Below are 53,073 nucleotides of genomic sequence, written 5' to 3'. Positions count from 1 at the left end.
TCTGCGTGGCTGCCGTATCTCGCAGCGACTTGTATTATGATACACGTCCTTGCTGCTTTTGTCAACACTCTTTTTGAAAAAATCTCAAAAAGTTTATAGAATGCACGATACTCTGCCAGGAAACGAAAAAGCACCGCTTACGCGGTGCTCATTTCCATATGGCAGGGGTAGCTGGACTCGAACCAACGCATGCGGGATTCAGAGACCCGTGCCTTACCAACTTGGCGATACCCCTGTGTCTTCAGCTTTGCGCTGTCAACATGTGATATTATAGCGCATATATACGTTCTTGGCAAGCCTTTTTTTAATTTTTTTCGTTTATACTAAATAAGAATAGGGAACGAAGTACAAAAAAAGGATGATGCCAGATGTCCTCTTCACAGAAAAGACTTTATGATATAATATAAAGATATAGATGTGTGAAATAAAGCAACGATATTGTATGTATATATCAGGAGGAACGAAAACATGGAAATTAAGTATGATGTCTCAATTACAGCCATCGGCAATCTCGCGCGCAACTTCTTGACAAACAACCACAGCGCCATCCTGCTCGATGAAGGCATCCGGCCAAATCTCGCCGATATGGTCATCGAGCATACGCCTGGCCAGCTCACGGAAGACATCAAGAAGGGCGACAAGCTCCTGATGGGCGGTGTAAAGTACACGATTGAAAAGGTCGGTGCGGCTGCCAACGACAATATCCGCGAAGAAGGTCACTGCACGATTGTCTTCAACGCCGAAGGTTCCATGCCGGGACAGATCATCGTCAAGGGACCGTCTCAGCCTACACTGTCGGTTGGTGCTCACATCACCTTCACCAAGAAATAAACTGCTCCCTGCACAAAAATACGGCTTGTGGCAATTGCCACAGGCCGTATTTTTGTGCAGAATCATGTCATGCTTGCATAAGCTGTTGGCTCCTGCTGTTCAAAGTCCTTCTTGAGATTCCGCACACTCTCGCGTTCGACAAAGAACACCGGCATTTCCATCGGGCCTTCGGGTTCTCTGTCAGCCAGCAGATCCAAGAGATACTGCGCGGCCTTCATGCCCATGAGCTCATAATCAAAGGCCACTGTCGTCAAAGCAGGATAGACGACTGCTCCGACATCATAACCGCCAAAGCCGACAACGGAAATCTGTTCCGGCACCCGGATGCCGCGCTCATGAAGATAGCGCAATACACCGAGGCTGATATTGTCCGTAGCGCCGACAATCACACTCGGCTCCAGCTGCACGATATCGGCTGCCCGGTTATATGCCGAAAGGAAATCAAAACCCGTTTCCACAAAATCAACACGGGCTTCCAATCGATTTTCCGTAAAGGCATCGATAAAGCCCTGCTTGCGCTCGATGCCAACGGCCTGGTCTGCTTCGGTAACACCGGCAAAAACAGCACGCGTATGTCCCATCTGACGCAGATATGCGCCGACCAGGCGGCCGGCCTGATGGTCATCGATCTTGATGCAGGGTACCCCCTCGTGGCGCTGCCCCGTATAGAGGATTGGCACGGACGTGCTGGCCGAAAGCTCCAGATGTTCTTCCGTAATGCCAACGGAATCCACGAGGATGCCATCGACACCCTGCTGCTGCAAATTGCGGATGTTCTCCAGTTCCTTGGCTGGTGACAGATGGCTGACGAGCAGGATTCCCTGGTAGCCAGCCGGCTCGAAGATGTGGCTGATACCCATGAGCAGCTTGCCAACCGTCACGGAGTCCATACGCGGCAGGACAATGCCGATGAGCTTGCTCTGTTTCGTCTTGAGCCGTTTTGCAAAGAAGTTGGACTGAAAGCCAGTCTTTTCAATGGCTTCGCGGACACGCTTCTGTTTCTCTACACTGATATAACCGCGATTCAGATAGCGGGAAACTGTGCTTTTCGAGACGCCTGCCAGCTCCGCCACATCCTTAATGGTTACCTTTGTTCCCAAAATTGCTCCCCCATATATAAATATATTGTTGTTTCACGGCCGCTCATCATACGGCCGGTATCATCAGATATCGGGCAGCTGCCAGTCAATCGGCGTCTGCCCCGTGCTGCGCAAGAAATCATTGACGCGGGAAAACGGACGGCTGCCGAAAAAGCCACGATGTGCCGACAGCGGGCTCGGGTGTGCCGACTCTACGATATAGTGGCGCGGATTCGTGATCATGGCTTTCTTGCGCCGCGCCGGACTGCCCCAGAGAATGAAGGCCATCGGCTTTTCACGCTGGTTCAGCAGCTCGATGATGCGGTCGGTGAAGATCTCCCAGCCCTGTCCATGATGCGAATTGGCCTGATGTTCCCGCACCGTCAATACGGTATTGAGCAGGAGTACCCCCTGATCGGCCCAGGGCTTCAGGCAGCCGTTGTTCGGGACCTTGCAGCCAAGATCCGTCTCGAGCTCCTTGAAGATATTCAGCAAAGACGGCGGCGGCTGAACGCCTGGCAGAACCGAGAAGGAAAGTCCGTGCGCCTGGCCGGGGCCATGATAGGGGTCCTGACCGAGTATGACCACCTTCGTATCAGCATAGCTCGTATAATGAAGTGCATTGAAGATCGCGTACATGTCCGGATAGACATGATGGGTACGGTATTCCTGGATCAGGAATTGCCGCAATTGACGATAATACGGCTTCTGCAGCTCCGGATTCAAGAGTTCCGCCCAGTCATTATGAAAAATCTCCATGGTAAACACTTCTTTCTATACGATTAAACACCTTTTCCAATCACAGCATTCGCATTGGATAGCAATAGCTGCAAAAGGCAATCCCCGGATGAACCTCCCGGCCCGTGCAAACGACTGAGCCCAGGGGCGGCAAATGGCAGTCTGCCGCATAGGATGCCGTGAGTTCGGTGATATAAGCCTCACGCACATAGGGCAGCAGTTCTTCATAGACATGAGCGCCGCCAATGCACCAGAATACGCAGCCCGGATGCGCCAGAGCCAGCTTTCCCAGTAACGTCCAAAGTTCTGCCAGGCTCCGGCAGAGCAGGAAGCCCTGTGCGTCTTCAGCCGGGAGCGTGCGGGAAAGGACGATATTGACGCGCCCTCGCAGAGGCTGCCGCCCGGGCAGGGATTCCATCGTACCACGGCCCATGATGACCACCTGCCCCATCGTCAGCTGGCGAAACCGCGCCATATCCTCGGGCACAGATGCCAGGAGATGCCCATTTTTCCCCAGGCCACGATCTGCATCAATGCAGGCCAGCAGACGAAGAGGCCAGGGGTCCGACAGCTCTGCTGCAGGCACGACTCCCTCCCGGCTTACCTCCCGGCACCAGTCACGAACGCTGCGCCCTTTGACAAAATGTTCCGGCGCAATATCAGCCAGCGGCACGAGGACAAAGGCACGTTCCGTCATATAGGGATGCGGCAGGCGCAGTTCCTCATCATCCGATGTAAAGCCTTCGATGGACAGCAAATCGATATCGATGGTTCTGGCGCCCCAGTGCTCATGGCGCACACGTCCCAGATCCCGTTCAATGCTCTGGCAGGCGTGAAGGAAATCACGCGGTGCCAGCGATGTCAGGACCGTGGCCGCCGCATTGAGAAAAGATGGCTGATCGATTTTGCCCCAGGGAGCCGTTTCATAGAATGGCGAGACTGCCGCCAGCAAGGTAACGGGCAGTGCCGCGATACGCCGCAAAGCCTCGCGCAGTGTCTCGCCTCTCTCGCCGAGATTGGCTCCGAGGCTCAGATAACAACGGTATTCCATGTCATGACCGCTTTCTGGTCAGCGAAACGGCAGCATCGCGGAACTTGCCCGGAATCGGCGCAGAAGGCTTGTGCACCGTCACGTCAATCACCGAAACAGGAGGATATTCCCTGAGAATAGCCGCCGCTATGCGCTCCGCCACGGTCTCAATGAGGTTGACGGGCTCGCCTTCCACGATGTCGCGAATCGTTGCAAAGACCTCGGCATAATTGACCGTGGCCGACAAATCATCATGAAGACCTGCCGTCTGAAGGTCCAGATACAGCCTGACGTCCACGAAAAATGCCTGTCCCGCCTGGCGTTCAGCCGGTAGACAGCCATGATACCCATAGAATTCCATTCCATCCAGTTTGATGCAGTCCATGCGATCATCCTCTCCAGTTTCTTCCGTCCGGCAAACGGCATCAGGGTGCCTGCAGGATCGCATCCGTCATGCGGCACATGCGCGCGATTGGTTTGACATCGTGAACGCGCACGATGTTTGCTCCTTTCGTGATGCCGAGTACACAGGTCGCCCCCGTCGCCTCCATGCGCTCATGAACATCGAGTCCCAGCGCAGCTCCCATGAAGCTCTTGCGACTCGTGCCGAGCAGCAGCGGATACGATTCTCCATCGATTGTCAGGAGCTCCTGCTGACGCCGTAATACCGTGAGATTCCCTTCCGGCGTCTTGCCAAAGCCAATGCCCGGGTCAAGGATCAGATTCTCGCGCTTCAGGCCAGCCCGGTCGGCAATTGCAATGGTACGGCGAAAGAAATCCTGCATGGATACGATGATATCCTTGTCGTAAACCTTCGTCGTCTGATTGTGCATGACGACAATCGGCGCATCGGCTCTGGCTGCAACCTCAGCCATGCGGCCCGGTTCTTCCGCATACTGCAGGCCCCAGATATCATTGAGGATATGCGCTCCGGCCTCAACGGCAGCCTGCGCTGTATCAGCCTTGAATGTATCGACGGAAACGGGCACCGGACACTCTGCCAGTACCTTGGTCAGGAAAGGCATCAAGCGCTCGATTTCCTGCGCGGCCGGCATGGTATGAAAACCCGGACGGCTTGATTCCGCACCGACGTCGATGATATCGGCGCCATCGCGTACCATGTCTTCCATATGCTGCAGGGCTTTGTCAAGGGTATTCCAGCTGCCGCCATCCGAAAAAGAATCGGGGGTAACATTGAGGATGCCCATGATCAGCGTGCGCTTGCCGATCTCCAATTCCTTGCCGTCCCGAAATACATACTTACGCGTTACTGTCATTTCTTACTCCTTCCAACAAGGACCATGCCTGCTGACACAGTCCATGATCTGTCGCAAAAGCCCCGGTATATTCCGAAGTAACCGTCTGGGTACCATGTGCACGGCTGTCCCGCATCGTCATGCAGAGCTGCTGTGCCGTGACGACAGTCAGTACGCCGCGCGCACCAAGGCCATCAGCCACCGCATGTGCAATCTGCGCCGTCAGCCGTTCCTGCAGCTGCGGCTGATGTGCCAGGCGGTCGACCAGTTTGACGAATTTGCCAAATCCGGCCACCTGCCCATCCCGCGGCAGATAGACAATGCTGACCTCACCAAAAAAGGGAACAAGATGATGCTCGCACATCGAATGGAAAGGAATGTGGCGCACCGCCACGAGGCCATCAGCTCCCGTATGGAACAACTCGCCCCATAAATCTTTCGTATCGCAACCGAGGCCGTCAAACAAGGATGCATACATCTTCGCGACGCGCTCCGGCGTCTTTTCCATACCACGTGCCGCCAGATCGATTCCCAGTGCTTCCAGAAAATCCCGCATGGCCCGTACTGCCCTTTCATTCGTATCGCGCATTTTACTTTGCCCTCTCGTTTGCTATGACTTCATTCCTTTCCATTATAGGGAATCCCGTCTTAAAAAACAACTAAAACCGCGGCATACGCTCAGGCGGGATCTGTCTTGCGCAATTCGATGGCACCGGCCGGACAATCCTCCAGCACCTGCCAGGCATCATCGAGGTATTCCGCAGGGATTTCCCGTCCACCTCTCGCCCGTTTCCCTTCCATCGAAAAAGCCACCGGACAGGCAGCGGCACACATCCCGCAGGCAACACAAAGCGCCTCATTCACGTACCCCGTATAACCAGCCATCTGCCCATTCCTCCTTGTAACAGATCATGCATACATACGTTTCCTACATATATAATATATCGGAAATCACCGCTCTGCAATCAGCAGCGGCTCATTTTCGGACCGAAAAAAATCCCCGCCAAAAGGCGGGGATTCAGAAGGGGTTGGAAAAAGGGGTAATTATTCTACTTATTCAGCAATGCCCGGCGTCGTCATCTGTTTCGGGGAGAGGATGTGCTCCATCTTTTCCTTGGAGAGCAGGCCCTTCTCCATGATGACCTGACGGATCGGTTTGCCCGTGTTGTATGCTTCCTTCGCAAGCATTGCGGAGTTCTCATAGCCGATATGCGGCAGCAGAGCCGTGACAACACCGACGCTCTTGTCGAGCCATTCCTGGCACTGTTCCGTGTTCGGCTCAAGACCGATGAGGAGCTTGTCAACAAACGTATTGACTGCATTCGTCATGTACGTCATCGAATTGAACATATTGAAGGCCATGACCGGCTCCATGACATTAAGCTCAAACTGGCCATTCTCAACAGCCATCGAAACAGCGAGGTCATTGCCGATAACCTGATAGCAGGACTGATCGAGGACTTCTGCGATGACTGGATTGACTTTGCCCGGCATGATGGAGGAACCCGGCTGGCGTTTCGGCAGCTTGAGTTCATTGAGGCCGCAACGCGGACCGGAAGCCATGAGACGGAAATCGTTAGCCATCTTGATGAGGACCAGTGCCGTCGTCTTCATGGCGCTCGAAACATCAGAGAAACCATCCGTGTTGTTCGTGGCATCAATCATGTTGTCAGCCGTAACGTATTTCTCACCCGTTACCTCACTGAGTGTCTCCGCTACTTTCTTGATGTAAGCAGGCTCTGCATTGAGGCCCGTACCAACAGCCGTGCCGCCCATGTTCATGACATGAATTTCTTCTACCGCATGATTGATACGGCGGATGCCACGACGGACAGCCGACGCATACATGCCCATTTCCTGGCCGAGCGTGATGGGAACAGCGTCCTGCAGATGCGTACGGCCCATCTTGAGGATATCCTTGTACTCAACGGACTTCTTCTCGAGCTCCGTAGCCAGACGGTCAAGAGCGGCCGTAACCTTCTTGGCCTTATGGCTCAGGCAGACCTTAATGCTCGTCGGAAACGAGTCATTCGTGGACTGTGCCATGTTGGCATGGTTGTTCGGGGAGATGATGTCATAACGGCCTTTTGCTTCACCGATGATCTCGAGCGCGCGGTTGCAGAGGACTTCGTTCATGTTCATGTTGATAGACGTGCCAGCACCGCCCTGAATCGGGTCAACCGGGAACTGATCGAGGAGCTTGCCGGCGATGATCTCGTCAGCGGCCTCTACCAGGGCATCACCGATTTTCTTATCAAGACGGCCCGTTGCCATATTTGCCATAGCAGCAGCTTTCTTGACCTTTGCGATTGACTGAACAAAATCCGAATCGATTACCTGGCCGGTAATATGGAAGTTGTCGATAGCACGCATCGTCTGAACGCCGTAATAAACCTCATCCGGTACTTCGAGCTCACCAATGAAATCATGTTCTTTTCTCATTGTGTCCACATTCCTTTCTTAATCTCCGGTCTGTCCGGATCATATTGACCTTTTTATACTCCCCTGGCTCTTGGAGAACCAGGGCTGTATTGATAAGCGGCATTTATTTTTTTATTATCTCCGCTTGATGACTGTATTGTACCATGTATACAAAATACACGCAAGTACATTTTTGATAAAATGTTTATCTTTGTATACAATGTTGCAGGTGACTCAGAGAAAGCATCGAACGATGCTTTCTCTCAAGAACACCTTCCTCTCAGGTTCCCCTTACATCATACCGAGGATGCCCATGATTGGCAGGCCGAGCGCCAGCCAGACCACGATATGCATGACCGTGATGACGAAACCGATCTTCCACCATTCGCCCTGGCCCATGAAGCCGGCACCGAAGAAGATTGGCGTAACACCGCAGCCGTAATGCGTCAGGAACGAAGCACTGTTGCAGAGGATTGCCAGGATGATGGCCGTCGGGATGACAGGAGCCCCGGCAGCGACAAGAATCGTCATGAAGGCGATGAACATCGCAGCGATATGCGCACTGTTGCTGGCAAGCAGGTAATGTGCCATCGTATAGATGATGCAGAGGACAATGAGCATCGTGAACCAGGACATGCCGGCGCAGGCAGCAGCCATCGTAGCGGCAAACCATTTCATGAAACCGAATTTCGAGAGATAGGCAGCCATGTTGACGAGAACGCCCATCCATACGAGGACATCCCATGCACCATGCTGTTTCGTGACATCGCTCCAGTCAATGCACTTCGTGATAAGCATTGCCGAAAGGCCGAGCAGTGCGACAATGGCAGAATCGATGTGATGGATGCTGCCCGTTGCCCAGAGGAGCAGGCAGGCGATGAAGATGACGCAGAGGATTTTTTCCTTGCTGCTCATGGTACCCATCTTGCTGAGTTCCTTCTTGGCAAGAGACAGTGTCTCCGGCGTCTGCGTGAGTTCCGGCTTAATGAATTTATAGAGCAGATACGGCGTGACGATCGAGAGCAGCAGGCCCGGGATGATGCTGACCATGAACCAGGACATCCAGCTCAAGGACTGACCAAAGGCCTGTTCCGTCAGGGTATTGGCCAGTACGTTGTTCGAAGCGCCTGTCATGAAAATGCAGGCCGACGTGATGACAGCAGCATAAGCACTGTACATCAGGAATGCGCCCGTGCGCTTGTTCTTGCCATTCTTGGCATCACAGCCGAGAGCAAGAGCGACACTGTTGACGATTGGGTAGATGATGCCGCCGCCACGGGCCGTATTCGACGGCGTGAACGGTGCGATGATGAAATCGGCTGCGCTCATGACGTAAGCGACGCTCAGCGTGTTCTTGCCAAAGCGAGAGAGCAGCAGGTAGGCAATGCGCTTGCCGAGGCCCGTCTTGATGAAGCCCGTGGCAAACATGAACGCGGATACGATCAGCCAGATCGTGCCGTTCGAGAAGCCTTCCAGTGCCTGACCAGCCTTCATGACGCCGAGGACCGGAAGAAGTGCGCAGGCGATGAGTGCAATAGCGCCGAGTGGCAGCGGCTGCAGGATGAAACCTGCGATTGTCGCGACGAACACCGCGAGCAGGCCCCATGCCTGTGGCCCAACGCCAGCAGGTGCCGGGATGAACCAGATGATTGCGCCGAGGGCCACACAGAAGAGGCCTCGTAGCAAGTTTCCACTATTTTCTTTTGACATATCATACCCTCCTAAACTATTGATATGACTTATCGTTTTATTACTGTATTTAATATACAGTATCACCTACCGAAAATGACAAAATCCTACATTATCGCACGAATAGTTTTTTTTTACTGACAACTTGTAATATACGTTTTCGAAGATGGACGTATGATATAATAAAGATAGTGCTTTGCCGTACAAATTTGCACAAGAAACAAAGGATATGCTAAACTAGAGCACATACATCGCATATTTCATTCCTATCGTGCATGTATGGTATCATAAAAGGAGATTGTCATGCTTAGCAAACACCGGGAACTCTTTATCTTCATCTGTATGCTCATCATCGTGCCGCTGGCAGGCGAGCCGCAGATCCATCCGTTCGGCGGCGACTTCCAGAATTTTCGCGTGAGCTTCGGTTCACCGCTGTTCCTGCTGTTCCTGCTCTGGCTGCGGCGTGTCCCCATGGTTGTCTCCGGCCTCTGCACCGGTATCACCGTCGTGCTGTTCCGCGCCCTGCTCGATGTCATAGGCGGCATGGATTTTTTTCCTGCACTCTATCTGCACGTTCCGACCTTCTTTTATTATTTTACCTACGCCATCTGCTTTGCAACCCTGCGCCTCAATGACATGCCCATTACGACACAGGCCATGAAGATTGCCTGCTACGCCATCGGTGCTGAGGTGATTGCCAGCATTGCCGAACTCTATTCCATGGATTTCTTCCTCGGCACACATGCGGCCATCATCAATCTGTCCGTGCTGACCAGGCTCACCGGCATTGCCTTCCTGCGCTGCTTCTTCATCCTGAGTTTCTTCTTCCTCTCACAGCTCTACATCACGGAAATCCATCTCTCGCACGAATCGCGGGAAAAGAATCGCCTGACCATGCTGATTGCAGGACTCTACGAAGAAGTATTTGAGCTCCAGAAAACCCTGCGCAACGCCGAAACGGCCACGCACGACTGCTATGGTGTATACGAGGAACTTCGCGTCCTGCACAGCATGGAAAGCCTGCCGCGCATCACGCAGGAAGTCCTGCGCATCGCAGGCGAGGTTCATGAGATCAAGAAGGACAATCAGCGCATCTACGCAGGGCTCAGCGAGCTCACGAACAACCACCACATGAGCGATTACCTGTCGGCACCGGAGCTCTGTCATCTGATCGTCAGCACGCAGAAGAAGTATGCCCGCCGCCTCGACAAGAACATCACCTTCCTGACGAATCTCTCGCCGGAGCTGCCGGACATCCATGTCTACACGATGCTTTCCATTCTCAACAACCTCGCGGCCAATGCCGTCGAAGCCATTCATCAAAAGGGCACGATTTCCATTACGATGCGACGATCGGTAACGGAAGACCTGATCCTCGAAGTACAGAATACAGGCAGCTCCATTCCCCTGCGGCGCCTCGCGCAAATCTTCCGCCCGGGCTATACGACGAAGTACGACAGTACCGGCCGCGCCTCCAGCGGCGTAGGCCTGACCTATATCAAGACCCTGGCGGAATCCCTCGGCGGCTCCATCACGGCGGCTTCCGACGGAACATCTCAGGTGCTCTTCAAGGTCACTCTGCCCCTCGCGCAGATTGCCCCGCAAAATGAAATGACTCCTCCCGCAACCACGAATGCCGAAACCATCGGCAAGAAAGGATTTTCATCATGAACATCATGCTCGTCGATGACGATGAAGCCGTCCGCACAATGCTGCAGGACATTATCGAAGACTACGAACTGGGGACCGTCGTGGCCTCACTCCCGAGTGCGGCCAATCTCACGCTTTCGGAGCTCGTTGCACGTCATATCGATCTACTCATCATCGATATGCTGATGCCCGACTGCGACGGCATCGAGACGGTCCGGCGCCTGAAGAATTTTACTGGCAAAATCATCATGCTCTCACAGGTCGACAGCAAGGATCTCATCGGCAAGGCATATGAGAGCGGCATCCATTCCTATATCACCAAGCCGCTGAATCGCAATGAGATCGTCTGCGTGCTGCGCTCGGTCGAAGAACACATCCGCCTTGAGCGCTTTGCTCACACGCTGCAGAATACGCTGCAGACGACCCTGAATCCAGACGTCGTCATGCCGCAGAAGATGACACCGGAAGAAAAGGGCTCGAGCCTGCTCAAGGAACTCGGTGTCGCCAGTACGGCCGGGTACGATGATCTCATGGAGATCCTGCGTTACCTGCAGCTTCATGTCCAGGGTACGACCATCCCACCGCTGAAGACCATCTTCACGGCAGTAGCCGCTAATCACGCCACGGATAACGTACAGAAAGAAGCCAAGGCCATCGAGCAGCGGCTGCGCCGCACGATTTTCCAGGCCATGGTCAGCACAGCCTCGATGGGTGTCGTCGATTACACGAATCCGAAATTCGAGGAATACGCGCCCTTTTACTTTGACTATGCCGATGTCTGTGCGCTCATGCACGTCATTGAAAATCATGAGAAGCCTCATATCTCCCATGTCCACGTCAATATGAAGAAATTCATCCAGGCTTTTTATGCTGCATCCCTGGAATGAGAATCTTATCCACAGAATTATTCACAAATCAGAAAAATGCTGTGCATAACTTGTGAAAAATCACGAGTTATGCACAGCATTTTATCATTTCTGCCTCAATCAGCCTTTGGAAGAAACTTCATTGTAAACATCTTTCAACAGGGTTTCCTTGCGCAGCTCACGGCATTCGCAGTGGCGTTCATCGGCGTCGACCTGTCGGATTGTCTCAATGATGATCTCGCCGATCATCGGTGCATCGTCGTAGAAGATGTTGCTCATATCCTCATGCGACCATTTCTCGCGGATGCCTTCACCGTAATTGACCGTGAAGTAAAGCCCCGCATAACAGGCTCCGATCTCACGTGCCAGGTAGACCTCCGGTGCGATGCTCTGGCCGACGATATCGGCATGGCCGTTCATCATCGCCACTTCAGCAGGGCTCTCAAAATGACGGCCATCCGTGACGGCATAGGTGCCGCGCGTGAACACGCGGCCCGTGAAACGCTTCTTCGTCGCCCGGATCAGTGCCTGCCGAATCTCCGGACAGAGGGCATCGCGCATAATAAGCAGATAGCGCCCGTCGAGCATGACATCCTTGCGCACCGAAAGATCCAGGTAATCATCGGGGACGATGAAATCGCGCAGATCGAGCAGCTTGTTGACCGTGCCGACACCGCCTTCCGAGATGATGCGCCGCACGCCGGCTTCGCGGAACGTCCAGAATACCTGACGGGAGGCATCGGCACGCGTCACGCCGGAGCGCCAGCCATGCATCCTGACAGTCAGCACGCGCTTCTCGCCCACGCGGAAGAGACGCATGGCGGGACTCATGCCGTAAGGTGTCTCAAAATGCATGTTATCGCTTATGATTTCCACATCTTCATCCGGCAGTCCCGCCGGGAAATTGCTCGAGAGTGTTCCCGAGCCGCCGACCACGGCATAAGCTGCCTTTGGGATTTCCTGATTCGTCATACCTTGCCTCTCCCCCTTTAAAATTCGCGAATGATCCGATATTCCGTATCGCGCTGCGCTGCTTTCTTGCCGGCGCCTTCGATGAGGCGGACCATCTTTTTCGTCGACATATCATAGGCCGTGCCGGCCGCCCGCACGACGTTCTCCTCGAGCATGATGCTGCCGAGGTCGTCAGCGCCAAAGCCCAGCGTCAGCTGGCCGATGCGCTCGCCCTGCGTGACCCAGGAGCCCTGGATATGCGCGATGTTGTCCATGTACAGGCGCGTGACCGCCAGCGTCCGCATGTAGTCCCAGCCGCTCGTCTTCTCACCGCCGAGCTCCGTATGACCCGGCTGGAACGTCCAGGTAATGAAGGCGCGGAAACCTCCCGTCTTGTCCTGCAGGCGACGCACCTTCTCCATATGCTCGATGCGCTGCGCCATCGTCTCGCCAAAGCCGATGACCATCGTGGCCGTACTCTCCATGCCGATGGAGTGCGCACACTCCATGACGTGCAGCCAGTCATCCGTCATGATCTTCTTGGGGCTGACACGGCGGCGGACTTCGTCGACCAGGATTTCAGCGCCGCCGCCCGGCAGGCTGTCAAGCCCGGCTTCCTGCAGGCGCTTGAGCGTGTCGAGGATGGAAAGGCCGGCCTGACGGGCAAAATGCTGGATTTCCGTCGCCGTGAACGAATGAATCGTGATACTCGGAAATTCCCGCTTGATGAGCCGCAGCATCTTCTCGTAATACGAAAGCCCGAGATCCGGGTACAAGCCGCCCTGGATCATGACCTGCGTGCCGCCGGCAGCCACCGTTTCGCGAACCTTGTCCAGAATCTCATCGTACGACAGGAGATAGGCATCCCGGCTGCCCTGACGGCGGAAGAATGCGCAGAACCGGCATTCGTTGACACAGACATTCGTGTAATTGATGTTGCGGTCGATGATGAACGTGACGCGGTCCGACGGATAACGCCGGTGACGCTCTGCGTCAGCCAGGCGTCCTAGTGCAATTGGATCGCCGTGCAGGAGCATCTCCTCCCCTTCCTGTGGTGTCAGTCGCATGATGTCTCCTCCTTCCCGATTGCCTCAACCGGCTGATAAAACGTGTCACGTTCCACAGGCTCATAGCCCGTTTCACGGATGATGGCCTCGAGCTTCGTGCGCGTGATGCCCGTATTCGTCCTGGCACCGGCTGCATGGATGATTTTTTCCTCGCCGATCGTGCCGTCGAGATCGTCCGCACCGAAGCCCAGAGCCAGCTGTGCAATCGGCATGGTCAGCATAATCCAGAACGCCTTGATGTGGTCGATGTTATCGAGGATCAGACGGGAAAGGGCCATCATCTTCATGTCTTCCCATGAGCCGGTGCGCTGCAGGTGATACGTGTCCCCGAGCTCCGTATGTGCCGGGTGGAACGGGAAGAGCATAAAGGCCTGGAAGCCGCCCGTCTCATCCTGGATATCGCGGATCGTGAAGAGATGCTGCAACCGCTCTTCGATGGTTTCCACATGGCCGTACATGATGGAGGCATTCGTGCGGATGCCGAGGTTGTGCGCCGTCTTCATCGTCTCGATCCACTCCGCCGCCGTCGCCTTCTTCGGACAGATGATCTGGCGCACGCGGTCCGACAGGATCTCCGCGCCGCCGCCCGGCAGGCTGTCAAGCCCGGCCTCCTGCAGGATGATCAGCACCTCGCGGATGGACTTCCCGGTCATATGCGCGAAATTCACGATTTCCACCGGCGTAAAGGCCTTGACATCCACCTGCGGCAAAGCCTCCTTGACCTGACGCACGACCTCCACATAATAAGAAAACGGCTTGTCTGGATGCAGGGCGCTGACGATATGAATCTCAGAAAGATGTTTCGTCGCCTGCGCTTCCCTCAGGATTTTCGCGATATCGTCCCGTTCCAGCACATACCCGCGCGCATCACCTGCCCGTACCTGGAAGGCGCAAAGCGGGCAATTGGCACTGCAGATATTCGTCAGGTTGATATGACGGTTCACCGTATAAAAGACCTGTCTGCCGCTCTTCCTTTCCTTGGCTCTGCGGGCACAGTCTGCCAGGAAGAGCAGATCGTTGTCTTCGTAGAGGGCCATCGCATCGGCTAGGTCAAGGCGTTCGCCATTTGCTGCCCTCCTGCGGGCCCTTGCTGTATCTGCCATGAATCTTCACCTCACTCAATTGTCCGGATGATGTTGAAATTGCAGTCACAGGCTGCCGGAATGCGCCCGGCCTCCTTGATGATGCGGATGATCGTATCCTCGCGCAGCGCCGTCGGGCTCTTGGCTCCGGCATCGTGCAGGATGGTTTCCTTATGGACCGTGCCGTCGATGTCGTTGGCACCAAAGCCCAGCGCCACCTGTGCCACAGGCACCGTCAGCATGACCCAGTACGCCTTGATGTTCTTGAAATTATCGAGCATCAACCGCGAGATTGCCATCGTGCGCAGATCATCCCAGACACTCGTCTGCTTGACGTGCTCGCCGAGCTCGGTATGCTTGGGCAGGAACGGGAAGCAGATGAACGTCTGGAAGCCCCCTGTCTCGTCCTGCAGTTCCCGCAGGCGCAGCAAATGATCGACGCGTTCCTCCAGTGTTTCGATATGGCCGTAGAGCATGGATGCATTCGACTTGATGCCGAGCTCATGTGCCGTGCGCGCCACCTCCAGCCATTCATCCGCCGTGGCCTTATGCGGGCAGAGCTCTCCGCGCACGCGGTCCGACAGGATCTCGGCACCGCCGCCGGCAATGGCCTGCAGGCCTCCTCTATCCCGCAGCTCGATGAGGACCTCGCGGACGGAAAGCCCGGAAATCTGCGCGAAATGCGTGATCTCAACGCCCGTAAATCCCTTCATGTACAGATTGGGGAAGCGCTTGTGCAGCGCTTCGACAATGCCCAGATAATCCTCGAAGGACCACGTCGGATGCAGGCCCGAAACGACATGCAGCCCGGCGAGATTCGGGTCCTTCATCGCATCCTCGACCACGGCGATGGCCTGCGCCTTCGTCATCGCATAGGCTCCCTTATCTTCTGCATCGCGTCCAAAAGCGCAGAATTTACAATGCGACGTACAGATATTCGTCAAATTGACATGGCAATTGACGTTGTAATAGACGATATCCCCGCATTTTTCCCTGCGCACATGATCGGCCATCGTACCGAGCCAGGCAAGATCATGGCAGTGGAACAGGCGGATACCATCTTCGCGCGTGAGACGCTCGCCGCGCATCACCTTTTCTTCAATATCTTGATATTCCTTTGTTGCCAGCAAAACAAAAACCTCCATATTCTGTGCCGCTTCCGGCAGCACGGATCCGCTCGTATGCGTGTAAGCAGATTCCATTATATCATTGAACCATTTAGATGCCTAGGAGAAAAGTCCGCAGGAAAAGCCAGCATAAACAATTATCAAAAAATGTCTCTAATAAGGAAACAGTTATGGCTTTTTCATGTGTAACATTGTATAATATAAGAGTCTATTCATCATGCACGCGAGTGTACAAAAACGAGAGAAAAGGTGGGATTTTCTATGAACTTATCAAAAATATCCAAGCAATGCCGCTTGCTGGCACTCGGCGCCACGGCCCTGCTGACCCTGGGCCTGACGGCCGGCTGCGGCTCCAGCGACCAGGCTTCATCCTCCGGTGGCAAGACGTACAAGATCGGCATCGTCCAGCTCGTCGAGCACAATGCGCTCGATGCGGCCAACAAAGGCTTCGTCGACGGACTCAAGGAGCGCGGCTTCGAGGAAGGCAAGAACATCACCATCGACCGCCAGAACGCTCAGGCCGATCAGTCGAACCTCCAGAACATCGCCCAGCGCTTCGTCAGCGCCAAGATGGACCTGATCTGTGCCATCGCCACGCCGGCGGCCCAGACCATCGCCAACGCCACGCATGACATTCCGATTGTCGGCACGGCCATCACGGACTACGAGGGTGCAAAACTCGTCGCTTCCAACCAGGAGCCGAAGGGCAATGTCACGGGCACGAGCGACATGAACCCGGTCAAGGAACAGATTGACCTGCTGCTCAAGCTCAAGCCGGATGCCAAGACCATCGGCACGGTTTACTGCTCCAGTGAAGTCAACTCCGAAGTCCAGGTCAAGGCCATGACGGAATATGCCGAATCCAAGGGCCTGACCGTAAAGGTCGCAACGATTTCCACGGTCAACGACATCCAGCAGGCGGCACAGAGCCTCGTCGGCTCCGTCGATGCCTTCTATGAGCCGACCGATAACATCATCGCGTCAGCCATGCCGACGCTGACGGATATCACGAATGCCGCCAAGCTCCCGGTCATCTGCGGAGAACCGAACATGGTCAAAGCCGGCGGCCTTGCCACCTACGGCATCGATTACTACAAGCTTGGCGTCCAGACCGGTTATATGGCCGCCAACATCCTCGAGGGCAAGAAGCCAGGTTCCATGCCGATTGAAATGGCCAAGGACCTCAAGATCACCGTCAACAAGAAGAACGCCGCTCTGCTCGGCATCACGATTCCTGAGGATGTGCTGAAGGATGCCGATGTAGTCGAATGATAAGGAGTTTCCTATGGATTTAGTCATCTCCACGGTTTCACAAGGACTGCTCTGGGCACTGCTCGCCATCGGCGTCTATCTGACGTTCCGCGTGCTCGATATCGCCGACCTCACCGTCGAAGGCAGCTTCCCGCTCGGAGCCGCTACGGCAGCCACGCTGCTGACCGCCGGGTATCACCCGATTCTCGCAATCCTCGCGGCCTGCGCCACTGGCATGCTCGGCGGCGTCGTCACGGGCTTCCTCTGCACGAAACTCAAGATACCGGCCCTGCTCGCCGGCATCCTGACGATGATTGCCCTGTACTCGGTCAACCTGCGCATCATGGGCAAGGCCAACCTGCCGCTCTTGCAGCAGGACACGATCTTCACAATCTGGCAGTTCGCCGGTCTCGACAAGGGCATGACCACCCTCATCATCGGTGCCATCATCGTCGTACTCGTCGCCATACTCAATTACTGGTTCTTCGGCACTGAGATTGGCGCAGCCGTGCGCGCAACGGGCAATAACCCGCATATGATCCGCGCCAACGGCATCAATACTGATGCCATGATCGTGCTGGGCCTGCTGCTCTCCAACGGGCTCGTCGCCATGTCCGGCGCCCTCGTCGCCCAGAGCAACGGCTTCGCCGATGTCGGCATGGGCGTTGGCACCATCGTCATCGGCCTGGCCTCCGTCATCATCGGCGAAGTGCTTTTTGGCACCAGGAGCTTCAAGAACTGCCTGATTTCCGTCATCCTCGGCTCCATCGTCTACCGCGCCGTCATCGCCGTGGTCCTGCAGATGGGCATGCCGCCGAATGACCTCAAGCTCTTCACGGCCATCCTCGTGGCCATCGCCCTTTCGCTGCCGCTCATCCAGGCACGCGTCAATGCCTTTCGAAAGGCGGTGAAGAAATAATGTTGGACATCTCCCATATCTCCAAGACCTTCAACGCCGGTACCATCACCGAGAAGCTCGCGCTGCATGATGTAAGCCTGCACCTCGAGCCCGGCGAGTTCGTCACCGTCATCGGCGGCAACGGCGCCGGCAAATCCACGCTGATGAACTCCATCGCGGGGACATATCCGGTCGATGAAGGCTCCATCAAGATTGCCGGCACCGACATCACGAAATGGCCGGAACACAAGCGGGCCAAATTCATCGGCCGTGTCTTCCAGGACCCGATGATGGGTACGGCCGGCGGCATGATGATTGAGGAAAACCTCGCCATTGCCGCCCGCCGCGGCCGCCGCCCCACCCTGCGCTGGAGCTCTTCCTCCAGGGACCGCGAGCATTTCCGCAAATTGCTGGCAGGACTGAAGCTCGGCCTCGAAGACCGCCTGGAATCCAAGGTCGGCCTGCTCTCCGGCGGACAGCGCCAGGCGCTGACCCTTTTGATGGCCACCATGGCCAAACCGAAACTGCTGCTGCTCGATGAGCACACGGCAGCGCTCGATCCGAAAACAGCCGAGAAAGTCCTCAGCCTGACCGAAAAAATCGTCGAAGAGCAGGAACTCACCACCCTCATGATCACGCACAACATGCGCGACGCCCTGCGCCTCGGCGACCGGCTCATCATGATGTACAACGGACATATCCTCTTCGATGTCAAAGGCGAGGAGAAGAAAAACCTCACGGTCAAAGACCTGCTCGCCATGTTCGAGAAAGCAGCGGGCAGCGAACTCACAAGTGACAGCCTGCTGTTGAGCTGAATCTCCATGCGCGTAAGTGCTGCGGCATGTATTCCGGCTTCATCGCTCCATTAAATGGGCCCCAGAAAACGACGAGAATCAAAGCTGCCTCGCCGTATACCACGGCGTTCCAACATCGCAAAATAGGCAGCTTCGTATTGGGGCCCATCCCTGCGGGCAATCATTGCGCTCCTGCAGACGGAATACATGCCTCCGCTAAAGGCAGGATGTACGTGCCAAGGAAGAGCGAAGCGTTGCCCGCTCCACCCCGGCGTCCCAGCGGCGCTACCGACGAGTACATGCCTCAGCGTCTTATATACGTATCCCCCCTAAAAATTATAAGGGCTATGACATCCCGTCACATGCACGAGATGCCATAGCCCTTTTTTATTCTGTAACTCGATTGAAAAAACTCACAGATATTCCTCAAACCGCTCCAAATCGAGCACCTGTATCTCTTTGCCCGACACGGACAGAAGCCCGTCCCTCTGCATCGCGGAAAGCTCACGCGACAGCGAAGGCCGCGTGACGGCCAGATATGCCGCCAGATATTCGCGGCTGACAGACAGCTCCACGCGCCCCTCTGCGTCCATGCTCTGAAACAGGAAGCGCACGAGCTTTTCACGCAGGCTGCCGCTCGCGAGTACCTTGATGCGTCCGTGCATGAAGTACGCTTTGCGTGCAAAGATGCGCATGAGGTTGCGCTCCACGAGCAGGGCGCTGCGCGATGGATTGTCGCCGTCGAGCGTAAAGAAGCGGCTGCCGATCTCAAGAAGCTCGGTCTTCGCTGCCGCCTCGACGTATACATCATAAGGCTTGCGCAGAACTTCATAGACCTCGCCGAACATATCGCCCGGCTCATTGATTTCCGAGACGAAGATGCGCCGCCCCGAAAACGTATCCTTGAGGATGTGGACTTCACCGCTCAGGAGGATGTACAGGGAATGCGGGACATCGCCCTCATGGAAGACGATTTCCCCGGTTGAAAAGACATGACGGCGGACCTGGCTCGAGGCCAGAAGATCCGCAATCTCCGCTTCGCCCATGCCCGCGGTCAAGGTGCTGCAGCGCAATACGGCTGCCACAGGAGAATCCGTGCCCGCCTGGCAGGCACATTCCTTCTGATGGGGCCTCACGAGCTCACTCATGCGTCTTCATTGACGAGAAGTTTCTCGATTTCAACAACATACATCGTGTGGTAATCGTTGTCGTACCACTTCTCATCACACGATTTGTCGATGAAGCATTCCTTCTTGAGCTCCTGTGCATAGAGCTTGCGGCAGAGCATCGTGACGCGGGCCTCCTGATAATAAGTGCGGCCATCATCGTGCAGGACAGTCAGGCCTGCCTTCTGGATCTTATCTTCATCGCGGCCCGACACCGTGCCAAAGTAACTCATCATCTTGCGATACGTTTCGGGGAAAACCGACAGCGAAAGCCCTTCAGCCTTGTCCACGAACTCCTTCGTATAGCGGCTCGGACGAATGAAGATATAGGCCACGGGCTTGCCCCACATGATGCCCAGACCGCCCCAGGAAGCCGTCATCGCATTTGCCTTGTCCTCGTACTCACCGGTCACGAGCAGCCAGTCCTTGCCGATGACCTGGAAGGCGCTTTCCTTGAATTCATACGGAGAAACTTCTTTGAGTGCCATTGTTATCATCCTTTCATCTGCGGCTTTTCCACAATAAATGCACAGGGAAAGCCAGGTTATCCACAGAATACTACCGGATATCCACAGAAATATGTGGATATCCGGTAGTCTGTCATGCGTTCTGAGGATCTTTCAGGGCATCATCAAGCGTATGCCAGGCCAGGACCGCGCATTTGACGCGGGCCGGCATATTGGAGACATTCTGCAGGGCCAGGGCTTCATCGAGCTCTTCGAGCTCCGATTCATCCGTGATTTCCCGCTTGATCATGCCGATGAACTTATGCGCAAGTTCCCGGGCCTTCTCGACGGACTGTCCGCGGATCAGGTCAATCATGATATCGGTGGAGGCCTGCGAGATGGCGCAGCCCACGCCCGTGAACGAGGCGTCCTTGACGATCCCGTTCTCCACCTTGAGCTCCAGCGTGATCTCATCGCCGCAGCTCGGATTATGCCCCTTAAGCGCGCAGGTCGCATGATCGAGGTGATGCTTGTTTTCCGGATTGCGGCTGTGCTCGCCGATGAGCTCCGTGTAAATATCCTCAAGCGCCATAGCCGAGCACCCCCCTTACCTTCTTGAGCGCATCGATCCAGCGGTCGATGTCCTCGCGCGTATTGTAGAGATAGAAGCTGGCGCGGCAGCTGGCGTTCTGACCGAGGTAGCGGTGCAGCGGCTGTGCACAGTGATGACCGGCGCGGATGGCCACGCCGTAGCTGTCGAGGATTGAAGCCACATCGTGCGGATGGACATCCTTGACATTGAAGGCAATGATGCCCGTCTTGTTGTCACGCGTCGTATCGCAGCCGTAAAGCTCGATGTACGGCAGCTCGCGCAGCTGCGGCAGTGCGTAATCGACGAGGTCCTTCTCGATGGCCTCGATGCGGTCGAAGGTGATCGTCTCGAGGTAATCGATGGCAGCCGTCAGGCCGGCGGCACCGCCGACGTTCTGCGTGCCGGCCTCGAATTTCGAGGGCAGTTCCGCATACGTCGTATCCTGTTCCTCGACGTATTCAATCATATCGCCGCCGCGCAGGAACGGGGGCATGTCATCGAGGATATCGTATTTGCCGTAGAGCACGCCGATGCCCATCGGCGAAAGCATCTTGTGGCCGGAAAAGGCAAAGAAGTCGCAGTCCATGTCGCGAACGTCGACCTTCATATGCGCGACGCTCTGAGAACCATCTACCACGCAGACAGCACCGACGCTGTGCGCTTTCTTGACGATCTTCCTGACATCATTCTTGAGGCCGAGCACATTGGAAACCTGCGTCACGGCGACAATCTTCGTGCGTTCCGTGATCTTCGTCTCAATATCCTCATCCGAAAGATTGCCGTCTTTCTCCAGATAGATGTACTTGAGCACGGCTCCCGTCGTCTTGGCCACGAACTGCCACGGCACAAGGTTGCTGTGATGCTCCGAAATCGTGATGACGATCTCATCGCCGGCCTTGACCTTGTGCAGGCCATAGCTGTAAGCGACGAGGTTCAGCGCTTCCGTTGCATTCTTCGTGAAGATGATTTCCTCGGGACGCGCGGCATTGATGAATTTCGCCGTGCGCACGCGGGCATTCTCATAGATTTCCGTGGCCTTGACGGAAAGCGCATAAGCCCCGCGATGCGGATTGGCATTGCAGCCGCCGTAATACCCGCAGATTGCCTGGATGATCTGTTCCGGTTTCTGCGTCGTGGCACCATTATCGAGATAAGCAATCTGTTTCCCGTTCATCTTCATCTTGAGGAGCGGGAAATCCTTCAAAAATTCCTGTGCATCAGCCATTGGAAAGTCTCCTCTGCAAATATGTATCGATCTCGTCTTTCAGTGATTCTTCCGGGATGCGGTCGAGTACCGGATTGAACGAAGCCTCAACGACCAGGCGCTGAGCCTCACTGAGGTCCAGGCCGCGGCTCATGAGGTAAAAGAGCTTGTTCTCATCCATGCGGCCGACGGAAACGGCATGATGGCCATCGACATCGTCCTCATGGGAGAGCATGATCGGCACGCTGCGGTTGCGGACCTGCGGGGAAAGCAGGACCACCTCTTCGTTCTCGCGGCCGACCGAGCCCTTGCCGCCCTCGAGGAAATCGAGGGTGCCGCGGAAAATCTTCTCGCTCTTGCCGAGCAGCGCCCCGCGGACCTGCATATTGGCGTCCGTGCGCCTGCCGCCCTGGCGGATCACGTAATTGAGATCGACGAGGCGTTCGCCGTCGCCGAAGTAAAGCCCCCAGATATCGGCCCGGGCCTCATCGCCGACAAGATCGACGTAGAGTTCCGTGGCCGTCTTGGAAGCACCGGCTTCCACAACCGTATAGGAGAACGTTGCGCCCTTGCCGACAAAGACCTTGACGCGGCAGGTGTACGGCTTTTCCGCATCCACGAGCTGCGCGTTGACCAGATGGAGTTTCGCGCCATCTTCAATATGGACCTGGATCTCAAACTGGCCGCTCTCGCGCTGTACCAGGACGACCTCGTCCTCTTTTCCCTTCTCTACAAGGATCTGCTGCGTCTTGACGGCGGTACCGTCAAGCTGTTCCGGGATCCTGCTCTCATTGACGCCGAGCCAGCGCCAGGTACGCATGGGGATCCGGGAGAATGTTTTTGTATCTGCCATATCAGCCCATCGTCCCTTCCAATTCAATATTGACCAGATTATTCATCTCAACAGCGTACTCGAGCGGCAGCTCCTTGGCAATCGGTTCGACGAAACCGCGCACGATCATCGCGCGTGCCTCATCCTCATCGATGCCGCGGCAGGTGAGATAGAAAATCGCTTCATCGCTGATGCGGCCGATCTTGGCCTCATGCCCGATATCGGCCTCATCCCCCTCGATGTCCATGACGGGCAGCGTATCACTGCGCGATTCATTGTCGAGCATCAGGGATTCACAGTTGACGGAGCACTTGGCAAACGGCGCGCGGCGCGTAACCTTGACGGCGCTGCGGTACGTTGCCTTGCCGCCGGCCTTCGAGATCGTGCGCGTGTTGATATTCGCAGAAGTATGTGGCGCGGCATGGATGACGCTGGCACCCGTATCGAGGTTCTGTCCCTTCGAGGCAAACGTGACACCCGTGAACTCACAGCGCGCGTTCTCACCATGCAGGATGCTGCACGGATAGAGGCACGAGACGTGCGAGCCGAACGAACCCGATACCCACTCGATGATGCCGTCCTTTTCGACGAGTGCACGCTTCGTGTTGAGGTTCATCATGTTGCGCGACCAGTTCTCGATCGTCGAATAGCGCAGGCGCGCACCTTCCTTGACAAAGAGCTCGACGCAGCCGGCATGCAGGTTCGTGACATTGTATTTCGGAGCTGAGCAGCCCTCGATGAAATGCAGGCTGGCATTTTTCTCAACGATGATCAGCGTGTGCTCGAACTGACCGGCACCTGCCGCATTGAGACGGAAATACGACTGCAGCGGGATTTCCACATGTACGCCTTCCGGCACGTAGACAAAGGAACCGCCCGACCAGACCGCACCGTGCAGAGCCGCAAATTTGTGGTCCTTCGGCGGCACGAGCGTCATGAAGTATTCCTTGACGACATCTTCATGCTCGCGGATGGCCGTCTCCATATCCGTATAGATGACCCCCTGCTTGACGAGGTCTTCCTGGATGCTGTGATAAACGACCTCCGAGTCGTACTGCGCACCGACGCCTGCCAGGCTCTGCTTCTGCTCAGCCTCAGGGATGCCGAGGCGGTCGAATGTATTCTTGATGTCCTTCGGGACTTCCTTCCAGTCGCCCGTCATCTTGGCATCCGGCTGGACATAGGTGACGATATCATCCATGTTGAGCTCGGAGATATCCGGGCCCCAGGTCGGCAGGGCCAGTGAATTGTAAACTTCGAGGGATTTGAGGCGGAAATCGAGCATCCACTGCGGATCGTGCTTGCGCTTCGATATATCGCGGATGATGTCCTCCGTCAGACCGCTCTGGGTCTTGTAGACGGAATGGTCCGCATCCTTGATATCGTAGAGGGTACGCTCGATATCCTCTACATATGTTTTCTTCTTCTCTGTCATGGCACGCCTCACTTCCCAGCCTGAGCATCGAGGATATGCGTAAAGCCACGGCTGTTGATCGTATCGATGAGCTCCGGACCGCCTTCCTCGACAATCTGGCCGTTCATCAGGACATGGACGCGGTCAACCTTGAGCTTCTCGAGGATGCGCGTATTATGCGTGATGATGAGGCAGGAATTCTCATCGTTGTGGAACTTGGCCACGCCTTCCGAGACAATCTGCACGGCATCGACATCGAGGCCCGAATCCGTCTCATCGAGCAGCGCAAGTTTCGGCTCGAGCATCAGGAGCTGCAGGATCTCGTTGCGCTTTTTCTCGCCGCCCGAGAAGCCCACATTCATGTAGCGCTCGGCATATTCCGGCTTCATCTTGAGTTCTTCCATCATCGCCTTGAGCTTGCGGCGGAACGGGATGATCTTGACCTTCTCGCCCGAGATTGCCTGCTTGGCCGTGCGGATCATGTTCTCGACCGTGATGCCCGGAATCTCTTCCGGTGTCTGGAACGAGAGGAACAGGCCCTTGCGCGCGCGCTCAAACGTCTTGAGGTCCTTGAGATCTTCTCCTTCAAACGAAAGGGTGCCAGCCGTGACTTCGTATTTCGGATGGCCCATGATGATGTTCATGAGGGTCGACTTGCCCGAGCCATTCGGTCCGAGGATGACATGTACTTCACCTTTACCTACGGTGAGATTAAGACCCTTGAGGATTTCCTTGCCTTCTACGCCAGCATGGAGATCCTTGATTTCCAAAAGCTTCTCTGCCATATATAAACTCTCCTTTAATACAGGACTTGTTAATCCTTACAAAAATACTCGGGATTGATGATTTCATTTTATGGCCTATGACAAAAATTGTCAATAGGAACGGCTCCATACCATAATTTTTATCTATACTTGATAAATATTATCATAAAGATAAAACAAACGGGCTGCCCATATCTCCTATGGACAGCCCGATAAACAAGCATCATGGCCTCAGTCAGGACAGGAACGGATAATGGCGTTCGAGCGAAACAGCAATGCCATCTTCATTATTGGAAAGCGTGATCTCGTCTGCCATCGCCTTGAGTTCTGCACAGGCATTGCCCATGGCGACGCCATGACCGGCGAAATCGAGCATACTCCTGTCATTCTGGGCATCCCCGAAAGCCATGACCTCATCCTGACGGATGCCGAGGCGGCTGCAGACCTTCGCGAGCGAGCTCGACTTGCTGACCCCCTTGACCGTCGCTTCGTAGAACCACGGAGCCGACTGCACGAAGGACAGCTCCTCCTCAAAACCACGGCGGATATCCGCCAGGCGCGGCACGAGAATCTCCTCGGGGGCTGCCGTCAGGATCTTGACGGGGCGGAAGCCGCGTTTTTCCACCGCATCGGCAATGTTCCCGACGATCTCAATTCTTAGATTGTTGTTGCGGCTTTCATCCTGTACCTTGTGGCGGTTTGCATCCGTCGTGAAGATGGAGGTACCGTCATCAACAATCGGGGAAAGTTCCGGATACGCTTCAAGGTGGCGCAGGAAGCGCAGGGCCGTCCCGCGTTCAATTGCCTGATCAAAGAGCACCTCTCCCGTCGTCGCATCCTGGATGCGTCCGCCGTTATACGAAAGCAGCAGTCCATGGTACTCCTTGAGGCGGAGCGCTTCGGACTCGCGCCGCAGACCGGGCGCCTGGCGGCCGGAGGCCAGCACGACCGTCACGCCGTGCTGCTGCACGGCAAGCAGTGCGTCCCGCGTCTTGGGCGTAATTTCCTTGGCATCGTTGTTCAGCGTGCCATCCAGATCAAGGGCAATCATCTTATACATCAAGTTCCATCCTTTCCCGCCGGAAGCTGACCGGGGAATCATCATTTCAATCCGTATTGAGATACAGTATAGCAAATATCGCGCAAGGAAACCAGTCAGACATGCAAGAAAATGAATGCTCCATTTGCCACTTCAAGACAAAAAACAGGACGCACTCCCCAAAAGGAAATACGTCCTGCCTGGTTGTCATAGACAAGCGGTATCAGAAAATATCGTTGGCGATGACGATTGTCTCGTCGCGGTTCGGGCCGACGGAAACGATGCCGAGGCCGATGCCCGTGACCTCAGCCATGCGCGTGAGGTACTTCTTGGCATTCTCCGGCAGGTCTTCGTACTTGCGGACCTTGCTGATGTCGCACTTCCAGCCCGGGAACGTCTCGTAGACCGGCTCGACTTCCGCGAGGACCTTGAGGCTGGCCGGAATCTCGTTGAGGATCTCGCCCTTGTACTTGTAGGCGACGCACATCTTGATCTCATCGAAGCTGTCGAGGATGTCGAGGCGCGTAACAGCCATGTAGTCAATGCCCGAAAGGATGCCGGCATAGCGGACGACGCAGGCATCGAGCCAGCCCGTGCGGCGCGGACGGCCCGTGACGACGCCGTACTCATGGCCGACTTCACGCAGCTTGTCGCCCGTCGCGTTGAGCTGTTCCGTCGGGAACGGGCCCTCGCCTACACGCGTGCAGTAAGCCTTGACGATGCCGACGACCTTGTCGATCTTCTGCGGGGCCACGCCGGCACCGATGCCGACACCACCCGAAATCGGATGCGAAGCCGTGACGTACGGATACGTGCCATAGTCGATGTCGAGCATCGTAGCCTGTGCACCCTCAAAGAGGATCTTGCGGCCGGCCTTGATTTCCTCGTCGAGCAGAGCGATTGTGTCGCAGACGTACGGACGCAGGCGGTCAGCATAGCCGTTGTACTCATTCAAGATCTCATCGTAGTCGAGAGGCTCGTGATCGTAGAGCAGCTTGAGCTCGCGGTTCTTGATGGCGAGGTTTTCCTTGAGGCGTTTCGCGAATTCTTCCTTGTCGATGAAATCGCAGACGCGGATGCCGATGCGGTTGTCGCGGTCGACGTAGCACGGGCCGATGCCGTTGTGCGTCGTGCCGACCTTGCCCTTGCCGCGTGCATCATCGGCGAGCTGGTCCATCAGGCAGTGGTACGGCAGGACGAGCTGAGCACGATTGCTGATGCGGATGCCGGAAAGATCGATGCCGCGCGCTGCAAGGCCGTCCATCTCCTGGAGCATGACCTTCGGATTGAAGGCCACGCCATTGCCGACGACGCAGTGGGAGCCCTTGAACAGGATGCCGGATGGCATCAGGCGCAGTTTATAATCCACACCATCGACGACGACCGTATGGCCAGCATTGCTGCCGCCCTGGAAACGCACGACCGTGTCTGCCTGCTGTGCGAGATAATCGACAATCTTGCCCTTGCCTTCATCGCCCCACTGGGTGCCGGTTACTACTACTGTTGACATAACTAGTCTCTCCTTTATGAATGGATTCATCCGATGAGATGTTCCACAGACATAGAAAAGCCTTCTCCCCGCAGGGAGAAGAGGCTTTCATTCACTTATTGGATTCTCAAAGGCCGAAGCGCTCGAAAATCATATCGACATGGCGCAGGAAGTACTTGTAATCGAAGCAGTCATCGATTTCTTCCTTCGTCAGGTACTTCGTGATATCCGGATCATTCTCCACGCTCGTGCGGAAATCCTGGCCTTCCATCCAGCGCTTCATCGCATTGCGCTGTACCCACTTGTAGGCATCCTCACGCAGCACGCCCTTGTCGACAACCGACAGCAGGATGCGCTGGCTGTAGATGAGACCGCCCGTGCGGTTCATATCGTGCAGCATCTTGTCCGGATAGACGAGGAGCTTGTCGATGATGTCCGTGAGCTTCTGCGTGCAGTAGTCGAGATTAATCGACGAATCCGGCAGGATGACGCGCTCAACAGAGGAATGGGAGATGTCGCGCTCATGCCAGAGCGTGATGTCTTCAAGCGCCGCGACGGCATTGCCGCGGTTCAGGCGGGCCATGCCGGAAATGCGCTCACAGTTGATGGGGTTGCGCTTATGCGGCATCGCAGAAGACCCCTTCTGGCCCGGGGAGAAATACTCCTCTGCCTCGCGGATATCCGTGCGCTGCAGGTTGCGGACTTCCGTCGCGATCTTCTCGAGCGTCGAGGAGCAGATGGCGAGCGTCGTGACGAACTCGGCATGGCGGTCGCGCTGGATGACCTGCGTAGCAAGGCGTACCGGCGTCAGGCCGAGCGTCTTGCCGACCATTTCCTCGATTCTCGGATCGATGTTGGAGTACGTGCCGACAGCACCCGAGAGTTTGCAAACCGAGACAATCTTCTTGGCATGCTCGACGCGCTCGATATCACGCTCAATCTCCGCGCTCCAGAGGAGCAGCTTGAGGCCGAACGTCATCGGCTCGGCATGGATGCCATGCGTGCGGCCGATGCACGGCGTGTGCTTGAATTCCTTGGCGCGGCGGCGCAGGACTTCACGGAATTTCTTGAGGTCGTCGAGGATGATCGTGCAGGCATCGCGCATCATCATGCAGTATGCCGTATCCTTGACATCCGAGGACGTCAGGCCCTTGTGGATGTACTTGGAGTCATCACCAACGTTCTCAGCTACATTCGTCAGGAACGCAATGATGTCGTGATGCGTAACCGACTCAATCTCATGAATGCGGTTGACATCGAATTTTGCTTTCGCGCGAATGTTCTTGGCAGCCTCTTTCGGGATCTCTCCGAGTTCGGCCATGGCATCGCAGGCAGCCATCTCGACATTCAGGATCTGCTGCCACTCATTCTCGATAGACCAGAGATGGCCCATTTCCGGCTTAGTATAACGCTCGATCATTTAGTGATTTCCTCCTCAATTTCCTGGCGGCGTCTCTGCACCGCGGAAGTGAAAACACGACGAAAAAACCCAAATTGACTTTCCCCTGCCTATCGCGGCATCTTGCTGAAAAGCCTCATTTTGAGTTTGGAGAAGTTACCGATATTCCCTTGTCTATCATAGCATTTTCAAGGCCTCAGTGTCAACGTGTCAAGGTCATCCGGGCTTCTCTTTCCCAAACGCGCAGGAGCGCTTAAAGCTCCTTGCGCAGATAAACGGTACGATGTTTTTTCCCGGGCAGCTGCACCTCGCGGAACGCCACAAATCCCAGCTTCTCGTACATTGTCCGCAGCCACGGATGGCTCGTGGCGGTGCCAAGCGTCACGAAGGGGACCTTGAGCTGCTTCTTCAGGACATCCTCCGCCACCAGCAGGATGAGCTTCGAGGCATAGCCCTTATGCATGCGCTGCGGATCCGTGACGACCTGACCGATGTGCGGGACACCCGATGGACCGGGATTTGGCCCCCAGGGCATGCGCAGCGAGATGGCGCTGACCAGGGTTCCGTCGACAAAAAGACCGTACGTCGGATTGCTTGCCAGCCAGTCGCGCTCCTCTTCCTTCGTCGCCGTAATCGCGGCAAAGGAAATCGGATATTCCTTATCCGTCTGATACCCTTCGTGCAAAACATGGTAATACGCGTCCAGGTCCGCTTCGCCGAGCTGACGATACGTTTCCATAAGCATTTGCCTCCTTTCTCAAATTCCTGCGCCATCGCGCAGCGTCGTCCCGCCGAGATAGCGGTTGAGGAATGCCCGCGTGCGCTCCTCGCGCGGATGGACCAGGACTTCCTGCGGCGTGCCGGACTCCACCACCATGCCGCCCTCCATGAAGACGATCTGGTCGGCCACTTCGCGTGCAAAGGCAATCTCGTGCGTCACGATGATCATCGTGACCTTGAGCTTCTCGGCGACATCGCGGATAACCGCCAGCACCTCCCCGACGAGCTCGGGATCCAGCGCGCTCGTCGGCTCATCGAACAGGATGACCTGCGGCTCTACGGCAAGCGCGCGGGCGATTCCCACGCGCTGCTGCTGGCCGCCGGAGAGCTGCGCCGGATACTTATCCGCATGCTCGCCCATGCCGACCTGCTGCAGGAGCTCCCGCGCCCGCTCGCGCGCTTCCGCCTTCTTCCTGCCCTGTACGGTCACCAGGGCTTCCATGACGTTCTGCAGGGCCGTCATATTGGAGAACAGATTGTACGACTGGAAGACCATGGCCGTCTGGCGCCGCACGGCAAGGATCTCCCGGCGCGAGGCGCCGTGAAGATCGTAGCTGTTTTCATTGATGGAAAGTCTGCCGCCGTCGGCCTGCCCCAGAAAGTTGATCGTGCGCAGCAGAGTCGTCTTGCCACTGCCGGAAGGGCCCAGGATAACCGTTACGCTGCCGGTCGGCACCGTCAGGCTGATATCCTTGAGGATGGCCTTATCGCCAAAGGCTTTCTGCACATGTTCCAATTTTATCATATCTTACACCTCTTATACGACGAAAGGCTGTCTTCCAACTTCGTGAACAGGTATTCAAACAGGATGCCAAGCCCCCAGTAAAGGCAGGCCGCCACGATATAGGCTTCAAAGTACTGTGAATTGTCCTCGCAGAACAGCTTGGCTGCACCGAATACCTCAATGACCGTGATGACAAAGACGATACTCGTGCTCTTCATCGTGGAAAGGAACTGATTGGCAAAAAGCGGCAGGGCAAACACGACGGCCTGCGGGAAGATCACCCGCCGGTACATCTGCCACTCCGTCATACCCATAGCCCGGGCCGCCTCAAACTGCCCATCCGGCACGGAATCGAGCGCCGCGCGGAAAATCTCGCTGAGATAGGCACCCGTATGCAGCGTCAGGCCGATGACGGCGACCGCCATGGCCGGCACGTGCTCCATGGGGATATGGATGCCCGTCTTGCCGCGCAGGGCCAGGAAGGCCAGCGGCAGCCCGTAGTAGACGAGATACAGGAGGACCATGTTCGGGATGCTGCGGCAGACGTAGACGTAAAGCGCAAACAAGCGGCCCAGGACCGGCACGCGGCTCTTCTGCGCCAGGCAGCTGATGAGTCCCAGCACGGCTCCCAGAAACACGCTCGTGAGTGTCAGGAAAAGGGTCACCTTCACATAAGGAAAGATGAAGGCAAAGCCCTCTGCAATGTATTGCCAATCGATAAAACTGTGTCCATTCATATCTTACGCCTCACTGAGTTCTGCCAGATCACGCCCGTCGCGATGGCGCCTCTCGAGGAAACGCCCGATGCGCGCGATGAGGAAAATCAAAATGCCATAAATGATCGCGACATCCACGTAAAGCTCCAGGCTGCGCTGAGAATTGCCCGCCATGAGCTCCGCCTTGCGCATGATATCGACGACGCCGACATTGAAGATCAGGCTCGTGCCCTTGACGACGCCGATCACCGTATTGATGAGGGCCGGTATCGCCATATGGAAAGCCTGTGGCAGGATGACGCGCCGATACATCTGCCAGGTCGTCATGCCCAGGCTCATGGCCGCTTCCTTTTCGCCCACGGGCACCGCCAGGATGCTCGAGCGCAGGATCTCCGCGCCGTAGGCGGCCATATGCAGGGAAAAGACGGCCAGCACAAAGGCGAGCGGCGGCACGCCCTTCATGCTGATGCCGATGTGCGAGAAGATTTCCGGCACACCGAAATAAGCCAGGAAGAGCTGTACGAGAAATGGCGTGCCGCGCATGAACGAAATGAATACGCGCAGCACCGGTGCGACGACCGGCACCTTCTGGATCCTCAGGATGGCAATGCCCGCGCCCAGCAAGATGCCGCAGACCGCCGCGACCAGGGTCACCAGCAAGGTAATATGTACCATTCCCAGCAAGGCTGGAAAGGATTTGATCATATACGTGACATTAAAATACGTTCCCATCAGGCGTTCTTCTTTCTATCCGTCAAGCCGGGCCAGGCACAAAGGCCGCGTTTATTCCGCCGGCTCCGATGTGTAATCTGCACCGAGATACTGTTCCGAGAGTTTTTTCAGCGTGCCGTCTTCTCGCATCGCTTTGAGTGCTGCATCAATCTTGTCAGCCACCTGCTGCATGTCGTCATCCTTGCGCAGCAGGAAGAAGGTCGGCACCTTTGTCAGCGTCGGTCCCACTGCCTTGATTGGCAGGTTCTTTTCCTTCTTTGCCACGGACACGATGTATTCGTATTCACCGGCTGCCTGTGCACGTCCCGTAGCCACGAGGTTCATGGTTTCCGACGGGCCCTTGTCCGTGTAGATGATCTCAATCGGCGTATCGGCCGTCTCATTGAATTTCTTGACGAGATCCGCAAATTCCGAATTCGTCGTTACGGCAACCTTTTTGCCCTTCAGATCGTCCAGCGATTTCGTCGTATTGTCGTCTTCCGGCACGACCAGCTTGCGGACCGTGTAATTGTTGACTTCCTTCGGGAAAATGTACTTCTCATCGCGGGCCGGGGAATGACGCATCTGATTGGCGATCATATCGACCTGGGAAGAATCCATGGCCACGAAAGCGGCATCGACGGCCATGGGCTTGAATTCAAAATGCAGGCTCGGATCGCGTTTCTCCACTTCTTTGAGGATTTCCACATCATAGCCCGTGAGTTTGCCGTCATCATCGGTATAGGAATACGGTTTCACGGTGCCACGCGTGGCGACAGTCACGGTCTTGGCATCCTTATTGACACTCGCGCTGCCATCCTCGTCGCTGCCGCAGCCAGCCAGCACGCTGAGTCCGGCCACCATCAGGGCCGCGGTCAGCACGCGCAAGAATTTATTCGATAACTTCATCAAAGATCACTCCTTCAATCATTGTTAAGCACGGTCCGATGGTTCCGGAAGGCCAGCCGCGGACCTCATGGATCAGCCTGGCGGCCAGAGGGCTTTCCCATGCCGCCGATACTTTCTCTTCTTCCTGAGCAAGCGTCAGGGGATTTGCCGGTGAGCCCTGCGGATCCCGTATGTCGATATGATGGCGCGTGCCATCCTTCATGATGGCTGTAACCGGTACAGCCCGTACAGAAAGGGGCAGCTTCCCTACATCGTACACGCGCTGGAATTTCGGCAGTGCTGCCAAAAATTCCGCAGGCACCTCCGGCAGCTGGAAATACGCATCGTCAATACCGCCGTGCGCCAGGATCTGCCAGACGACGTACTCGGCAGAAAACTGACCTTCCCGTCCGGTCTGCGGCTTTTCGTAGCGCAGCGCCCGGTCCGCTCCCGGCGGGAAATGAATCAGGACACGGGAGATATCACCAAGCCGCACACCCTGCTCATAGAGCTTTGCGGCCCCATCGGCCGCGCAGATGGCAGCCGAGCAGTAGCGGTGGCGCTTCATCCAGAGTCCCGGCTCCAGGATCTGTCCGGGCTGGAGCCAGCAGCGGCGCCATGATGCTTCGTCAAAGCGCTGCTGCCCATTTGAGAAAACAGCCAGCCAGCCGGTTTCATCCTGGAAGATATTCGTCCGGGCGGAAAGGCCATATTCTGCCACGAGCCGCCAGGCGGCAAGAGCATGCGACGCGGCAAAGCCCGCATGCAGGGGCTTGCCGTCCGAGCCGGCTTCAAACGCCATGCCGGACGACTGCGTGGCGGCCAGCGACAAGACCATGGCTGCCTGCTCCCCGCTCAGGTGACGCAGGCGTATAATCGCTGCTGCTGCGCCCAGTGGCCCGATCGTCCCCGTCGAATGCCAGCCCTGCTGGCGATGCGCCGGATTGAGACAGGCGCCCAAGAGCCCCTCGAGTTCGGCCCCGGCCACATAGGCGGCCAAAAAGTCCCGGACGGTGTCCTCAGGCCGCGCCGCCGCCAGCAGCGCGGAATAGAGCACCGTGCTGAAATGGCCCGCGATATTGGCCTGGGCATCGTCATAGTCGAGATAATGCGACGCAAAGCCGTAGGCCAGCGCCTTGTCCTCCGGCCGCCCGCGCCTGATGCCAGGCAATAGTCTTCTGACTGCCGGTTCGCGGCGGGCGGCGAAAAGAGCGGCGAGATAATCGAGGAAGGCCTTCCCTGCCTGCCCGGTGAGATCATCGCGGCCGGAAAGATCGGTCTCCGTCACGAGTTCAACGACAGTCCGCGTATTCTCATCCATAACGCCTCTCCCTCCCGAAACATCATCGTTCGTCACTTGGCAAACTTGGCCGCTCTGTCATTCGGTTCGAGCCAGCGGCTGTCATCCGGGCCTTTCGGCATGATGCGCTTGAGGTCGGCAAACGGCGTATGGTCGACGTAGTAGAAGCGCTTGCGCATGGAATCGAAATCCGTATTGTTGCCGAATGCCGGATTTGAATAGAGATCCTTGGCATAATTCCAGAGATTCGGGTAATCGACAAGGCGTTTCTTGTTGACGAAGTACTTCTGATAGAAGACGAGGTCAAAGCGCGAAAGCGTCACGAACAGGCGGATATCCGGCAGCGTGATCGTATCGCCCATGAGATAGCGGCGCGTTGAGAGGCGCTTTTCGAGCCAGTCAAGGCGGTCGAAAATCTTGTCATAATAGAATTCGTATTCTTCCTGCGTGCCAACGAGCGCCGCGAGATTGACGGCAAGATTGACATCGGCATAAAGGATGATGTTCAGGGCGTCGATATCCTCGCGCAGGTCCTCGGGATAGATATCCGGTGCATCCTTGGCGATATAGTCCTTGAAGGCAACGGCCAGCTCGGCATCGAGCACGTGGTAGTCGTTGTTGACGACCTTGCCCGTCTTGACATCGACGAGAGCCGGCACCGTGGCACGCTGATCGAAATCAGGATCTGCCTTGCGATAGCACTCGCCCAGCGAATGAACACCGAGCACGGGATCCTTCTCATCCGGCTCCAGCGTGAAGAACCAGTCGCCGACGACACCGGCCGGACGCAGCGGGTCGACAACGCCCTTCGAGATCACCTTGTCGAGGCCCAGGAGATCGATCGCGATGGAGATGCGGTTGGCCCAGGGGCAGTGACGCGACCAGACGAGGCGGTAACGGTCCGGCTCCACCGGCAGCTCGCCCGTCAGGAAGCTCGCCGTGAACTGCGGCTCCTCCTCATCATTGTATTTCTTGCGGCGATTGAAGTTCGAGGCATCGCGGCCCTCATACTCCTTCTGCTCGCCGTTGGCACGCGGATTCGTCGTCTGCAGCTCCGAGAAATCAATCGGGCAGGGATCCATCGCACGCTTGAATTCCACCTTCTGTCGCTCTGCTGCAATATCCTTGTCTTTTATAGCCATCTGTATCGTCCTCCATATTTTCATGCAAAAAAGGAGACTCCAAGCGAGCCTATGGAAACGATTCAAAAAAATGACTGTGCCCTTATAGGCTCCATCGTCATGATCCGAAGCAAAATCCATATGCTGCTCAGAGTCTCCAATTCTTTTGGTCAACTCATCTTATGGGCTTTATCATATCAGCTAAAACATATAATGTCAATATGTTTTATAAAATTTTAAACAAAAAAAGCTGCACGCATCGCGTACAGCCTGAGTATTCATCTGGTGCTCGCTGAGGGATTCGAACCCCCGACCCCCTCCATGTGACGGAGATGCTCTAGCCAACTGAGCTAAGCGAGCAAACAAAAAGAGGTTTCGTCGTCCGACGAAACCTCATCTTTCCTAAATGGTGGGGTTAACAGAATTCGAATCTGTGACCTCCTCGATGTCAACGAGACACTCTAACCAACTGAGCTATAACCCCATGTCTTAACGACAGGATTTATTATACGGCATATCGCCGTTCCTGTCAACAGGGATTTGAAAAATTATCATAAAAAATTTTTCACCGTCTTCGTGCTATAATAGATGGGTAACATATTGATTCCAGGGGAGGGAATGTTTCATCATGAACGATTTACTCGATGTCCATATGCACACGCTTGCCAGCGGGCATGCGTACAATACGATCCGTGAGATGCTGACAGCCGGCAAAAAGCACGGCCTGCAGCTCGTCGGCATCTCCGACCATGCACCGGCCATGCCCGGCTCCACCCATCGGTTTTACTTCGAAAACATGCGTGTCTTCGACCGCCAGGCATACGGCCGGGAAGCCGGCCTCGAGGTTCTCATGGGCGCAGAGCTCAACATCCTCAATGAGACGGGCAAGGTGGACCTTGAGGAAAAGGCCCTGAACTCCCTCGACTACGCCATTGCCAGCCTGCACAAGCAATGCATCGAGCCGGGCAGCGTGCTCGAGAATACGACGGCCATCATCAGCGCCATGGCCAATCCCCACGTCAAGATCATCGGCCATCCGGATAATCCGACCTACCCGGTTGATTTCGATGCACTTGCCCGGGCAGCAAGGGAAAATCACGTGCTGCTCGAATGCAACAACAGCTCGTACCGCTCACACGGCAGCCGCGCCGGATCCCGTGAGACGGCGAAAATCATGCTGGCCGCCTGCAAGAAATACGGCACGCATGTCATCATGGGCAGCGACGCCCATATCGATCTCGATGTCGGCAACCATACGGGCTCCCAGGAAGTCCTCGCACAGGCCGGCTTCCCGGAGGAACTCGTCATCAATACCTCACCTGAGAAGTTCAAGGAATGGATTCGCGGTTAAAGCCGTCGCAAAAACGTTAAAAAGGAAGACAGCGCAGCGGGAATCCCCCGGAATGACAAAATTGCATGGCAGGGCCTCCGTCATATTGACGGAGGCTTTCGTGTTCCTTATAATAGTAACGTTATATGCGTAACGTTGTAAACAACGTCTGGAACAGAAAAGGAATGGTAAAACATGAACTTATTCCGCACCAAAAGCATCGAACAGATGCGAGAAACGGCCGCCCATTCAGGCATGGCCAAGACCCTGGGCGCCTTTGACCTCATCCTGCTGGGGATTGGCTGTGTCATCGGCACCGGCATCTTCGTCCTGACGGGCGTGGCGGCAGCCAAGTACGCCGGACCGGCCGTCACGATTTCCTTCATGATCTCGGGGCTTGCCTGCGCCCTCGCGGGCCTCGCCTATGCCGAATTCTCCTCCATCGTGCCGGCCTCCGGCAGCGCCTACACCTACACGTATGCGTCCCTGGGCGAATTTATCGCCTTCATCGTCGGCTGGAATCTCATCCTTGAATACACCGTCACGGCAAGCGCTGTGGCCTCCGGCTGGTCCGGCTACGTCACAGGTCTCCTGCTCTCCGCGGGCATCGACCCCGGCCACGCCTTCACGCATGTGCCGGCCGACGGCGGCGTCATCAACATCCCGGCCATCTTCATCACCCTGCTGCTCTCCGTGCTGCTGATCCGCGGCACGCAGGAGAGCACGAAACTCAACCGCATCCTCGTCGGCGTAAAGCTCACGGCCATCGCGATTTTCCTATTGCTGGCCATCCCGCACGTCAATACGATGAACTGGGAGCCCTTCATGCCGTTTGGCGTTTCCGGCATCTTCGGCGGCGCCGCCATCGTCTTCTTCGCCTACATCGGCTTTGATGCCGTGGCCACGAGTGCCGAGGAGTGCAAGAATCCTTCGCACGACCTGCCGATCGGCATCATCGGTTCACTCGTGATCTGCACGGCACTCTACGTCATTGTCGCCGGCGTGCTCACGGGCATCGTGCCGTACACGGAGCTCAACAACCCGGAGCCCGTGGCCTTTGCCCTGCGCTATATCGGCTACAACCTCGGCTCGGCTCTCGTCGGCGTCGGTGCCATCGCCGGCATCACGACGGTCCTGCTCGTGCTGCTCTACGGCCAGGCCCGCATCTTCTTCGCCATGAGCCGCGACGGCATGGTGCCGGCACGCGTCTGCAAGATCCACAAGCGCTATCACACGCCTTATATCGTCACGGTCATGGGCGGCATCTTCGTTTCCATCATCGCCGGCTTCGTCCCCATCGGCATCATTGCCGAAATGGCCAATATCGGCACGCTTTCGGCTTTCCTCATCGCGGCCATCGGCGTCATGGTGCTGCGCGTCACGAAGCCGGAAGTCCCGCGCACGTTCCGCTGCCCGTTCGTCTGGCTCATCGCACCGCTTGCCGTCCTGACGTGCGGATACCTCATGTACCACCTGCCCTGGGAGACCTGGGTCCGCTTCATCGTCTGGTGCATCTTCGGCTGTCTCGTCTATTTCGGTTACAGCTATCAGCACAGTGCGCTGGCACATCCTCACGAAGAGGAATAATTCCCCTCATGCACTTGAACATCCTTTGACAAAGTTTATGACCTGGGTATAAAATTAGGATTATAACAACTAGAAGAATTGTCCTCTGTGAAGGAAGGAATACCATGTTTGTACATGAACTGATTTACCAGGGAGATCCGGATTCCCTGGCCATCGTCGATCACGAGCGCCGCATCACTTACCGGGAACTCGGGCAGCACGTCGCTGCCTGCCGCGACCGCCTCTACGCCGCCGGCGTGCGCGTCGGTGACCGCGTCAGCATCTTCTCGCGCAACAGTGCAGATTACATCTACGCCTACATGGCCATCGCCTCGCTCGGCGCCATCGCCGTCCCCATCAACTTCCAGCTCAGCAACCGCGAGATTGCCTACATCATCAAGGACTCCGGCTCCCGTCACATCCTGACGTACCAGCCGCTGAACCTCGTCGATGCGCTCGCCGCGCTGCGCTGCGACATGCGCGTCACGCAGCATGATATCCGCCAGATGAGCAGGAAAGACGAGCGCATCCAGTCGGCACCGCCCCTGCCCGCAACGTTTGACGAGCAGAACCCCTGCGTCATCATCTATACCTCCGGCACGACGGGCGCGCCCAAGGGCGCTGTGCTCTCGCACCGGAACCTCATCGCCAATGCCGAGCAGATGAGCTTCATGGGCTGCGAGGCCAAGCATCACGTGCTCTGCGTGCTGCCGATGTATCACTGCTTCGGCTGGACCTGCTCCGTACTCTACCCGCTGTTCTGCGGTGCAGAGGTCGTCATCCTCGATTCCTTCACGCCGAAAGAAACGATCAGCGTCATCCGCAACGAGAAAGTCAACGATCTCTACATCGTGCCTTCCATCTGCAGCCTGCTGACCAAGCTGGCCACGAAGGAAGACATGGCATCGCTGCGCCTCGTCGTCTCGGGCGGCACGACCCTGCCGCTGAAGATCGAACAGGACTTCATGAACAAATTCGGCGTTGATATCTGCGAAGGCTACGGCCTTTCTGAGACTTCGCCGGTCGTCACGATGAACCCGCCGGAACGCCCGAAGGTCGGCTCCTGCGGCCCCGTCGTGCCCGGCATCCAGTGGAAGCTCGTCGATGCCGAGGGCAAAGAGGTCCCGGACGGCGAAGCCGGCGAGCTCGTCGTCAAGGGCGACAACATCATGCTCGGCTACTGGAATCTCCCGGAAGCCACGAAGGACGCCCTGCGCGGCGGCTGGTTCCATACGGGCGATGTCGCGCGTGCCGACGAAGACGGCTACATCTACATCGTCGACCGCATCAAGGACATGATCATCAGCATGGGCGAGAATATCTACCCGCGCGAGGTGGAAGAGCTCATCTATCAGTTCCCCGGCATCAGCGAAGCCGCTGTCATCGGCATCACCGACAAACTGCGCGGCCAGGCCGGCGCCTGCTTCTACAGCCTGCACGAAGGTGCCTCGATCAATATCCGCGAACTCAAGAAGTTCCTGCAGGCCAATCTGGCACTCTACAAGATTCCGCGTGAGTTCCATGAGCTGCCGTCCCTGCCGCGCACGACGACAGGCAAGATTGCCAAGCGCCAGATCCTCAAGGATTTCCTGGCCAGCAAAGACAACAAATAAAACAGATACTAAGAAACTGCCGCACATGACAAAATGTGCGGCAGTTTTTTAGTAAAAAGAGTGCCGGAAGCAGCCCTGTCTTTTATCTGGTGATGATGCGGGCTTTATCCGCCCTGAAATGTGGTTGACTTCACCAACTATATAGTCAAGAAAAACACCCGCTGCGTTCAGCGAGTGTTTTTGTCCTGGTTATCCTGCTTCTCAGAAATGGTAAGCCGCCCAGATGTTGCCGCCAAGACCTTCATGCTGACCGGCATAGGCTTTGAGGCTCAGGTTGACTTCCCACGGATTTTCCGGCGTTGCTTCCAGCTTACAACCGGCTTCAGCCATCAGGCTGCTGCCGCCGACATCCGCTTTGCGGATTGGCGCGGAAAGTCCGCCTGCCGAAACACGGCCCGTGCTCTCGCCGTCAAACTCATAGTCCCAGGCCAGGCCATAATAGAGATTATTTCTGCCCGAACGGTTGTTGATGCGCGCGCCGATGCGCAGGACATCGCTGTTCATGCTGTCAATCGCATAGTTGACGTCGCCGGCCGTGAACGTATCGCCACCGAGATGCGTATGGAAATACTTGCCATAGACATCAAGATCACGCACGGCACGCTCCGTGCCGCCGCGGCTCTCGCTTGCCGCTTCATCCGTGAGATCAAAGATATGGCCGACGCCGATATGACCGGCCCAGTAATTCTGACTCGTCCTGTAGCGCTGCGCAGAGCCGTCCGTGCCATGCAGGACAGAGTCGGCGTCATTATCGAGCTGGCCAAAGCGCAGGGAACCTTCGATATACGTCTTGTTTTTGCCGATGAATTTGCCCATGATGCCGCCGCCATTGTAATGCGCGTCACCGCTGCCCGCATAGCCATCGCCCGAGACATCATAATTGCCTTTGCCGTATTCGTAGAACACGCCATAGGTCAGATCGCCGCTGGTGAGCCTGGTGTCATTGCCAATGCCGGCCACGCCGTTCCACGTATGCGTCGTCACGCTGCTGTCCGTGTCGTAGCGGTCGCGGCCGCCGCCGATACTGGCAAACGTGATTGTACCATTGCCCTGGTTCTGCAGGCCGTCGAGGACGCCTTCCATGCGGTCACGGCCGGCAGCCAACGTGCTCATGCCTGCTTCGTTCGCGATCAGGGCCTGATGCGTCTGCTCCGTGGCCGTAACGACTGGTACCGTCTGTCCGCCATTGCCAGTTTCAACGTTTGTCGTTTCCATCTGGTAAACGACATTGCCATTGCTGTCAAGGCTCGCGATGCCTTTGCCGGTCAGGGCGTTGCCGATGTCCCATTTGCCTTCCTTGGCGGTGAGATTCCCGGCCGAAAGTGTCGTATTGCCCTTCGTGTCAAGCAGCGTCATGGCATAATTGCCGGCACTCGTAATGCTCTGCAGGGAATTGGCAGTAAACGAGATATTGGCCGTATCGACTTTCGTATTGGTAAGATCATAGGTCTTGCCGGCATCCAGAGACACGACCGTGCCACCGGTTTTCCAGTCCAGTGTGCCATAAGAGATCTTGTCAATGGAAGAAATCGTGTAATCCAGATTCTTCCCATTGTCCTTCAGGGCGCCGCTGCCAGTGACGGTGACCGCACCGTCTGCCAGGTCATAGCTGTAGCTGTTATTTGCCGCCATGGCATCCAGCCCCGTCACCTTGCCTGCCTTCGTCCCGTCCACGAGCGTCCTGCTGTCGCCGGCGGCCAGGAGCGTATCCGCACCCGTAATAGCCATGTTCCCATTGGAACCAAGCGAGAGAGCTGCCTGGCTGAAGTCAAAGTCATAGTTGCCGAGATTGAGTACAGAATCATCGCTGCCCCAGTCAAGAGTATCCGCAGACAGATTGACTGCACTCACCTTGAGCGTGCCCGGTTTCAGGATGAGGTTTTCTGCATCACTGTGGGCCGCATTGATCTCGGTCTTTGCTTCATAGAGGGCGCTGGCCGCAAGGGAATTCGTTTCATCCGCACTCTTCAAATCATAATCGAATCGATATTCTTTGAGTCCCGTGTTGCTGATATCCGCATTCTTCACATTTTCGAGAAGCGTAATGGTCTTGCCAGCTTTCACAGCAGCTCCGTTATCGCTGAACGAAAGATTCGACAAGTCGATTGCCGTGTCCGTAAGATCTGCTGTATTGGTAACCGCAAGGACTGTGTTGGCCGGATTAATGGCATAGAACGCGATCTTGTCGAATTTGTAAATCCCATTCACCGTGCCGCCATTCCATGTGCTCGCTTCGCCGCCGTCAATGACCTCATAGCCGTTTTCATCCGTCTTGAACTTCGATGTATAACCGATATTCAGGGCATTGCCACTGTGTGAATCGGGGTTTTCATTACTGGTATCTCCGTCGAGCGTGCGGGTATAGCCATAGAGATTTGCATACGTGATATCTGTGCTGCCGCTGAGATTGATGGCATTATCCGTAACAACGGGTCCTTCGCCTGCGACTACGTTGACAATCTTATTCTCTGCTCCCAGGGTACCGCCGGAGAGATTCACCACGTTCCCGGAAGCAGTCCCCAATTGGCTATAGCCGCCAATGATACGGGCTTTAGAAGAAGGCTCGATGGTGCCGCCGGAAATATTCACATAGTTATTGGTGGCACTGCCATTATTGGTATAGCCGCCCATAATTAGCAAATCAGTAGCGTCTTGACCCGCACGAACCGTACCGCCAGCGATGGTGACGCCATTATCCGTGACATTCCCATGGTTTGCCACACCACCACGAATGCCATTACTATCATCTAACTGGATGTTTCCGTTCTCGATAGTGACCGTATTGCCACTGACCTTCGTATCATTATCTTCATCGGTAGCAGAATTGCCACCGGCAATCGTGTAGAGGCTTAACGTCCCTGTACTATCAATATCCACCGCGTTGTGAAGTACATTTCCTCTTGTGGTAGAGCCGCCATATAACTTTACCTGGGAAACAGGGACACCCCGGTCAACCCAGGTACTGGAAATCGACGTATTCCCAGTAATGGAAAGCACATTATCCTTTACATGCGTATTGACAGCCTGGCCGCCGGCAACGGTGTCCGGCAGCTTAAACATACCGCCGGTCATACGGAGTTGGTTGCCGCTTACCACATAAGTGTCAGAGACAGCAGTATCCTTGTTCCCACCGTGATAACCACCGGCAACACTTCCCGCATACAGAGTCGTCGTGCCGGAAATGGTAAGTGTATTATCCGTCACATTACCGCCGGAGCTTTCTACATAACCTCCTGCTACGGCAGGGGCTGGATTGTTTATAGATTCTCCAACCGTGCCATTGTCTATGGTTACCGTGTTTCCTACCGCATTGCCACTTCCCGCAACATAGCCGCCTGCAACCTCACGAGCCGCCGTGCTGCCTGTCAAGGTAACGGAGTTGTGATTGGCATTGCCCGTATCACCCATAGCAAAGCCGCCGGAAACGGTCTGCGTTTTACTATTGTTTTGTACGGTGACTTCATTTGAAGAAGCGTCGCCCCCATTGGATATACCGCCGGCGATAATGGATTCATTCGTCGTGCTGTCAACAATTACCTTGTTATTTTTCGATGTTTCAGCACTGCCACCCGTGATAAAGCCACTGACGGTAGTCCCCGTAACGGTCACGGTATTTTCGGAGGTCTCACTCTCAGTGCCGAAATATCCATGAATATCTTTCCAGCTATCCTCTTTGCTGATCTGTTGCTTGGCCACAGACGGATCCTTGCTATAGGAAATGACCGCCTCTGTATCATTGACTTCCACAACGTTTCCAGAAGAATACGTTGCTTCCTCATTGCCTTTATTATATGGGATAACGGTAGTGTCAGCAGCAAAAACCGGGGTACTGCTCATCATCAGACTTGCTACTACAGCCAGTGCCAGCTGGCGTTTGGCGGCTTTGCCGTATTTTTTATACTGTCCCCCCCTGCTGGACAGATAACCGTATTTCATCGTTTCATGGTTCCTTTTTTTCATCTTCTGCGCCTCCCGTTATCCGTGGATTCTTGTTTTATCTCAGATGAATTGGCTCTTTTCGTCTTCTTGTAGAATCATCATAAACCGCTAAAAAAACGCGTGGAGCAAAATGGCACGAAAGGGCGGCTTTTTGTCATGAAAAGATAAGGTCCTCTTTTATCCGCCGTTGCTGCAAAAAAAAAGCACCCGCTTGTTCAGCAAGTGCTTTTCTCAACATATGTGTGCAGCAGATCTTTATTTTTTGCTGCCGGCTTTGCAGATCTGGTCGGCCCAGGCGAAGAGTTCGTCGAGATCGTAATCGCCTGCATGACCCTTGCCCCACGGCGAGGCAAAGTTGACATCATAGCCGGCATTCTGCAGCTTGAGCGCCAGTACCGCCGGCACGGCCAGGCAGGTATCGCGGTCCTTTGCGCCGTGGCGGATGCGCCAGTGCGGGGCAACCGTTACGCCTTTCTGACCGATATAGTAGAGCGGGTTCAGGCGCTTGATGTCCTCCCACGGGGCCAGCTTCGTGCCGGGCTTCGTGGTGCGCGTCAGCGAAAAGCCCGTGAAGTGGCGCGGCTCATTCGCCTCGGTGCCGAATTCATCGTTCTCACCCGAGCTCAGGTCGAATTTGTCAAAAGCAGGCGTGGCCTTGAGCCGCGTTGCCCACGGCGCATACTTCGTGAGATCGACGTCTACGACTTTGCCGTCTTCAATGGTCAGCCAGTCAAGCTCAGAAAGATCCTCGCCGGCATCGAGCGCCGTCTGCGCGGAAGCCGCATAAATTGACTTGATGTAGTCGGCAAAGCTGCCCGTACCGTCCTTCTCGAGCGTCAATTCCCGGCCATCGGCATCCTTGAGGTTCAGGCTGTTGATGTACGCCGGGTAGAGCGCCTTGAGCTGGCCCGATGCCACCTTCTGCGCATCGGTGAGCGGCGTGGCGGCGGCCGTCTCCGTCGGCGCATTGTCCGGACGGTTCGTCACGGCAGCTGCACCATCCGTGTTCGTTCCTGCACCCGGTTTCATCATCGGCATCATGGCGCCGCTGCTCTGATAGGCTTCATTGACGCCATTGAACATCCATTCATAGGCCATGTCCGCATGGTCGAGGTCGGTAATCGGGCAGTAATCCTGGGAAGCGAAGATATCATCGCGCTCATTGGCCGCACCGATTGCCTTGAGCGCCGCATCATAATCCCGGCTGTTGCCCGTTGCTCCCAGCAGGGCTGAGAGCGCACCGCCGGCACTCGTGCCGTTCGAGATGATCTTTTCCGTATCGCCGGCCGGCAGGCGTCCCTTGTTGTAGCGCAGGTAGCGCACAGCCGCCTTGTAATCGACGATCAGCGCCGGTGCCTTGCCGACATACGTCGTGCCGGCCGTCCCCACCGTCGTGCGGCCGCGGATTGCAGGTGCGGCGACAACATACCCCTTGGAGAGCGCGACGAGCGATGCATTGGCACCGCCGCTCATGCGGTCATTGACACTCGGCTCCTTGATCTCGCCCGGCATGTAGCCGCCCACGCCATTCGGCAGGAAAATCGGGGCCGTCTTTTTCGTATAGCCGTTGACCGTGCCGCCATCCTTGAAATAAGCCTCGGGGATGAAGATGCTCATCGATTCTGCTTCCACGGAAGCCGGTTTCGATACGTAAACGATGTTGCGATACGCGCGAAACGCGACATCTTCGCCGTTTAGCTTCAGCGTTTCCTTCGTATAGGCATTCTTATCGAATTTCAGGCTGTACGTCTTCTGCTTGGCGGCCGCAGCCGTCTTTGTCGTCGCGGCAGCGGCGCTCGTCTCCTGTACGGCCGTCTTCGCCACGGCAGCGGCAGCCGGCACGGCCTGCACCGAGGCATCTGCCGCCGCAGCCTGGCTGGTGCCTGCTGCAAACGGCACGGTCAGGGCGCTGACGGCCAGCATCGTCAATACGTAACGTTTCAAACTCATAGTATCCCCATCCTTCCTTGTCAACAAAAAAGAAAACCGCCGTCCTTTCCGGAATAGCGGTTTTTAATTCTCTATATGCAATGTCACTTGGCGGCTCATCGGAGCCGATTCATTCAGGAAAGAAGGCCGGCAGCCGTCTTGATGACAGCGGCCATCGTTGCCTCTTGCTGCGCGTTACTGACTACATTCACTGCCTTCTTGTCCTTGGAAGAAGCAACCTTCTCCGGAGCCGGATTCTTGGCATCATTCCGAGCCGGCGCCTTGGCATTCTGCTGCTCATTGCGCTCCGGGACCGGATTCTTCGTCGTATTCTTGTTATTCTCCACAGCCGGAGCTTTTTCCTTCTGCGCTGCCGATTTATTTTTTTCGGTTTTATTGCTGGCCTGATCCGGCTGGATTTGCGGCTCCTTCTGAATCTGCTGATTGCAGGCTGCCGGCTCGCGCCCTGCATCCTTTGCCGATGCCGCAAACGACGTGCTTGCCACCCCCAATGCCATGAAACCCGCCATCATCATCGTCAGGCCCTTCTGCCATCGCTTCTCTTTCATCATATCAAAACCCTCTCAATCCAACTGCCATAATGCATGATTGTCCATGCTGCCCTAAAGCGGCGTTTTGTTCTCTGCGGCTGTCCTGCCCGTCAGGTGTTCTTGGCAAGGACGGCACCGACGACAGCGCCGACAACGGCGGCTGTTGCCATTTCACCCGTGGAGTAGCTCTTTTTCGTCTCCCTGCGGTGTGTGCGCTTCGGCTGCTGCGGCTGGCGCTCCGGTCTGTGCAGATCGCGGTCGCGGTCATGGTTCTGCTCGATGCGCGGCGGATCGTAGTTGCGGTGGCTGACAGCCTCTGCCGAAGCCGAAAGCGTCGTGCTCAGGATGCCAAAGCTCATGATGCCGGCCAGTACGGCGGCAATCCCTTTTTCCACTTCATCATGATAATCTCTCCCTTTCTTGTAACGAGAGTGTGTTCTCTTTTGATGATTGCAGTATACGGGAACCGCCTTGCATTCGGCTTAGATGGCTGTTGGATTTCTGTTAAAACTGTGCCAGGAAGCGCTCGGCCAGCGAAGAGAGGTATTTGTCGCGCGGCCATATGGCCGCCAGCCTTGTTTTGAGCGCGGGCTCTTCAATCCGCTTGATGTGCAGGTTCTCATGCGCGGCGAGATCCACGGCTCCAGCCGGCGCAATGGCCACACCGAGGCCGGCGTTCGCCCAGAGAATGGTCGTGCGCGCATCATCGTTGCGGCAGTAAATGTCAGGAGAAAAGTCATGCGCCGCGCATGCATCCTGGATCAGTTGATGGAAACGGCGGTAGACGATCAGCGGCTTGGCCGCCAGCTCGTGAAGCGCGATGGCGTCGCGCTCCGGCGCCCAGTCAAGCGCCGCGGCCATCGCCGCGATCATGGGCTCCGGGCGGCGGTAGCGGCAGTTGAAGCGCGCGGCGTTGAACGGCGTGCGGACAATGCCGATTTCAATGATGCCCTTTTCCAGCATGTCAATGAGCTGGTACGTATTGCCATCGTAAATCTCGAAATGGATGCCCGGATATGCCTGACGGAATTTCTGCATGCCGGGGCTCAGCAGTATATTGCCCGAGGATGATACCGTGCCCAGCGTCAGCGTGCCGCTGAGTCCCCGCCGCAAATCATCGATCTCGCGCCTGGCCGTATCCGCCATATCCAGGAGCTGCTGCGCGCGGCGGGCCAGCATGCGCCCGGCATCCGTCAGCTCGATATGATGCGGGCCACGTTCAAAGAGCTTCATGCCGAGCTCCGCCTCCAGGAGTTTCATCTGATTGCTGAGCGGCGGCTGCGCCATATGCAGCTTCCTGGCCGCCGCTGTGATTTGCCGCTCTTCCACGATTGTCAGGAAATAATGAAGTTGTTTTAAATCCATACGCCCTCGCCTTCATACTTTTAAAATATGATATTTATACTATTCAGATATAAAAAATATACTTATCTTTCTTTTATCATAACAGTGTGCCGCATGAAAAACAAGCAGACCTTTCATCATGGCAGAACTGGTATGGCAATGCGCGTGATATATTCGTCCGGATCCGCCGTGCTGAGATCTTCGAGGATGCTCTCTTCATACGAGTACGGACCGGGAGAAATCTCCGGATGCGCAGCCAGATAAGCGCGCAGGCGGCCGTAAGCAGCAGATGTATCCATATAATCGCCTTTGAAATACGTCACGAGATAGCGTCCGGCCGAACGCACGGCGGCGATTTCTGCCGGAACATGTTCCAGGCTTTTGTCCGTAAGCGTGAAGAAACGCGTGATGAGCGTTTCCTGTCCCGTCGTCAGGAAATCGTCCCGGGCCACCAGTGCACCAAAGCCGTAGCCTGTATTAAGCCCGTTCGTAAGGATATAGCGCATATGCTCCATGATGATGCGCTCTACCCTGTTCCAGTCCTCCGCAACCATGGCGGCGCGCACGGGGGACGAATAGACGAGCGGCATGGCGGACATCTCCTCCACCACCACCCGGTCGCAGACAATCGAGCGGGCATGGACGAGTATGGCGCGCTGATTCTCCACCATGCGCTTCATGTCCTGCAAGCGCCGCAGTTCCTGCTGCAGCCATTCCTCCTGACTGGCCAGCAGCTTCTCGAGCCGCTCGGGACTGCGCGCGGCCATATAGCTCTTGATTTCTGACAAATCAAGCCCCATCTGGCGCAGCATGCGGATCATGATGAACGGATAGAGCTGCCGCACAGCATAACTGCGATAGCCGTTTTCCTCCACATGATCCGGTGAGAAGATCCCCTGTTCATCATAGTAATGCAGCGTGCGCTTGTTGACGCCGCAGATCCTGGCGAATTCTCCCGTGCGAAACCCCATCTTATGCGTCATTTTTTACCTCCCTATTGACATTACAGTTACTGAATACTTTACGATAATTATAGCACAAGCTTACATAAGCTTCATTCACCAGAAAGGACTGCGATATCATGTCACAAATTCTTGCAACCGCATCACCGCTGGGACGTCACTTCACCTTGAAATCTCTGCTGCGCTTTGCAGCACCGTCCATCGGCATGATGATCATCATCTCCCTCTATACCGTGACCGATGGCATCTTCATCGGCCGCTACGCCGGCAGCAATGCGCTCGCCGCTTCCAATATCGTCTACCCGGCCATCAATCTCGTACTGGGTCTGGCCATCATGCTGGCCTCAGGCGGTTCTGCCCTCGTCGCCAAGAATCTCGGCGAAGGCGAGCCTGAGGCCGCGCGGCGGCGCTTCACCATGCTCACCATCGCCACGGCCGTCTTCTCAGGCGTACTGGCGCTGCTAGCCTTTGCCGCAGGAGACAGTCTTCTCTTCCTGCTCGGTTCCTCCGCCGAACTCCTAAACGACTGCCGCAGCTATCTCTACGCGCTCCTGCCGTTCTTCCCGTTCGCTGCGCTCATGATTCTCTTCAATGCCTTCTTCATCGCAGACGGCCGCCCCAGCCAGGGATTCATCGTCTCCGTACTCGCCGGCCTGACCAATGCCGGGCTCGATTACCTGTTCCTCGCCCATCTTGACTTCGGCGTAATGGGCGCCGGACTGGCAACCGGCCTTGCTGACGTACTGGCGGCTGCCATCGGACTGATCTACTTCCAGCGTTACAGCCGCATCCTGCATTTCGCGCGCCCGCGCATGGAATGGTCCGCACTCGGGCAGGCCATGTACAACGGCAGCTCAGAACTCGTCACACAGCTTTCGGTCGGCATCACGACCTTCCTCTTCAACATCCTGACCTTCCGCTATGCCGGCGCAGACGGCGTCGCCGCCATCTCCGTCATCCTCTATGCCGAGATGCTGCTGACGGCCGTCTACATGGGCTTCACGAATGGTGTCGCCCCAATCTTCTCCTACCGCTTCGGCGCGCGGGACTTTAAGGAGCTGCGCCGTCTCGTCCGCCTGAGCCTGACGATTATCGCGGGCGGTGCGCTGCTCTCCTTCAGCCTCTCGCATCTGCTTGCTGAGCCGCTCGTCTCGCTGTTCCTGCCGCAGGGCGGCCACGTCTACGAGCTCACGCGCCAGGGTTTTGCGCTTTTCTCCTTCACGTTCCTGCTCTGCGGGTTCAACCTCTTCGTCTCCGGCTTCTTCACGGCCATCTCAGACGGCCGCACGTCTGCACTGATGTCGTTTGCCCGCAATCTGCTCGGCATCGTCTTCTTCCTTTTGACTCTGCCCCGGATGTTCGGGCTCTCCGGCGTCTGGCTAGCCGTACCGGCCGCCGATGTCACGGCCCTGCTCTTCGGCATCATCCTGCTCATCAGCAGGATGCGCGAGTTCAAGGACATGGATGCGGCACAGAAAGAAATCCGCCTGACCGATATCAATGGCAGGAATGCCTGACAGCCAGGTGCAGATGTTTTACAGATGTTTCACGTGAAACAAAATCAGCCTTTCCGCTGCACAGCGGAAAGGCTGATTTTTTATTGCATGTGCTCCGATATGCCTCAGGCTTTGGCGCCCGTGGAGTACATCGGGATTTTTTCCGGATTGTCCTGAATCGTCCAGACACCGCAGGGGCAGACACCGGCACAGATACCGCAGCCGATGCAGCGGTTCGGGTCGGACACGTACTCCCACGAGCCGTCTTCCTTCTCGACACGCGTGATGGCCTTCTCCGGGCAGGACTCGAGGCACATCTTGCAGTCACGGCAGGTACCGCAGCTCACGCAGCGCGTGTGATCGCTGACGGGGTCGCCGAGCAGGCAGTGATGGCATTTATCGAAATACGCCTTGGAAAGTCGCTCTGCAGGAATCTGCGGCTTCTCGGGGAACGGCTGGGCAGGCTTGCCCATGACGTACTGGTCAACGAACCAGGCGGCCTTGCGGCCGCTGCCGATTGCATCCGTCAAACGGCCCGGCTTGATCGTATCACCGGCCGTGAAGACGCCGTCCATGATGGAAAGGTCTTTCTTCGGCACGAGCCAGCTCTTGCGGAAGTATTCGATGCCCTCATCCTCCGGCAGGAAGTCGAGGACCGGCTCCTCACCGATGGAGACGATGACCTGGTCCGCTTCGATGAAGCGGCCGTCATTGCCATAGACGCCCTCGGGCGTGATCCTGCTCGTGAAGAACGGCCAGACAATCTTGCCGCCAAGTCCCTCGAAATAAGCGATTTCCTTGGCAAACGCCGCCGGCTTCTGGACATCAACGGCGATGACGGATTCCGCGCCCATCTCATAGGCGCCGCGGCACGTATCCATACCGGAGTTGCCGGCGCCGATGACGACGACCTTCCTGCCCGTTTTCGGGTGCTCACCGCGATTGATGGCCTTGAGGTACTCGAGGCCCATCGTCAGATGCTCCACGCCCTCCCACGGGAAGAAGCGGGATTTCGTGCCGCCCGTGGCGACGACGACAGCATCGCTGCTCTCGCGGATCTTGTCAAATTTCTCACGGTCTACCTTGCAGCCCGGAACGAATTTGACGCCGACGCTCTCGATGCGCTTGAGCTCGGATTCGAGCAATTCGTGTGAGAGACGGCCGCGCGGGATAACCTGTTCGAGCTTGCCGCCAATGTGGTCAGCATCATCGTAGACCGTGACCTCATGGCCCTTGCGGGCGAGCTGCCAGGCCGTCGAGAGGCCGGCGACGCCGCCGCCGATGATGCCGATCTTCTTGCCGGTCTTCGTCTTCGGCGGTTCCACCTTGGCAAAGGCGGAACTGTAGCCGAGGTCACCGATCTGGATGGGCTCATCAATCGTGCCGCGCGTGCAGGCATCCATGCAGGGATTCGGGCAGACCGAGCCGCAGACCGAGCCCGGGAACGGCGTATAATCGAGCTCGAGCTGGATGGCGTCTTCGAGGCGGCCCATGCGGATGAGATCGTAGCGGCGCTGCGTCGGGATGCCCGTCGGGCAGTTGAATTCGCAGGGTGCCGCGAATTTCGCATTGTCCCAGCTCGGCACGCGCAGACGGTAAAGGCCCGTGCAGATTGTATTGTGAACCTCGAAATCATCGTGTGCGACATCCGAGAAAATGCCGCCCTTGACCCATTCCTTGAGGCGGAAAGCGTGGAGATCCGGCGCTGCCTTCGGCTTGCGCTCAGCAGCCGTCAGCGGGCGCAGCTTGTGCCACTGACTCCAGTCCGTCAGCTCCTTCAGGAGTTCCGGACGCTCGATATGCGCGAGGAAATCCTCCATGCCGCCTGCGAGGAAGGCAATGTCGTCATCGTCAAGGTCCGAGCAGATGATGTCGGCCGGGTGCGTGCCGATCGGACCACGCACGTAAACGACGCCGCCGACCATGCCGACACAGGCGCGCTCGCCGAGCACGGACTCGAACTGCTCGCTGTCGTAGCCGCAGACGACGGCCTTGCCGCCGCCCATGAACTCGAAGGAGAACGAGCCGACATTCTTGAGGATCCAGAGCTCCGGCTCCTCATAGAGCGGATCGTGCTTCATCAGGGAACCCGTGCGCGTGCCGCCGCGGCCGCCGATGAAGATCTTGCCGCCCGAGGAGCAGTGGCCTGCCGTATCGCCGGCATCGCCACGTACCGTAATGATACCTCCGGCGTTGAGCCAGCCGACATCGGCCGAAGTCGATTCCTCAATGATGATTTCCGTGCCCGGCAGGCACATGGAGCCGGCACGCTGGCCGGCGTTCCAGACATGGAAGTGCAGCTTCTTGCCTTCCGGATGCCAGAGCGGGCCGCCGATGTCGTGCTGACCGGAAGCCTTGATCTCAAAGTCCGTCTCGCCCTGCTTGACGGCTTCGCCGATGGCCAGGAGCAGGTCCTGGGTGGACATGCGTTCATGCCCTTTCATGGTGTCTATCTTAAACATTAAGCTCTCCTCCTGCTATCAGCAAACGTACTGGATACCAAGCTTGTCCGCCACGGCCTTGTCCGTGGAAACGAGCGCATCGCTGCGGCCGATTGGCAGCGAGCTGTTGCCGATTGGCGCCATGAGTTTCTTGAGCTCGGAGTCGAAGGCCAGTACGTAATCGACGATTTTCTGTGCACCGCGGTCGATGTCGAGGCGCTTGACGAGACGCGGATCCTGCGAGCAGATGCCCATCGGGCACTTGCCCGTATTGCAGGAATTGCAGCGGCCCTGCTCATTGCCGATGCAGCCGAGGAGCTGGATGAGGATCTTGCCGACGAAGACGCCGTTGGCACCGAGGCACATCATCTTGAAGGCATCGGCTGCGGCATTGCCCGTCATGCCGATACCGCCGCCGCCGTAGAGGGGAATCTGTCCCTGCAGGCCCTGCTTGACGGCTGCGAGATAGCAGTCGCGGATCTTCGAGACGACCGGATGGCCTGTATGGTCGAGCGAGACTTCGTTGGCCGCGCCCGTGCCGCCCTGGATGCCGTCGATGAAGAAGCCGCCGCAGATCTTGTACGGAT

General features: G+C 56.4%; 48 protein-coding genes and 3 tRNA genes (1 of these 51 cut by a window edge). 10 read left to right on the top strand and 41 right to left on the bottom strand.

Features of this window, described 5'->3' with window-relative positions; translation table 11 throughout:
* Positions 1-159: 159 nt before the first annotated feature.
* Positions 160-235 (bottom strand) — tRNA-Gln (locus DWZ54_RS08455).
* Between the two features lie 233 nt (positions 236-468).
* On the opposite strand from DWZ54_RS08455, the gene DWZ54_RS08450 reads away from it, so the two are divergent.
* Positions 469-831 (top strand): PTS glucitol/sorbitol transporter subunit IIA, encoded by a 363-nt coding sequence (locus DWZ54_RS08450; protein WP_118015020.1) that lies wholly within the window; start codon positions 469-471, stop codon positions 829-831.
* A 62-nt stretch (positions 832-893) separates the two neighbouring features.
* On the opposite strand, the gene DWZ54_RS08445 is transcribed toward DWZ54_RS08450, so the two are convergent.
* The 9 genes from DWZ54_RS08445 to DWZ54_RS08405 form a co-directional block, all read right to left on the bottom strand.
* The gene (locus DWZ54_RS08445; protein WP_118475518.1) at positions 894-1,931 is read right to left on the bottom strand and encodes a LacI family DNA-binding transcriptional regulator; all 1,038 of its coding nucleotides are present in this window, start codon (positions 1,929-1,931) and stop codon (positions 894-896) included.
* 63 nt (positions 1,932-1,994) lie between these two features.
* Positions 1,995-2,669, bottom strand: coding sequence for a uracil-DNA glycosylase (locus tag DWZ54_RS08440; RefSeq protein ID WP_118015022.1), 675 nt, complete (start codon positions 2,667-2,669; stop codon positions 1,995-1,997).
* 40 nt (positions 2,670-2,709) lie between these two features.
* A complete protein-coding gene (folK, locus tag DWZ54_RS08435; RefSeq protein ID WP_118475516.1) occupies positions 2,710-3,699 on the bottom strand; it encodes a 2-amino-4-hydroxy-6-hydroxymethyldihydropteridine diphosphokinase in 990 nt (329 codons plus the stop codon).
* Position 3,700: 1 nt separating this feature from the next.
* Positions 3,701-4,063 carry a dihydroneopterin aldolase gene (gene folB, locus DWZ54_RS08430; RefSeq protein ID WP_118475514.1) on the bottom strand — a complete coding sequence of 121 codons (363 nt, stop codon included), beginning with the start codon at positions 4,061-4,063 and terminating at the stop codon, positions 3,701-3,703.
* Positions 4,064-4,103: 40 nt separating this feature from the next.
* Positions 4,104-4,955, bottom strand: coding sequence for a dihydropteroate synthase (gene folP, locus DWZ54_RS08425; protein ID WP_118475512.1), 852 nt, complete (start codon positions 4,953-4,955; stop codon positions 4,104-4,106).
* Positions 4,939-5,523: a GTP cyclohydrolase I gene (gene folE / locus DWZ54_RS08420; protein WP_118475510.1), complete on the bottom strand. Its 585-nt coding sequence runs from the start codon at positions 5,521-5,523 to the stop codon at positions 4,939-4,941. The genes folP and folE overlap by 17 nt, the downstream gene beginning before the upstream one ends.
* Positions 5,524-5,612: 89 nt before the next feature.
* On the bottom strand, positions 5,613-5,819 hold the full coding sequence (locus DWZ54_RS08415; RefSeq protein ID WP_118475508.1) for a ferredoxin: 207 nt from the start codon (positions 5,817-5,819) through the stop codon (positions 5,613-5,615).
* Positions 5,820-5,987: 168 nt separating this feature from the next.
* Positions 5,988-7,376, bottom strand: a complete 1,389-nt coding sequence (locus tag DWZ54_RS08410; protein ID WP_118475506.1) for an aspartate ammonia-lyase — start codon at positions 7,374-7,376, stop codon at positions 5,988-5,990.
* A gap of 270 nt (positions 7,377-7,646) precedes the next feature.
* The gene (locus tag DWZ54_RS08405; protein ID WP_118475504.1) at positions 7,647-9,065 is read right to left on the bottom strand and encodes a DASS family sodium-coupled anion symporter; all 1,419 of its coding nucleotides are present in this window, start codon (positions 9,063-9,065) and stop codon (positions 7,647-7,649) included.
* 282 nt (positions 9,066-9,347) lie between these two features.
* Between DWZ54_RS08405 and DWZ54_RS08400 the strand changes: the two genes are divergently transcribed.
* Together DWZ54_RS08400 and DWZ54_RS08395 are read left to right on the top strand one after the other, a co-directional pair.
* Positions 9,348-10,715 carry a HAMP domain-containing sensor histidine kinase gene (locus tag DWZ54_RS08400; protein ID WP_118475502.1) on the top strand — a complete coding sequence of 456 codons (1,368 nt, stop codon included), beginning with the start codon at positions 9,348-9,350 and terminating at the stop codon, positions 10,713-10,715.
* Positions 10,712-11,581 carry a response regulator gene (locus DWZ54_RS08395; protein WP_118475500.1) on the top strand — a complete coding sequence of 290 codons (870 nt, stop codon included), beginning with the start codon at positions 10,712-10,714 and terminating at the stop codon, positions 11,579-11,581. The genes DWZ54_RS08400 and DWZ54_RS08395 overlap by 4 nt, the downstream gene beginning before the upstream one ends.
* A 99-nt stretch (positions 11,582-11,680) precedes the next feature.
* Here the strand turns inward: DWZ54_RS08395 and DWZ54_RS08390 are convergent, their stop codons facing one another.
* The 4 genes from DWZ54_RS08390 to mqnE are packed head-to-tail and all read right to left on the bottom strand — an operon-like array spanning position 11,681 to position 15,805.
* A complete protein-coding gene (locus DWZ54_RS08390) occupies positions 11,681-12,532 on the bottom strand; it encodes an MTAP family purine nucleoside phosphorylase (RefSeq protein ID WP_118475498.1) in 852 nt (283 codons plus the stop codon).
* Between the two features lie 17 nt (positions 12,533-12,549).
* Entirely contained in the window at positions 12,550-13,578 is a 1,029-nt protein-coding gene (mqnC, locus tag DWZ54_RS08385) for a cyclic dehypoxanthinyl futalosine synthase (protein WP_118475496.1), read from the bottom strand.
* Complete coding sequence (locus DWZ54_RS08380; protein ID WP_118475494.1) at positions 13,569-14,681, bottom strand: CofH family radical SAM protein; 1,113 nt, start codon at positions 14,679-14,681, stop codon at positions 13,569-13,571. Before DWZ54_RS08380 ends, mqnC begins: the two co-directional genes overlap by 10 nt.
* Before the next feature lie 11 nt (positions 14,682-14,692).
* Entirely contained in the window at positions 14,693-15,805 is a 1,113-nt protein-coding gene (gene mqnE / locus DWZ54_RS08375) for an aminofutalosine synthase MqnE (RefSeq protein WP_118475535.1), read from the bottom strand.
* Positions 15,806-16,048: 243 nt separating this feature from the next.
* Here mqnE and DWZ54_RS08370 point away from each other — a divergent pair, with 243 nt between their 5' ends.
* Genes DWZ54_RS08370 through DWZ54_RS08360 form a run of 3 tightly spaced genes read left to right on the top strand, consistent with a single transcriptional unit; the run spans position 16,049 to position 18,751 of the window.
* The gene (locus DWZ54_RS08370; protein ID WP_118475492.1) at positions 16,049-17,059 is read left to right on the top strand and encodes an ABC transporter substrate-binding protein; all 1,011 of its coding nucleotides are present in this window, start codon (positions 16,049-16,051) and stop codon (positions 17,057-17,059) included.
* A 13-nt stretch (positions 17,060-17,072) separates the two neighbouring features.
* The gene (locus DWZ54_RS08365; protein WP_118475490.1) at positions 17,073-17,957 is read left to right on the top strand and encodes an ABC transporter permease; all 885 of its coding nucleotides are present in this window, start codon (positions 17,073-17,075) and stop codon (positions 17,955-17,957) included.
* Positions 17,957-18,751, top strand: a complete 795-nt coding sequence (locus tag DWZ54_RS08360) for an ABC transporter ATP-binding protein (protein ID WP_118015037.1) — start codon at positions 17,957-17,959, stop codon at positions 18,749-18,751. The genes DWZ54_RS08365 and DWZ54_RS08360 overlap by 1 nt, the downstream gene beginning before the upstream one ends.
* 392 nt (positions 18,752-19,143) lie before the next feature.
* Here the strand turns inward: DWZ54_RS08360 and DWZ54_RS08355 are convergent, their stop codons facing one another.
* From DWZ54_RS08355 to DWZ54_RS08265, 19 genes are all read right to left on the bottom strand, one after another.
* Positions 19,144-19,776 (bottom strand): Crp/Fnr family transcriptional regulator, encoded by a 633-nt coding sequence (locus DWZ54_RS08355; RefSeq protein WP_370245763.1) that lies wholly within the window; start codon positions 19,774-19,776, stop codon positions 19,144-19,146.
* Between the two features lie 98 nt (positions 19,777-19,874).
* Entirely contained in the window at positions 19,875-20,384 is a 510-nt protein-coding gene (locus tag DWZ54_RS08350) for a flavin reductase (RefSeq protein ID WP_118475486.1), read from the bottom strand.
* Between the two features lie 112 nt (positions 20,385-20,496).
* On the bottom strand, positions 20,497-20,934 hold the full coding sequence (sufU, locus tag DWZ54_RS08345; protein ID WP_118015040.1) for a Fe-S cluster assembly sulfur transfer protein SufU: 438 nt from the start codon (positions 20,932-20,934) through the stop codon (positions 20,497-20,499).
* Positions 20,924-22,159 (bottom strand): cysteine desulfurase, encoded by a 1,236-nt coding sequence (locus DWZ54_RS08340; protein WP_118475484.1) that lies wholly within the window; start codon positions 22,157-22,159, stop codon positions 20,924-20,926. The genes sufU and DWZ54_RS08340 overlap by 11 nt, the downstream gene beginning before the upstream one ends.
* Positions 22,152-22,991, bottom strand: a complete 840-nt coding sequence (locus tag DWZ54_RS08335; protein ID WP_118475482.1) for a SufD family Fe-S cluster assembly protein — start codon at positions 22,989-22,991, stop codon at positions 22,152-22,154. Before DWZ54_RS08335 ends, DWZ54_RS08340 begins: the two co-directional genes overlap by 8 nt.
* 1 nt (position 22,992) lies before the next feature.
* A complete protein-coding gene (sufB, locus tag DWZ54_RS08330) occupies positions 22,993-24,405 on the bottom strand; it encodes a Fe-S cluster assembly protein SufB (protein WP_118015043.1) in 1,413 nt (470 codons plus the stop codon).
* A gap of 8 nt (positions 24,406-24,413) precedes the next feature.
* On the bottom strand, positions 24,414-25,169 hold the full coding sequence (gene sufC, locus DWZ54_RS08325) for a Fe-S cluster assembly ATPase SufC (protein WP_118475480.1): 756 nt from the start codon (positions 25,167-25,169) through the stop codon (positions 24,414-24,416).
* A gap of 214 nt (positions 25,170-25,383) precedes the next feature.
* Positions 25,384-26,208, bottom strand: coding sequence for a Cof-type HAD-IIB family hydrolase (locus DWZ54_RS08320; RefSeq protein ID WP_118475478.1), 825 nt, complete (start codon positions 26,206-26,208; stop codon positions 25,384-25,386).
* 202 nt (positions 26,209-26,410) lie between these two features.
* Positions 26,411-27,697, bottom strand: a complete 1,287-nt coding sequence (locus DWZ54_RS08315; RefSeq protein ID WP_118475476.1) for an adenylosuccinate synthase — start codon at positions 27,695-27,697, stop codon at positions 26,411-26,413.
* A 106-nt stretch (positions 27,698-27,803) separates the two neighbouring features.
* Positions 27,804-29,096: an adenylosuccinate lyase gene (purB, locus tag DWZ54_RS08310; RefSeq protein ID WP_118475474.1), complete on the bottom strand. Its 1,293-nt coding sequence runs from the start codon at positions 29,094-29,096 to the stop codon at positions 27,804-27,806.
* A gap of 232 nt (positions 29,097-29,328) precedes the next feature.
* Positions 29,329-29,814 (bottom strand): GNAT family N-acetyltransferase, encoded by a 486-nt coding sequence (locus DWZ54_RS08305; RefSeq protein WP_118475472.1) that lies wholly within the window; start codon positions 29,812-29,814, stop codon positions 29,329-29,331.
* Positions 29,815-29,832: 18 nt separating this feature from the next.
* Entirely contained in the window at positions 29,833-30,600 is a 768-nt protein-coding gene (locus DWZ54_RS08300; protein WP_118475470.1) for an amino acid ABC transporter ATP-binding protein, read from the bottom strand.
* Positions 30,597-31,316: an amino acid ABC transporter permease gene (locus tag DWZ54_RS08295; RefSeq protein ID WP_118475468.1), complete on the bottom strand. Its 720-nt coding sequence runs from the start codon at positions 31,314-31,316 to the stop codon at positions 30,597-30,599. The genes DWZ54_RS08300 and DWZ54_RS08295 overlap by 4 nt, the downstream gene beginning before the upstream one ends.
* A 3-nt stretch (positions 31,317-31,319) precedes the next feature.
* Complete coding sequence (locus tag DWZ54_RS08290) at positions 31,320-32,027, bottom strand: amino acid ABC transporter permease (RefSeq protein WP_118475466.1); 708 nt, start codon at positions 32,025-32,027, stop codon at positions 31,320-31,322.
* A gap of 51 nt (positions 32,028-32,078) precedes the next feature.
* Positions 32,079-32,915 carry a transporter substrate-binding domain-containing protein gene (locus tag DWZ54_RS08285; protein WP_118475464.1) on the bottom strand — a complete coding sequence of 279 codons (837 nt, stop codon included), beginning with the start codon at positions 32,913-32,915 and terminating at the stop codon, positions 32,079-32,081.
* The gene (locus DWZ54_RS08280; RefSeq protein WP_118475462.1) at positions 32,899-34,215 is read right to left on the bottom strand and encodes an MmgE/PrpD family protein; all 1,317 of its coding nucleotides are present in this window, start codon (positions 34,213-34,215) and stop codon (positions 32,899-32,901) included. Before DWZ54_RS08280 ends, DWZ54_RS08285 begins: the two co-directional genes overlap by 17 nt.
* Before the next feature lie 32 nt (positions 34,216-34,247).
* Positions 34,248-35,336 carry a glutathione S-transferase C-terminal domain-containing protein gene (locus DWZ54_RS08275; protein WP_118475461.1) on the bottom strand — a complete coding sequence of 363 codons (1,089 nt, stop codon included), beginning with the start codon at positions 35,334-35,336 and terminating at the stop codon, positions 34,248-34,250.
* A gap of 262 nt (positions 35,337-35,598) precedes the next feature.
* Positions 35,599-35,675 (bottom strand) — tRNA-Val (locus DWZ54_RS08270).
* A 47-nt stretch (positions 35,676-35,722) separates the two neighbouring features.
* A tRNA-Val gene (locus DWZ54_RS08265) sits at positions 35,723-35,799 on the bottom strand.
* Positions 35,800-35,943: 144 nt separating this feature from the next.
* Between DWZ54_RS08265 and DWZ54_RS08260 the strand changes: the two genes are divergently transcribed.
* The 3 genes from DWZ54_RS08260 (at position 35,944) to DWZ54_RS08250 (ending at position 39,824) form a co-directional block, all read left to right on the top strand.
* Positions 35,944-36,666: a phosphatase gene (locus DWZ54_RS08260; protein WP_118475459.1), complete on the top strand. Its 723-nt coding sequence runs from the start codon at positions 35,944-35,946 to the stop codon at positions 36,664-36,666.
* 174 nt (positions 36,667-36,840) lie between these two features.
* Positions 36,841-38,232, top strand: a complete 1,392-nt coding sequence (locus tag DWZ54_RS08255; RefSeq protein ID WP_118475457.1) for an amino acid permease — start codon at positions 36,841-36,843, stop codon at positions 38,230-38,232.
* Between the two features lie 104 nt (positions 38,233-38,336).
* The gene (locus DWZ54_RS08250; RefSeq protein WP_118475455.1) at positions 38,337-39,824 is read left to right on the top strand and encodes a class I adenylate-forming enzyme family protein; all 1,488 of its coding nucleotides are present in this window, start codon (positions 38,337-38,339) and stop codon (positions 39,822-39,824) included.
* 201 nt (positions 39,825-40,025) lie between these two features.
* Here the strand turns inward: DWZ54_RS08250 and DWZ54_RS11815 are convergent, their stop codons facing one another.
* The 6 genes from DWZ54_RS11815 to DWZ54_RS08210 form a co-directional block, all read right to left on the bottom strand.
* Positions 40,026-43,784 (bottom strand): autotransporter outer membrane beta-barrel domain-containing protein, encoded by a 3,759-nt coding sequence (locus DWZ54_RS11815; protein ID WP_147369912.1) that lies wholly within the window; start codon positions 43,782-43,784, stop codon positions 40,026-40,028.
* A gap of 234 nt (positions 43,785-44,018) precedes the next feature.
* Positions 44,019-45,713, bottom strand: coding sequence for a subtype B tannase (locus tag DWZ54_RS08230; RefSeq protein ID WP_233541662.1), 1,695 nt, complete (start codon positions 45,711-45,713; stop codon positions 44,019-44,021).
* Positions 45,714-45,826: 113 nt separating this feature from the next.
* Positions 45,827-46,264 carry a hypothetical protein gene (locus DWZ54_RS08225; RefSeq protein WP_118475447.1) on the bottom strand — a complete coding sequence of 146 codons (438 nt, stop codon included), beginning with the start codon at positions 46,262-46,264 and terminating at the stop codon, positions 45,827-45,829.
* Positions 46,265-46,353: 89 nt separating this feature from the next.
* Positions 46,354-46,638, bottom strand: coding sequence for a hypothetical protein (locus tag DWZ54_RS08220; protein WP_118475445.1), 285 nt, complete (start codon positions 46,636-46,638; stop codon positions 46,354-46,356).
* A gap of 109 nt (positions 46,639-46,747) precedes the next feature.
* Positions 46,748-47,608, bottom strand: a complete 861-nt coding sequence (locus DWZ54_RS08215) for a LysR family transcriptional regulator (RefSeq protein ID WP_118475444.1) — start codon at positions 47,606-47,608, stop codon at positions 46,748-46,750.
* Between the two features lie 116 nt (positions 47,609-47,724).
* Positions 47,725-48,570: a MerR family transcriptional regulator gene (locus DWZ54_RS08210; protein WP_118475443.1), complete on the bottom strand. Its 846-nt coding sequence runs from the start codon at positions 48,568-48,570 to the stop codon at positions 47,725-47,727.
* 98 nt (positions 48,571-48,668) lie between these two features.
* On the opposite strand from DWZ54_RS08210, the gene DWZ54_RS08205 reads away from it, so the two are divergent.
* Positions 48,669-50,066, top strand: coding sequence for an MATE family efflux transporter (locus tag DWZ54_RS08205; protein ID WP_118475441.1), 1,398 nt, complete (start codon positions 48,669-48,671; stop codon positions 50,064-50,066).
* Between the two features lie 104 nt (positions 50,067-50,170).
* Here DWZ54_RS08205 and DWZ54_RS08200 read toward each other — a convergent pair whose 3' ends face one another.
* Together DWZ54_RS08200 and DWZ54_RS08195 are read right to left on the bottom strand one after the other, a co-directional pair.
* A complete protein-coding gene (locus DWZ54_RS08200; protein WP_118475439.1) occupies positions 50,171-52,507 on the bottom strand; it encodes an FAD-dependent oxidoreductase in 2,337 nt (778 codons plus the stop codon).
* Between the two features lie 18 nt (positions 52,508-52,525).
* A protein-coding gene (locus tag DWZ54_RS08195) for a glutamate synthase-related protein (RefSeq protein WP_118475437.1) crosses the window boundary here: on the bottom strand, positions 52,526-53,073 show its final stretch. 1,084 nt of this gene lie beyond the right edge of the window; the window shows 548 of its 1,632 coding nt (coding positions 1,085-1,632); its start codon lies off the right edge, out of view; the stop codon is at positions 52,526-52,528.

The sequence above is a fragment of the Mitsuokella sp. AF33-22 genome (assembly GCF_003475755.1).
Classification (GTDB): Bacteria; Bacillota; Negativicutes; order Selenomonadales; family Selenomonadaceae; genus Mitsuokella.
Note: the sequence above shows the minus strand (reverse complement) of the source record. Positions and strands in the feature narration are given on the sequence as shown.

Excerpts from the sequence above, each read along its gene's own strand:
- DWZ54_RS08450 (WP_118015020.1), top strand. The coding sequence starts at position 469 with ATGGAAATTAAGTATGATGTCTCAATTACAGCCATCGGCAATCTCGCG.
- DWZ54_RS08440 (WP_118015022.1), bottom strand. The coding sequence starts at position 2,669 with ATGGAGATTTTTCATAATGACTGGGCGGAACTCTTGAATCCGGAGCTG.
- folK (WP_118475516.1), bottom strand. The coding sequence starts at position 3,699 with ATGGAATACCGTTGTTATCTGAGCCTCGGAGCCAATCTCGGCGAGAGA.
- folB (WP_118475514.1), bottom strand. The coding sequence starts at position 4,063 with ATGGACTGCATCAAACTGGATGGAATGGAATTCTATGGGTATCATGGC.
- folP (WP_118475512.1), bottom strand. The coding sequence starts at position 4,955 with ATGACAGTAACGCGTAAGTATGTATTTCGGGACGGCAAGGAATTGGAG.
- folE (WP_118475510.1), bottom strand. The coding sequence starts at position 5,523 with ATGCGCGATACGAATGAAAGGGCAGTACGGGCCATGCGGGATTTTCTG.
- DWZ54_RS08415 (WP_118475508.1), bottom strand. The coding sequence starts at position 5,819 with ATGGCTGGTTATACGGGGTACGTGAATGAGGCGCTTTGTGTTGCCTGC.
- DWZ54_RS08410 (WP_118475506.1), bottom strand. The coding sequence starts at position 7,376 with ATGAGAAAAGAACATGATTTCATTGGTGAGCTCGAAGTACCGGATGAG.
- DWZ54_RS08405 (WP_118475504.1), bottom strand. The coding sequence starts at position 9,065 with ATGTCAAAAGAAAATAGTGGAAACTTGCTACGAGGCCTCTTCTGTGTG.
- DWZ54_RS08400 (WP_118475502.1), top strand. The coding sequence starts at position 9,348 with ATGCTTAGCAAACACCGGGAACTCTTTATCTTCATCTGTATGCTCATC.
- DWZ54_RS08395 (WP_118475500.1), top strand. The coding sequence starts at position 10,712 with ATGAACATCATGCTCGTCGATGACGATGAAGCCGTCCGCACAATGCTG.
- DWZ54_RS08390 (WP_118475498.1), bottom strand. The coding sequence starts at position 12,532 with ATGACGAATCAGGAAATCCCAAAGGCAGCTTATGCCGTGGTCGGCGGC.
- mqnC (WP_118475496.1), bottom strand. The coding sequence starts at position 13,578 with ATGCGACTGACACCACAGGAAGGGGAGGAGATGCTCCTGCACGGCGAT.
- DWZ54_RS08380 (WP_118475494.1), bottom strand. The coding sequence starts at position 14,681 with ATGGCAGATACAGCAAGGGCCCGCAGGAGGGCAGCAAATGGCGAACGC.
- mqnE (WP_118475535.1), bottom strand. The coding sequence starts at position 15,805 with ATGGAGGTTTTTGTTTTGCTGGCAACAAAGGAATATCAAGATATTGAA.
- DWZ54_RS08370 (WP_118475492.1), top strand. The coding sequence starts at position 16,049 with ATGAACTTATCAAAAATATCCAAGCAATGCCGCTTGCTGGCACTCGGC.
- DWZ54_RS08365 (WP_118475490.1), top strand. The coding sequence starts at position 17,073 with ATGGATTTAGTCATCTCCACGGTTTCACAAGGACTGCTCTGGGCACTG.
- DWZ54_RS08360 (WP_118015037.1), top strand. The coding sequence starts at position 17,957 with ATGTTGGACATCTCCCATATCTCCAAGACCTTCAACGCCGGTACCATC.
- DWZ54_RS08355 (WP_370245763.1), bottom strand. The coding sequence starts at position 19,776 with ATGGGCGAAGCGGAGATTGCGGATCTTCTGGCCTCGAGCCAGGTCCGC.
- DWZ54_RS08350 (WP_118475486.1), bottom strand. The coding sequence starts at position 20,384 with ATGGCACTCAAAGAAGTTTCTCCGTATGAATTCAAGGAAAGCGCCTTC.
- sufU (WP_118015040.1), bottom strand. The coding sequence starts at position 20,934 with ATGGCGCTTGAGGATATTTACACGGAGCTCATCGGCGAGCACAGCCGC.
- DWZ54_RS08340 (WP_118475484.1), bottom strand. The coding sequence starts at position 22,159 with ATGGCTGATGCACAGGAATTTTTGAAGGATTTCCCGCTCCTCAAGATG.
- DWZ54_RS08335 (WP_118475482.1), bottom strand. The coding sequence starts at position 22,991 with ATGGCAGATACAAAAACATTCTCCCGGATCCCCATGCGTACCTGGCGC.
- sufB (WP_118015043.1), bottom strand. The coding sequence starts at position 24,405 with ATGACAGAGAAGAAGAAAACATATGTAGAGGATATCGAGCGTACCCTC.
- sufC (WP_118475480.1), bottom strand. The coding sequence starts at position 25,169 with ATGGCAGAGAAGCTTTTGGAAATCAAGGATCTCCATGCTGGCGTAGAA.
- DWZ54_RS08320 (WP_118475478.1), bottom strand. The coding sequence starts at position 26,208 with ATGTATAAGATGATTGCCCTTGATCTGGATGGCACGCTGAACAACGAT.
- DWZ54_RS08315 (WP_118475476.1), bottom strand. The coding sequence starts at position 27,697 with ATGTCAACAGTAGTAGTAACCGGCACCCAGTGGGGCGATGAAGGCAAG.
- purB (WP_118475474.1), bottom strand. The coding sequence starts at position 29,096 with ATGATCGAGCGTTATACTAAGCCGGAAATGGGCCATCTCTGGTCTATC.
- DWZ54_RS08305 (WP_118475472.1), bottom strand. The coding sequence starts at position 29,814 with ATGGAAACGTATCGTCAGCTCGGCGAAGCGGACCTGGACGCGTATTAC.
- DWZ54_RS08300 (WP_118475470.1), bottom strand. The coding sequence starts at position 30,600 with ATGATAAAATTGGAACATGTGCAGAAAGCCTTTGGCGATAAGGCCATC.
- DWZ54_RS08295 (WP_118475468.1), bottom strand. The coding sequence starts at position 31,316 with ATGAATGGACACAGTTTTATCGATTGGCAATACATTGCAGAGGGCTTT.
- DWZ54_RS08290 (WP_118475466.1), bottom strand. The coding sequence starts at position 32,027 with ATGGGAACGTATTTTAATGTCACGTATATGATCAAATCCTTTCCAGCC.
- DWZ54_RS08285 (WP_118475464.1), bottom strand. The coding sequence starts at position 32,915 with ATGAAGTTATCGAATAAATTCTTGCGCGTGCTGACCGCGGCCCTGATG.
- DWZ54_RS08280 (WP_118475462.1), bottom strand. The coding sequence starts at position 34,215 with ATGGATGAGAATACGCGGACTGTCGTTGAACTCGTGACGGAGACCGAT.
- DWZ54_RS08275 (WP_118475461.1), bottom strand. The coding sequence starts at position 35,336 with ATGGCTATAAAAGACAAGGATATTGCAGCAGAGCGACAGAAGGTGGAA.
- DWZ54_RS08260 (WP_118475459.1), top strand. The coding sequence starts at position 35,944 with ATGAACGATTTACTCGATGTCCATATGCACACGCTTGCCAGCGGGCAT.
- DWZ54_RS08255 (WP_118475457.1), top strand. The coding sequence starts at position 36,841 with ATGAACTTATTCCGCACCAAAAGCATCGAACAGATGCGAGAAACGGCC.
- DWZ54_RS08250 (WP_118475455.1), top strand. The coding sequence starts at position 38,337 with ATGTTTGTACATGAACTGATTTACCAGGGAGATCCGGATTCCCTGGCC.
- DWZ54_RS11815 (WP_147369912.1), bottom strand. The coding sequence starts at position 43,784 with ATGAAAAAAAGGAACCATGAAACGATGAAATACGGTTATCTGTCCAGC.
- DWZ54_RS08230 (WP_233541662.1), bottom strand. The coding sequence starts at position 45,713 with ATGAGTTTGAAACGTTACGTATTGACGATGCTGGCCGTCAGCGCCCTG.
- DWZ54_RS08225 (WP_118475447.1), bottom strand. The coding sequence starts at position 46,264 with ATGATGAAAGAGAAGCGATGGCAGAAGGGCCTGACGATGATGATGGCG.
- DWZ54_RS08215 (WP_118475444.1), bottom strand. The coding sequence starts at position 47,608 with ATGGATTTAAAACAACTTCATTATTTCCTGACAATCGTGGAAGAGCGG.
- DWZ54_RS08210 (WP_118475443.1), bottom strand. The coding sequence starts at position 48,570 with ATGACGCATAAGATGGGGTTTCGCACGGGAGAATTCGCCAGGATCTGC.
- DWZ54_RS08205 (WP_118475441.1), top strand. The coding sequence starts at position 48,669 with ATGTCACAAATTCTTGCAACCGCATCACCGCTGGGACGTCACTTCACC.
- DWZ54_RS08200 (WP_118475439.1), bottom strand. The coding sequence starts at position 52,507 with ATGTTTAAGATAGACACCATGAAAGGGCATGAACGCATGTCCACCCAG.